58 protein-coding genes (2 of these 58 only partly in view) are annotated in these 56,013 nt (G+C 70.0%); 23 read left to right on the top strand and 35 right to left on the bottom strand.

Annotation, left to right across the window (positions count from 1 at the left end; all coding sequences use genetic code 11):
* Positions 1-179, top strand: the 3' end of a protein-coding gene (locus tag AORI_RS45145) for an aldo/keto reductase (protein ID WP_016331231.1). It extends 646 nt beyond the left edge of the window; only the last 179 of its 825 coding nucleotides appear in the window; the start codon falls outside the window, past its left edge; its stop codon occupies positions 177-179.
* On the opposite strand, the gene AORI_RS45140 is transcribed toward AORI_RS45145, so the two are convergent.
* Entirely contained in the window at positions 180-794 is a 615-nt protein-coding gene (locus AORI_RS45140) for a LysE/ArgO family amino acid transporter (RefSeq protein WP_016331230.1), read from the bottom strand.
* A gap of 66 nt (positions 795-860) precedes the next feature.
* Between AORI_RS45140 and AORI_RS45135 the strand changes: the two genes are divergently transcribed.
* Together AORI_RS45135 and AORI_RS45130 are read left to right on the top strand one after the other, a co-directional pair.
* Positions 861-1,739 (top strand): LysR family transcriptional regulator ArgP, encoded by an 879-nt coding sequence (locus AORI_RS45135; protein WP_016331229.1) that lies wholly within the window; start codon positions 861-863, stop codon positions 1,737-1,739.
* A 38-nt stretch (positions 1,740-1,777) separates the two neighbouring features.
* On the top strand, positions 1,778-2,365 hold the full coding sequence (locus AORI_RS45130) for an HhH-GPD-type base excision DNA repair protein (RefSeq protein ID WP_016331228.1): 588 nt from the start codon (positions 1,778-1,780) through the stop codon (positions 2,363-2,365).
* On the opposite strand, the gene AORI_RS45125 is transcribed toward AORI_RS45130, so the two are convergent.
* From AORI_RS45125 to AORI_RS45110, 4 genes are read right to left on the bottom strand one after another with little or no spacing between them, the layout of a single operon-like run.
* A complete protein-coding gene (locus tag AORI_RS45125; protein WP_016331227.1) occupies positions 2,366-2,932 on the bottom strand; it encodes a GNAT family N-acetyltransferase in 567 nt (188 codons plus the stop codon).
* 7 nt (positions 2,933-2,939) lie between these two features.
* Positions 2,940-3,521: a hypothetical protein gene (locus AORI_RS45120; protein WP_016331226.1), complete on the bottom strand. Its 582-nt coding sequence runs from the start codon at positions 3,519-3,521 to the stop codon at positions 2,940-2,942.
* Positions 3,503-4,147, bottom strand: coding sequence for a spermine/spermidine synthase domain-containing protein (locus AORI_RS45115; protein WP_016331225.1), 645 nt, complete (start codon positions 4,145-4,147; stop codon positions 3,503-3,505). Before AORI_RS45115 ends, AORI_RS45120 begins: the two co-directional genes overlap by 19 nt.
* A gap of 22 nt (positions 4,148-4,169) precedes the next feature.
* Positions 4,170-4,601, bottom strand: coding sequence for a TrmH family RNA methyltransferase (locus AORI_RS45110; RefSeq protein WP_016331224.1), 432 nt, complete (start codon positions 4,599-4,601; stop codon positions 4,170-4,172).
* A gap of 189 nt (positions 4,602-4,790) precedes the next feature.
* Here AORI_RS45110 and AORI_RS45105 point away from each other — a divergent pair, with 189 nt between their 5' ends.
* A complete protein-coding gene (locus AORI_RS45105) occupies positions 4,791-4,979 on the top strand; it encodes a DUF1918 domain-containing protein (RefSeq protein WP_016331223.1) in 189 nt (62 codons plus the stop codon).
* Positions 4,980-4,982: 3 nt separating this feature from the next.
* On the opposite strand, the gene AORI_RS45100 is transcribed toward AORI_RS45105, so the two are convergent.
* Positions 4,983-6,152: an MFS transporter gene (locus AORI_RS45100; protein WP_016331222.1), complete on the bottom strand. Its 1,170-nt coding sequence runs from the start codon at positions 6,150-6,152 to the stop codon at positions 4,983-4,985.
* 176 nt (positions 6,153-6,328) lie between these two features.
* On the opposite strand from AORI_RS45100, the gene AORI_RS45095 reads away from it, so the two are divergent.
* On the top strand, positions 6,329-6,646 hold the full coding sequence (locus AORI_RS45095; protein WP_016331221.1) for an ArsR/SmtB family transcription factor: 318 nt from the start codon (positions 6,329-6,331) through the stop codon (positions 6,644-6,646).
* A gap of 195 nt (positions 6,647-6,841) precedes the next feature.
* The gene (locus AORI_RS45090; RefSeq protein ID WP_016331220.1) at positions 6,842-8,014 is read left to right on the top strand and encodes an MFS transporter; all 1,173 of its coding nucleotides are present in this window, start codon (positions 6,842-6,844) and stop codon (positions 8,012-8,014) included.
* Here the strand turns inward: AORI_RS45090 and AORI_RS45085 are convergent.
* The gene (locus AORI_RS45085) at positions 8,011-8,310 is read right to left on the bottom strand and encodes a DUF3017 domain-containing protein (RefSeq protein WP_007032100.1); all 300 of its coding nucleotides are present in this window, start codon (positions 8,308-8,310) and stop codon (positions 8,011-8,013) included. The genes AORI_RS45090 and AORI_RS45085 overlap by 4 nt on opposite strands.
* A gap of 117 nt (positions 8,311-8,427) precedes the next feature.
* On the opposite strand from AORI_RS45085, the gene AORI_RS45080 reads away from it, so the two are divergent.
* Positions 8,428-11,085 carry a TNT domain-containing protein gene (locus tag AORI_RS45080; RefSeq protein WP_420806974.1) on the top strand — a complete coding sequence of 886 codons (2,658 nt, stop codon included), beginning with the start codon at positions 8,428-8,430 and terminating at the stop codon, positions 11,083-11,085.
* A gap of 70 nt (positions 11,086-11,155) precedes the next feature.
* Here AORI_RS45080 and AORI_RS45075 read toward each other — a convergent pair whose 3' ends face one another.
* From AORI_RS45075 to AORI_RS45040, 9 genes are all read right to left on the bottom strand, one after another.
* On the bottom strand, positions 11,156-11,743 hold the full coding sequence (locus tag AORI_RS45075) for a pentapeptide repeat-containing protein (RefSeq protein ID WP_043847899.1): 588 nt from the start codon (positions 11,741-11,743) through the stop codon (positions 11,156-11,158).
* 22 nt (positions 11,744-11,765) lie between these two features.
* Entirely contained in the window at positions 11,766-12,833 is a 1,068-nt protein-coding gene (locus AORI_RS45070; protein WP_228688297.1) for a reverse transcriptase family protein, read from the bottom strand.
* A gap of 139 nt (positions 12,834-12,972) precedes the next feature.
* Complete coding sequence (locus AORI_RS45065; protein WP_016331216.1) at positions 12,973-13,455, bottom strand: VOC family protein; 483 nt, start codon at positions 13,453-13,455, stop codon at positions 12,973-12,975.
* Positions 13,456-13,522: 67 nt separating this feature from the next.
* Complete coding sequence (locus AORI_RS45060) at positions 13,523-14,032, bottom strand: hemerythrin domain-containing protein (protein ID WP_016331215.1); 510 nt, start codon at positions 14,030-14,032, stop codon at positions 13,523-13,525.
* 106 nt (positions 14,033-14,138) lie between these two features.
* Positions 14,139-17,492 carry an error-prone DNA polymerase gene (locus AORI_RS45055; RefSeq protein ID WP_016331214.1) on the bottom strand — a complete coding sequence of 1,118 codons (3,354 nt, stop codon included), beginning with the start codon at positions 17,490-17,492 and terminating at the stop codon, positions 14,139-14,141.
* 3 nt (positions 17,493-17,495) lie between these two features.
* On the bottom strand, positions 17,496-17,648 hold the full coding sequence (locus AORI_RS83820) for a hypothetical protein (protein WP_167337759.1): 153 nt from the start codon (positions 17,646-17,648) through the stop codon (positions 17,496-17,498).
* Positions 17,649-17,650: 2 nt separating this feature from the next.
* Positions 17,651-19,261, bottom strand: a complete 1,611-nt coding sequence (locus tag AORI_RS45050) for a DNA polymerase Y family protein (RefSeq protein WP_228688296.1) — start codon at positions 19,259-19,261, stop codon at positions 17,651-17,653.
* The gene (locus AORI_RS45045; protein WP_420806996.1) at positions 19,258-19,932 is read right to left on the bottom strand and encodes a hypothetical protein; all 675 of its coding nucleotides are present in this window, start codon (positions 19,930-19,932) and stop codon (positions 19,258-19,260) included. The genes AORI_RS45050 and AORI_RS45045 overlap by 4 nt, the downstream gene beginning before the upstream one ends.
* A gap of 152 nt (positions 19,933-20,084) precedes the next feature.
* Positions 20,085-21,002, bottom strand: coding sequence for an alpha/beta hydrolase (locus AORI_RS45040; protein WP_016331211.1), 918 nt, complete (start codon positions 21,000-21,002; stop codon positions 20,085-20,087).
* A gap of 138 nt (positions 21,003-21,140) precedes the next feature.
* On the opposite strand from AORI_RS45040, the gene AORI_RS45035 reads away from it, so the two are divergent.
* The 3 genes from AORI_RS45035 to AORI_RS45025 all read left to right on the top strand — a co-directional run bounded on the left by AORI_RS45035 (position 21,141) and on the right by AORI_RS45025 (position 23,542).
* On the top strand, positions 21,141-21,995 hold the full coding sequence (locus AORI_RS45035) for a helix-turn-helix domain-containing protein (protein WP_016331210.1): 855 nt from the start codon (positions 21,141-21,143) through the stop codon (positions 21,993-21,995).
* Between the two features lie 77 nt (positions 21,996-22,072).
* The gene (locus AORI_RS45030; RefSeq protein ID WP_016331209.1) at positions 22,073-22,891 is read left to right on the top strand and encodes a hypothetical protein; all 819 of its coding nucleotides are present in this window, start codon (positions 22,073-22,075) and stop codon (positions 22,889-22,891) included.
* 27 nt (positions 22,892-22,918) lie between these two features.
* Positions 22,919-23,542, top strand: a complete 624-nt coding sequence (locus tag AORI_RS45025; protein WP_016331208.1) for an HD domain-containing protein — start codon at positions 22,919-22,921, stop codon at positions 23,540-23,542.
* Here AORI_RS45025 and AORI_RS45020 read toward each other — a convergent pair.
* From AORI_RS45020 to AORI_RS45010, 3 genes are read right to left on the bottom strand one after another with little or no spacing between them, the layout of a single operon-like run.
* The gene (locus tag AORI_RS45020; protein ID WP_043847898.1) at positions 23,512-24,858 is read right to left on the bottom strand and encodes a hypothetical protein; all 1,347 of its coding nucleotides are present in this window, start codon (positions 24,856-24,858) and stop codon (positions 23,512-23,514) included. The genes AORI_RS45025 and AORI_RS45020 overlap by 31 nt on opposite strands.
* 58 nt (positions 24,859-24,916) lie before the next feature.
* Positions 24,917-25,366, bottom strand: a complete 450-nt coding sequence (locus AORI_RS45015; protein WP_016331206.1) for a VOC family protein — start codon at positions 25,364-25,366, stop codon at positions 24,917-24,919.
* An 11-nt stretch (positions 25,367-25,377) separates the two neighbouring features.
* On the bottom strand, positions 25,378-25,863 hold the full coding sequence (locus AORI_RS45010) for a pyridoxamine 5'-phosphate oxidase family protein (protein ID WP_016331205.1): 486 nt from the start codon (positions 25,861-25,863) through the stop codon (positions 25,378-25,380).
* A 179-nt stretch (positions 25,864-26,042) separates the two neighbouring features.
* Between AORI_RS45010 and AORI_RS45005 the strand changes: the two genes are divergently transcribed.
* Positions 26,043-26,747, top strand: coding sequence for an SRPBCC family protein (locus tag AORI_RS45005; protein WP_016331204.1), 705 nt, complete (start codon positions 26,043-26,045; stop codon positions 26,745-26,747).
* On the opposite strand, the gene AORI_RS45000 is transcribed toward AORI_RS45005, so the two are convergent.
* The 9 genes from AORI_RS45000 to AORI_RS44960 all read right to left on the bottom strand — a co-directional run bounded on the left by AORI_RS45000 (position 26,744) and on the right by AORI_RS44960 (position 37,052).
* Positions 26,744-27,505, bottom strand: a complete 762-nt coding sequence (locus tag AORI_RS45000; RefSeq protein WP_016331203.1) for a hypothetical protein — start codon at positions 27,503-27,505, stop codon at positions 26,744-26,746. The genes AORI_RS45005 and AORI_RS45000 overlap by 4 nt on opposite strands.
* A gap of 225 nt (positions 27,506-27,730) precedes the next feature.
* Positions 27,731-29,293 (bottom strand): bifunctional phosphoribosylaminoimidazolecarboxamide formyltransferase/IMP cyclohydrolase, encoded by a 1,563-nt coding sequence (gene purH, locus AORI_RS44995; protein WP_016331202.1) that lies wholly within the window; start codon positions 29,291-29,293, stop codon positions 27,731-27,733.
* Positions 29,290-29,907: a phosphoribosylglycinamide formyltransferase gene (purN, locus tag AORI_RS44990; RefSeq protein WP_016331201.1), complete on the bottom strand. Its 618-nt coding sequence runs from the start codon at positions 29,905-29,907 to the stop codon at positions 29,290-29,292. Before purN ends, purH begins: the two co-directional genes overlap by 4 nt.
* Positions 29,908-29,983: 76 nt before the next feature.
* Positions 29,984-31,432 carry a cell division protein PerM gene (locus AORI_RS44985; RefSeq protein ID WP_016331200.1) on the bottom strand — a complete coding sequence of 483 codons (1,449 nt, stop codon included), beginning with the start codon at positions 31,430-31,432 and terminating at the stop codon, positions 29,984-29,986.
* A gap of 143 nt (positions 31,433-31,575) precedes the next feature.
* Positions 31,576-32,382: a DUF5336 domain-containing protein gene (locus AORI_RS44980; RefSeq protein WP_016331199.1), complete on the bottom strand. Its 807-nt coding sequence runs from the start codon at positions 32,380-32,382 to the stop codon at positions 31,576-31,578.
* Between the two features lie 311 nt (positions 32,383-32,693).
* A complete protein-coding gene (gene sucD, locus AORI_RS44975; protein WP_016331198.1) occupies positions 32,694-33,581 on the bottom strand; it encodes a succinate--CoA ligase subunit alpha in 888 nt (295 codons plus the stop codon).
* A 1-nt stretch (position 33,582) separates the two neighbouring features.
* Positions 33,583-34,752 (bottom strand): ADP-forming succinate--CoA ligase subunit beta, encoded by a 1,170-nt coding sequence (gene sucC, locus AORI_RS44970; protein WP_016331197.1) that lies wholly within the window; start codon positions 34,750-34,752, stop codon positions 33,583-33,585.
* Positions 34,753-34,869: 117 nt separating this feature from the next.
* A complete protein-coding gene (locus tag AORI_RS44965) occupies positions 34,870-35,229 on the bottom strand; it encodes a hypothetical protein (RefSeq protein WP_016331196.1) in 360 nt (119 codons plus the stop codon).
* The gene (locus AORI_RS44960; protein WP_016331195.1) at positions 35,226-37,052 is read right to left on the bottom strand and encodes a hypothetical protein; all 1,827 of its coding nucleotides are present in this window, start codon (positions 37,050-37,052) and stop codon (positions 35,226-35,228) included. The genes AORI_RS44965 and AORI_RS44960 overlap by 4 nt, the downstream gene beginning before the upstream one ends.
* 643 nt (positions 37,053-37,695) lie before the next feature.
* On the opposite strand from AORI_RS44960, the gene AORI_RS44955 reads away from it, so the two are divergent.
* Entirely contained in the window at positions 37,696-38,382 is a 687-nt protein-coding gene (locus AORI_RS44955) for a M23 family metallopeptidase (protein ID WP_016331194.1), read from the top strand.
* Positions 38,383-39,057: 675 nt separating this feature from the next.
* Here the strand turns inward: AORI_RS44955 and pcrA are convergent.
* Complete coding sequence (pcrA, locus tag AORI_RS44950; protein WP_016331193.1) at positions 39,058-41,466, bottom strand: DNA helicase PcrA; 2,409 nt, start codon at positions 41,464-41,466, stop codon at positions 39,058-39,060.
* Between the two features lie 90 nt (positions 41,467-41,556).
* Between pcrA and AORI_RS44945 the strand changes: the two genes are divergently transcribed.
* The 7 genes from AORI_RS44945 (at position 41,557) to AORI_RS44915 (ending at position 48,454) form a co-directional block, all read left to right on the top strand.
* Complete coding sequence (locus AORI_RS44945; RefSeq protein WP_016331192.1) at positions 41,557-41,976, top strand: DUF1707 SHOCT-like domain-containing protein; 420 nt, start codon at positions 41,557-41,559, stop codon at positions 41,974-41,976.
* Between the two features lie 171 nt (positions 41,977-42,147).
* A complete protein-coding gene (locus AORI_RS44940; protein WP_016331191.1) occupies positions 42,148-42,435 on the top strand; it encodes a chorismate mutase in 288 nt (95 codons plus the stop codon).
* A 151-nt stretch (positions 42,436-42,586) separates the two neighbouring features.
* Positions 42,587-42,892 (top strand): hypothetical protein, encoded by a 306-nt coding sequence (locus AORI_RS44935; RefSeq protein WP_016331190.1) that lies wholly within the window; start codon positions 42,587-42,589, stop codon positions 42,890-42,892.
* A gap of 635 nt (positions 42,893-43,527) precedes the next feature.
* Positions 43,528-44,460: a hypothetical protein gene (locus tag AORI_RS44930; protein WP_016331189.1), complete on the top strand. Its 933-nt coding sequence runs from the start codon at positions 43,528-43,530 to the stop codon at positions 44,458-44,460.
* Positions 44,461-44,715: 255 nt separating this feature from the next.
* Positions 44,716-45,564, top strand: a complete 849-nt coding sequence (locus tag AORI_RS44925; protein ID WP_016331188.1) for a hypothetical protein — start codon at positions 44,716-44,718, stop codon at positions 45,562-45,564.
* A gap of 219 nt (positions 45,565-45,783) precedes the next feature.
* The gene (locus AORI_RS44920; protein WP_016331187.1) at positions 45,784-47,406 is read left to right on the top strand and encodes a serine/threonine-protein kinase; all 1,623 of its coding nucleotides are present in this window, start codon (positions 45,784-45,786) and stop codon (positions 47,404-47,406) included.
* A gap of 4 nt (positions 47,407-47,410) precedes the next feature.
* Positions 47,411-48,454 (top strand): serine/threonine-protein kinase, encoded by a 1,044-nt coding sequence (locus AORI_RS44915; protein WP_016331186.1) that lies wholly within the window; start codon positions 47,411-47,413, stop codon positions 48,452-48,454.
* Here AORI_RS44915 and AORI_RS44910 read toward each other — a convergent pair.
* Together AORI_RS44910 and AORI_RS44905 are read right to left on the bottom strand one after the other, a co-directional pair.
* Positions 48,451-49,119 carry an alpha/beta hydrolase gene (locus AORI_RS44910; protein ID WP_016331185.1) on the bottom strand — a complete coding sequence of 223 codons (669 nt, stop codon included), beginning with the start codon at positions 49,117-49,119 and terminating at the stop codon, positions 48,451-48,453. The genes AORI_RS44915 and AORI_RS44910 overlap by 4 nt on opposite strands.
* A gap of 70 nt (positions 49,120-49,189) precedes the next feature.
* The gene (locus AORI_RS44905) at positions 49,190-50,122 is read right to left on the bottom strand and encodes a LysR family transcriptional regulator (protein WP_016331184.1); all 933 of its coding nucleotides are present in this window, start codon (positions 50,120-50,122) and stop codon (positions 49,190-49,192) included.
* Between the two features lie 102 nt (positions 50,123-50,224).
* On the opposite strand from AORI_RS44905, the gene AORI_RS44900 reads away from it, so the two are divergent.
* The gene (locus AORI_RS44900; protein ID WP_016331183.1) at positions 50,225-51,166 is read left to right on the top strand and encodes a DMT family transporter; all 942 of its coding nucleotides are present in this window, start codon (positions 50,225-50,227) and stop codon (positions 51,164-51,166) included.
* The gene (locus AORI_RS44895; RefSeq protein ID WP_016331182.1) at positions 51,163-51,507 is read left to right on the top strand and encodes a hypothetical protein; all 345 of its coding nucleotides are present in this window, start codon (positions 51,163-51,165) and stop codon (positions 51,505-51,507) included. Before AORI_RS44900 ends, AORI_RS44895 begins: the two co-directional genes overlap by 4 nt.
* Before the next feature lie 66 nt (positions 51,508-51,573).
* Here AORI_RS44895 and AORI_RS44890 read toward each other — a convergent pair whose 3' ends face one another.
* The 3 genes from AORI_RS44890 to AORI_RS44880 are packed head-to-tail and all read right to left on the bottom strand — an operon-like array spanning position 51,574 to position 54,029.
* Positions 51,574-51,957 carry a DUF4345 domain-containing protein gene (locus AORI_RS44890; RefSeq protein ID WP_016331181.1) on the bottom strand — a complete coding sequence of 128 codons (384 nt, stop codon included), beginning with the start codon at positions 51,955-51,957 and terminating at the stop codon, positions 51,574-51,576.
* The gene (locus tag AORI_RS44885) at positions 51,958-52,632 is read right to left on the bottom strand and encodes a response regulator (RefSeq protein ID WP_005165099.1); all 675 of its coding nucleotides are present in this window, start codon (positions 52,630-52,632) and stop codon (positions 51,958-51,960) included.
* 41 nt (positions 52,633-52,673) lie between these two features.
* On the bottom strand, positions 52,674-54,029 hold the full coding sequence (locus AORI_RS44880) for an ATP-binding protein (protein ID WP_016331180.1): 1,356 nt from the start codon (positions 54,027-54,029) through the stop codon (positions 52,674-52,676).
* 111 nt (positions 54,030-54,140) lie between these two features.
* Between AORI_RS44880 and AORI_RS44875 the strand changes: the two genes are divergently transcribed.
* The gene (locus AORI_RS44875; RefSeq protein WP_016331179.1) at positions 54,141-55,406 is read left to right on the top strand and encodes a PspC domain-containing protein; all 1,266 of its coding nucleotides are present in this window, start codon (positions 54,141-54,143) and stop codon (positions 55,404-55,406) included.
* On the top strand, positions 55,399-55,632 hold the full coding sequence (locus tag AORI_RS44870; protein WP_016331178.1) for a hypothetical protein: 234 nt from the start codon (positions 55,399-55,401) through the stop codon (positions 55,630-55,632). Before AORI_RS44875 ends, AORI_RS44870 begins: the two co-directional genes overlap by 8 nt.
* 294 nt (positions 55,633-55,926) lie before the next feature.
* On the opposite strand, the gene guaA is transcribed toward AORI_RS44870, so the two are convergent.
* On the bottom strand, positions 55,927-56,013 hold the 3' portion of the coding sequence (gene guaA / locus AORI_RS44865; RefSeq protein WP_016331177.1) for a glutamine-hydrolyzing GMP synthase. 1,470 nt of this gene lie beyond the right edge of the window; only the last 87 of its 1,557 coding nucleotides appear in the window; its start codon lies off the right edge, out of view; its stop codon occupies positions 55,927-55,929.

The raw sequence follows: 56,013 nt of genomic DNA, 5'->3' as shown, positions 1-56,013 counted from the left end.
TCCGTGCCGTGGCGGAGGAACGCGGCGTCAGCCCCCAGCGGGTGTGCCTGGCCTGGCTGCTCGCGAAATCGCCGTCGATGATCGCGATCCCCGGCTCGACGAGGCCCGCCACGATCCGCGATTCGGCGGCCGCGGCCGATCTCGTGCTCACCGACGGCGAACTGGCCCGCCTGCCGTGATCAGGCGCCGGCCACCAGCGCCACGCCCAGGCCGATCATCGTCGCGGCGACCAGGCCGTCCAGCACCCGCCACGACGACGGTTTGCGGAAGAACCCGCTGAGCAGCCGCGCGCCGAAACCGAGCGCGAGGAACCACAGCACGCTGGCCGACACGGCACCGACGCCGAACGCCCATCGGTCGCTGCCGTGCCCGGCCGCGATCGCGCCGAGCAGGAGGAGGGTGTCGAGGTAGACGTGCGGGTTCAGCCACGTGATCGCCAGGGTGGTCAGCACGATGCGGCGCAGCGATCCGCCGGTCTCCGGGCCGCCGGTCTCCAGCGCGGCCGGCTTGAACGCGCGACGGGCCGCGAGAGCGCCGTAGCAAAGCAGGAAGGCGCCGCCGATCAGGGCGACGACGGTCAGCGCTTCGGGTGACGTCCCCACCAGCGCGCCGACCCCGCCGACGCCGAGGCTGACCAGGATGGCGTCCGAGAAGATGCAGATCAGCACCACCACGAGGACCGCCTCGCGGCGGATGCCCTGGCGCAGCACGAACGCGTTCTGCGCGCCGATCGCGACGATGAGGGCCATGGTGGCGCCGAATCCGGCGCCCGCGCTGAGCAGAACGTCTCCCATACGGACCAGGCTAGGAAGCCGATCGTCAACAGTACAGCTAAAGATTCTTACGTAAGATTAGCGCTCGTGATGAGAGATCTGCCCCTCGACCTGGTCCGCACGCTGGTGGTGGTCGCCGACGAAGGCACGTTCGACGCGGCGGCGTCGGCACTGCACGTGACGCCGTCGGCGATCAGCCAGCGCGTCAAGGCGCTCGAACAGCGCACCGGCCTCGTCCTGCTCATCCGCACGAAACCGGTGCGGCTGACCGAATCCGGGCAGGCGGTGGTGCGGTTCGGCCGTCAGATGGCCCTGCTGGAGGCCGACACCCGGGCCGAACTCGGCCTGACCGCCGGCGACGAACCGGTCCGGCTGCCGATCGCGGTCAACGCGGATTCGCTGGCGACCTGGTTCCTGCCCGCCCTCACGCGGGTGCCGCCCGAGCAGAAGATCTGCTTCGAGCTGCATCGCGAGGATCAGGACCACACCACGACCCTGTTGCGGGAGGGCTTGGTGATGGCCGCCGTGACGTCGTCACCCGATCCGGTCGCTGGATGTTCGGTGCACCGGCTCGGGCACATGCGCTACCTGGCCGTCGTGAGCCCGCAGCTCGGCACGGACCTCGACCTCGCCGAAGCACCCGTCGTCGTCTTCGACCGCCGTGACGACCTTCAGGACCGCTTCGCGCGCGAGCGCGGCACGATCGCGAGCTCGCTGCGGCACTACGTCCCGTCGTCCGAAGGGTTCTTCGACGCCGTCGCGGCCGGGATGGGCTGGGGCATGGTGCCGCTCGCGCAGATCGGCGCCCGCCTGCGCGACGGCACCTTCGCCTGCCTCGACCCGGACCACCCGATCGACGTACCGCTGTTCTGGCAGCAGTGGAAACTCGACTCCCCCGCGCTGGCGGCGGTGTCGGACGCCGTCACCACGGCCGCCGCGGACCTGCTGGTCGACCCACACGGTTGAGGACGCGCGCACCGGGCCGGTCGTGAGATCCTGGGCGCATGACGCGCGCATTGCACCTGGTCGGGGACGAGGAAGCGGACCGGCTGCTCACCGAAGACCCGTTCGCGCTGCTCGTCGGGATGCTCCTCGACCAGCAGTTCCCGATGGAACACGCGTTCCGCGGCCCGCAGAAGATCGCGGACCGGATGGACGGTTTCGACATCAAGAAGATCCACGCGATGGACACCGAAACCTTCGTCGAACTGTGCGTGGTCCCGCCCGCGATCCACCGCTACGGCGGCTCGATGGCCCGCCGGGTGAAGGATCTCGCCCAGCACGTCGTCGAGGTGTACGACGGCGACGCGGCCGGGATCTGGACCGCCGGGCGGCCCAAACCGGACGGCCCCGAAGTCCTCAAGCGGCTCAAGGCACTGCCCGGCTACGGCGACCAGAAGGCCGCGATCTTCCTCGCGTTGCTCGGCAAGCAGCTCGGCGTGCAGCCCAAGGGCTGGCGTGCCGCCGCGGGCGCGTACGGCGACCGCGGCTCCCGGCGTTCGATCGCCGATGTCGTCGACGCGAAGACCCTCGGCGAGGTGCGCGCGTTCAAGAAGGCGGCGAAGGCGGCCGCCAAGGCTCCGGCGAAGTAGCTACTTCTTCCCGGCTCCCGGCCACGGTCCCGGTGTCTCGGCGGGCAGTTCGGCCTGCTCGACCTCGGTGCGGAACAGCCGGAACCCGCGTGCCTGGTAGTTCTTGAGCGCGGCCGGGCCATCGGTGGTGCAGGTGTGGACCGTGACGCGGCGCGTCGGCGTCTTGCCCGGCCAGCGCGCCGCGAGCGTCCATGCCTCCCGCAGCGCGACGGTCAGCAGATGCCCTCCGAGGCCCTTGCCGACGAAGGACGACATCAGGCCGAAGTACGCGAGTTCCACTTCGCCGTCAACGGTGCCGTCGAGTTCGAAGTAGCCGCACGGCGTCCCCTGCGCGTACGCCACCCAGGTCTCGACGCCCGGCCTGTCCAGCCACTCGATCCACTGCGTCCACGACCAGCCGAGCCGGTCGATCCAGAACCAGTCGCCACCGACGGCGGTATAGAGGTAGCGGTTCAGCTCCGGGCTGACCAGCTCGGCGCGGGTGACCGTCACCGGAACGGCCGGCGGTTTCGCCGCGCTCAGGTCGTCCGGCGAGGTCTGTTCGAGGTGCCAGGTCGTGATCTCCATGCGGCGATCATTTCAGCCAGACCCGCAGCGGCCCCAGCGCCGTGTAGCCGTTGCGGAGGGCGGCGTCGAGGTCTTCGCCGCGTTCATAGCCCGTGATCGGCAAGCCGGGGAAGCTCGCCGCGACGGCCGAGGTCGCGCCGCGCCAGGCCTCGTCCAGGTCGCCCTGAGTGTACAAATTGGACAGTCCCGCGAAGCCGCCGTCACGATTGGCCGTCACCCCGGCGACGCCGTTCGACCACACGGCGACGGACGGATCGTCGAACGGGTCGCCGACCCGGGCCCAGCCCGGTTCGAGCGGCACGTCGGCCGTCCGCGTGATCCACGTGGCCTCGAAGAGCACCTCGAAACCTTCGCGCGCGAGATCCAGGCAGCCGAAGCTGTCCTTCACCGCGCAGCCCGGCGACGTGTCGATCCCGTCCAGTACTTCCGGCACCGTCGCGTCCGGGGCCAGGGTCACCGCATCGGGGTACAGCGGCGGCGTGCGGCTCGCCGACTTCCAGACGCGGGCGGTGAAGGTGCCCGTCCGGCACACCACCTCACACCAGCCGGCGTTGACGCGCGCGGCGTCGGCTACACCCGGGCGAACCACAGCACGTCCGGTTCTCCTTGCGGCACCGGGATCTTCAGCTCCCGTACCTCGCCGAACCGCGCTCGCAACCGTTTCGCGAACGACGGCACCGACTCGGCGCTCCACACCGCGAGCACCCCGCCCGGCCGCAACCGCGCGGTGAGCAGGTCGAGCCCGGCGTCGGAATACAGCTTCGCGTTGCCGTCGGTGACCGTCCACTCAGGACCGTTGTCGATGTCGAGGCACAGCGCGTCGAACCGCTCTTCCGTCCGGCGCAACCACTTCACCAGGTCGGCCTCGACCACGGTGACCCGTTCGTCGGACAGGGCGTCGTCGTGGACGTCCTTGAGCGGGCCCTCGCGGTTCCAGCCGATCACGGCGGGCTCACGCTCGACGACCACGACTTCGCCGACGCCGGGGTGGTCCAGCGCGGCACGCAGCGAATAGCCGACCCCGAGACCGCCGATCAGCATCCGCGCCTTGCCCGGCACCAGATCGGCCGCCACCGAGACGAGCAACCGTTCGGATTCACCGTTACGGGTGTCCATCAGGAAGACGCCGTTGGCGATGACCTCGAAATCGTCGCCCGCCTTGCGGAGCACCAATTCGCCGCTCTTCCCGGCCACCTTGTCGAGTACGTCGGTCATCCGGGCAGCCTATCGATGACGGTCAGAGCAAGCCCGCCAATTTGTACAACACCAGGCTGCCCGCGACGGCGACGTTGAGACTCGCGCCGGTGCCCACCATCGGGATTTCGACGACGGTGTCGAGAAGGTCGAGCGCTTCCGGGGGAATCCCCTGCTGCTCATGGCCGAGCACGGCGATCGTCCGCCCTCGCGCGGGCGGGAGATCGGCGAGGCGCACGGCTTCGTCGGCGAGTTCGACGCCGACGATCGCCGTGCCCGCCGCCTTCTCCCGGGTCAGCCAGCCGGGTGGATCGTGCACCCAGTGCACACAAGCCGGACGCCGCAACGTGTTCCCCCGGCGCAGCGCCTCCGGCACCCAGGGAAACCTCGGCACGGCAAGGCAAGCACCCACGGCGTCGCAGGTCCTCAGCAGGGTGCCGAGGTTCGCGCCGTGCAGTGGCCACAGCGGTGCCACGACGAGATGACCCCAGCAGGAATGGGATTTTCTTCTTCTAGCCGCACGCAGCTCCGAGGGCGTGCGAACCCGGATCGACGGGCTCACCGGACGTGAGGCGTCGCGCCTCCAAGGTTTTCGAGGATCATGCCGACACTGTAGCGGGATCACCCCGACGCTCCTAACCTTGAAACGTCGGAGGTGATTCTCATGCAGGCGACCGTCGGAGACGAGATCCACGTGCACGGACGCACGGTGGGTTCGGCCGAACAACGCGGCGAGATCCTCGAGGTACGCGGCGAACACGGTGCCCCGCCGTATCTCGTCCGGTTCGCGGACGGACACGAAGGGCTGGTCTTCCCCGGCCCCGACTGCGAAGTCCAGGCGCGCGCCGAGTAGCCGTCACTCGGCCATGGCGGGCTGCTTCACGCGGCTCCGCCAGCCCGCCACGACCACGGCCGCGCCGAGCGCGGTCAGCACCGCCGCGATCTCGGGCAGCAGGAGCGGCCCGCCGCCGCTGAGCACCGCTCCCCCGAGCAGGCCGGAAAGGCCGACGCCGAGGTAGATCGCGGACGCGTTGAGCGAGAGCACGAGCCCGGCGTTCTGCTTGGACAGCTCGATCAGCCGGTGCTGGATCGGCGGGTTGACCGACCAGGTGGCCAGGCCCCAGAGGAAGAGGACGACGGCCGCGCCCGCGACGGTGGTCGCCACCAGCGGCAGCATCGCGAGCACCACGGTGATCCCGCCGAACACGATCAGCAGCGGTCCCCTGGCGCCCCAGCGGTCGGTCGCGCGGCCGCCGAGGACGTTGCCGAGCGCGCCGCCCGCGCCGTAGACGAACAGCAGCAGGCTGACCGTCGTGCCGTGGATACCCGCGGTGGCCGACAGGACCGGCGAGATGAAGGTGTAGACGGAGAACGCGGCGAGGCAGCCGAGCACGGTCGCGCCGAGCATGGCGAGCACACGCGGGTCCTTGGCGACGGTGAAGCGTTCGGCCAGCCGCACCGGGGGCGGCGCCGGGACGGCGGGCAAGACCAGCCGGACGGCGAAGGCGCCGAGAAGCGAGAAGGCCGCGACGAGCGCGAAGACGGCCTGGTAGCCGACGCTCTGCGAAAGGACGCTGCCGAGCGGGACGCCCAAGATCGTCGCGACGGTGAGCCCTCCGAAGACGAGCGCGACCGCGCGGCCCCGGCGTTCGGGCGAGGTGAGTTCGGCGGCGACGGCGCTCGCGGCCGGGGTGAAGACCGCCGCGCCGATCGCGGTGACGACCCGCGCGAGCAGCAGGGTCACGTAGCCGGGCGCGAGGGCGGCGAGCGCGTTGCCGATGGCGGTGACGACGAGCGCGGCGACCAGGAGCGTGCGGCGTTCCCAGCGGCCCGTGACCGCGGCGAACAGTGGCGAGCCGACCGCGTACGCGATGGCGAAGGCGGTGACCAGCTGAGCGGCGGCCGTCTCGGAGACCGCGAGCTCTCCGGTCAGCGCCGGCAGCAGCCCGGCGACGACGTAACCGCTGGTGCCGACCGCGAAGGTGCCGAGCGCCAGCACCGCGGTCCTGGGTGGTGCGAAAGTCATGAGTCCCCAGCTCCAGACCCCGCGGATCGCGTTTAGCCCGCTAAACGCAGGTCGGCGCCGGATCGCGGTTAGCCCGCGAAAGGCGACACAGGGTCGTTGTTCGATGATTGTCGTAGTTCGATGGTGACCGTACTACGGACTCGCGTCAAGTTCGAGGGGCGTCGTACTATGGACGAATGGCCGCGACGACCCCGCAGTACGTCTATCCCGATCAGGACGAGATCCGGATCGAGGCGGTCCTCGCCGCGCTCGCGGACCCGGTCCGCCTCGACATGGTCCGCCAGCTGGCCGCCTCCGGAACCGAGATCTCGTGCAGCGGTTTCGACGTCGCCGTGACCAAGTCCACACTCACCCATCACCTGCGCACATTGCGCGAAGCGGGCATCATCATGGGCCGCCAGCAGGGCACCGCCCGCTACAACTCCTTGCGCCGCAACGATCTCGACGAGCTCTTCCCCGGCCTGCTCCAGGGAGTGCTCGCCGCCCGCCGCTGAGGGTGGTCAGCCTCACCCGAAACCGGGATGACAAACGCCCCCTCGATCCGTTGAACTGGACGCAGGACAGCTCGTCGACGCTGGGGCCGCACGCGCTGTCTTCTTTTGTGCCCGAGACCTAAATCGATTCAGCTCCCCATCCGCGACGCTGGGCGAGTAATCGTTTACTCACGTACGACCCTCGAAGGGAGAGCCGTGCCCGTCGCGCTGCTCGCGCTCGCCATCGGTGCCTTCGGCATCGGGACCACCGAATTCGTCATGATGGGCGTGCTGCCCGAAGCCGCCGCCGACTTCGGCGTGTCGATCCCGTCCGCCGGTTACCTCATCTCCGGCTACGCCCTCGGCGTCGTGGTCGGTGCCCCGTTGCTCACCGCCGCCGCCGTCCGGCTGCCACGCAAGACGATGCTGCTGGCGATGATGGGGCTGTTCACGCTCGGCAACACCCTCTTCGCACTCTCGCCGAACCAGGAGTTCGGTGTCGCCTTCCGCTTCCTCGCCGGCCTGCCGCACGGCGCGTTCTTCGGCGCCGGCGCGGTCGTCGCGTCCAGCCTGGCCAAGCCGGGCGAACGCGCGAAGGCCGTCTCGATGATGTTCATGGGCCTGACCCTGGCCAACGTCGTCGGCGTGCCACTGGGCACGCTGCTCGGCCAGAAGGTCGGTTGGCGTGCGACCTTCGGCGTCGTCGCCGTGATCGGCCTGCTCGCCATGGCCGCGATCGCGAAACTGGTCCCCCACCAGGGCAAACCGGTCGAGCCGTCGCTGCGCGGCGAACTCGGCGCCTTCCGCCGCCCGCAGGTGTGGCTCGCCCTCGCGATCGTCACCTTCGGCCTCGGCGGCGTGTTCGCCTGCCTGTCCTACATCGCGCCGATGCTGACCGACGTCACCGGCTACTCGCCCTCGAACGTCACCCTGCTGCTCTCGCTGGCCGGGGTCGGCATGACGATCGGCAACATCCTCGGCGGCAGGCTCGCCGACAAGGCGCTGATGCCGAGCCTCTACGTCTCGCTGATCGGCCTGGCCGCGGTACTGGCCATCTTCACCTTCACCGCGAACGGCAAGGTCGGCGCGGCGGTGACGATCTTCTTCGTCGGCCTCGCCGGGTTCATGATCGGCCCGATGATGCAGGCCCGGATCATGGAGAAGGCGGGCGGGACGCCGTCGCTGGTCTCCGCGGCCGTGCAGTCGGCGTTCAACATCGCGAACTCGATCGGCGCCTACCTGGGCGGCCTGGTGATCGCGGGCGGCTTCGGCCTGGTCGCGCCGAACTGGGTCGGCGCGTCGCTGGCCGTCCTGGGACTCTCGCTGGCCGTGGTGTCCGGCGGCATGGACCGCCGCGAAGCACGCCTGGCGCCAGCGATGGCCTCTTAAGACAGGGGCCCGCCGGTGATCGTGAACGCGATGAACAGGATCAGCACCGACAGCGCGCCGTAGGTCAGCACGTCGACTGGCTTGCCCCGGATCGCCAGCAACCCGGCCTTCGCTTCGGGCAGCGCCGCCCGGAGCAGGCCGGCGAGCAGCAACGCACCGCCGATCAGCGCGGCGCCCTGCCGCCAGTGGTACTGGCCGATCCGCAGGGCGGCGACGGCCACCACCAGCATCACCAGCAGGAACGGCAGGTGATGGAGCAGTGCCCCACGGTCACGCCGCTGTCCGGCCACCGCCATCAGTCCTCGTCCTTCGGGGTCTCGCCGGCAATTCGGTTCACGCGGTCAGTATCCCGGGTGAGTGATGCGGCAGCAGGTCAGGGCGTCTTCCGAGCTGTCAAGAGCGGCAAAACCCACATGCGGGGTGCACAGGAGCGCGGATACGGTCAAAATGTGACCGTGGCACAACCGACGACTCAGTTGAACGCGACCGAGCAGGACACCCTGGTCAAACAGATCGGCCTCGCCCTGCTGCGGGCCGCTCCGCGTGATTGGCGGAAGGTGACCGCCGAGTACCGAGCCGTCGGCAGGTACCACGAGATGACCGGCGAGATCATCACCGAGGACGGCACCTCCCACGAGTGGGTCGCGACGCACGACATCGCGACGCTGTTCGGCAGGCTCCGTGCCGGGATGTACCGCGACGGCCGCGGCACCTGGTTCAACGCCCGTTACCAGCTCGACCACCCGTCCAGCTACAACCTCGAATACAACCGCGACGAGCCGCAGTGGCGCCTCGCGCCGCCTCCGCAGGCGCTCTCCGACGAGCTGCGCATGTTCCCCCGCTCCGAGGAGAACGTGCCCGAATGGCTGATCCGGCGCATGTCCGGCCTCGGCCCCGAGCAGCCCGGACCGCATTTCCGCATTGCCCGCATCTTCGACACCATCGGCCCGGCCGGGCGTCCGGTGATCAACCGGCCCGACCTGGAGATCGAGGAGCAGGACAGGCTGCTCGAATACCTCGACCACGCGCCGCTGGTGGTCACCGAACGCGGCTACGACATCGACCGGCTCGCCCAGACGCCCGAGGCCACCGTCCCGGTCGCCTTCCACAGCGACGGGCAGTGGATCTGGCCCGCCGCCGTCAACTTCTACCTGCGCGAGTACGGCGTCTCGCCGGAACTCGACCTGATCGAGCACGTCCGGCAGAACGACTTCACGCTGCCCGAGGTCGACGCACCGACGCTGCAGGCCGCGGCGGGGTACCTCACCCGGGGGAACCAGCCTCCGCAGCAGCGCCCCGGCCCGGGTGGCCCCAACGGCGTGCCCACGGGCCCGCCTCCGCAGGGCCCGCCTCCGCAGGGCCCGCCGCCGCAGAACGGTCCGGCGCCGTCTCCGCAGGCCGGTCCCGGGCAGCCCGGTCCCAGTGGTCCTGGCCCGAACCAGCCCCCCGTTCAGCCGCCGCACCAGCAGGGCCCGGATCCGGCCTCGGTGGCCGCCGCGGCCGCGGCACCGGTCGCCGCGGCGGCGGCCGTTCCCGCCGCCGAATCCACCGTGCCGGACCAGGCCGAGCAGGCCCAGCGGTACGAAGACGATTACGACACCCAGGACTACCAGGCGCAGGACTTCCACGAGGCCGCCGCCGAGCAGCAGTACGAAGAGGGCTACGAAGACCCGTACACGTCCGAGCAGGACGCCTACACCGACGAGGCCCGGCAGGACACCGAGCCTGAGCCGGAACCTCGGATCGCCGACCCGGAGGCGACCACGTACGCGCGGGCTCCGCAGGCCGACGCCTACGAGCAGCCTCCTCACGAGGAGGAGCAGGAAGCGTACGCGCGGCAGGAAGAAGAGCAGCCGTACGCGCCTCCGGAGGAAGAGTCGACCACCGGCTACGCGCCGGTCGAGCAGGCCGACGCCGGTCCTGAGCTGCCTCTCCTGACACACGACGCGGAGCCGAACGTGGCCCCGCCGCCGTCGGATTCCGAGGTCACGCAGGTCGACGCCCCACCGCAGGAGCGGGGGACCTTTGCTACCACCCCCGTGCCCCAGCCGGAGCCCGAGCCTCGACGTGAGGAAGCGCCGCGTCGCCGTGCCGAGCACCCCGTGCCGGTGCTGAACGAGCTCCAGGCGAAGTTCGACGACCTCGACGTGCCCGAAGACGTCTACCGCATCGGCGCCCCCGCCGAGCACGGCTGGAGCGTCGAGCAGGTCGACGGCGGCGGCTGGCGGGTCGGCTGGTACGACGGGAAGCTGACCAACCCGGCGGTGTTCGGCGACGCCGAGGACGCGGCCGCGTTCATGCTCGGCAAGGTCCTGCTGAACCCGAACGGCGCCCCGCCTCCCGAGGAGGAGCCCGCCGTCGAAGAACCGCCTGTCGAGGAGCCTTCCCCGGCGCCTCCCGTGCTGGCGACGCTGTCCCCCGAGATCGCGACCGGTTCGCATCCCGTGCCGCCGAGGGAGTCGATCCCGGCACAGGAACAGACCGCGTTCACGACGGCCGAGGAGCTGCTCGGGGACGATCTGGACGACGAGCCCGCCCCCGCTCCGGTCCCGCCCGCGCCGCCGTCGCGGCCGAACCCGGTGCTGGCGAGCCCGCCGCCCGCGCCGCCGCGGCGTGAGCCGCCGGTGACGCCGCCTCCCCCGCCGCCGCCGATGCGGCGCGAGGAACCAGCCCGCCCGCCGGCCGCGGCGAACGCCGGGGCGCCCGACGCCAAGCAGAACTGGCCGATCTCGCCGCTCAACGGCGAGCCGCCGCTGACGCTGTTCCGCGGCAAGGAGCTGCGTGAGCTGCCCGCCGGCAGCGAGCTGGACCGCTTCGGCGGCCCGAACGGCAACCTGACCTACGCGGCCGGGACGCCGTTCGAAGAGCGCTCGCTCGTGCCGGAATGGGTGAACCGGCCGTATCACGTGTACCGCGTGCAGCGTCCGCTCGAAGCCCTCGCCGGTGTCGCGATCCCGTGGTTCAACCAGCCGGGTGGCGGGTCGGCGTACCTGCTGCCCGCGTCCATCGAGGAGTTGCTCGCCGAGGGCGACCTCATCGAGCTGGACCCGGGCGAACCGCCGATCGACTAGCCCTCAAGTGCAATGAAAGGTCCTTTCCTCGCAAAATTTGCAAGGAAAGGACCTTTCATTGCACGCGGGGTCAGTGGATGACGAGGCCGTGCGCGGCGGCGTAGGCGATCGCGGTCTCGGTGTCCACGTGGACACCGGAGAGGTTCGCCTGCACCAGGCCGTTCGCGTCGAGCCGCGCGCCGCGCAGGTCCGCGCCCTCGAGTTTCGCGCCCGCCAGCCGGGCACCGGTGAGATCGGCACCGCGCAGGTCGGCGCCGGTCAGGTCCGCGTCCAGCAGGTTCGCCTCGCGCAGCCGCAGGCCACCGAGATCCACTTTGGACAGACGAGCCTTGCTGAGCGAGACCAGCGAAAGATCGCATTCGGTGAAGGCGATCTTCTGGAATCGGCAGTCCACAAAGGACGATCCGAGCATCGAGCAGGAGCTCCACCGCGTGCCCGCCAGTACACTGCGGTCGAAGGTGCACGAGCGGAACGCCGACGCCTCGTGGCGCGAGCCCTCGAAGTCCGTCTTGGTGAAGTCGCACTGGTCGAAGGTGCAGCCTTGAGTGCGCAGCCCGCGCAGGTCGGCCTCGGTGAAATCACAGCCGACGAAACTGCGTTTTTCCCACCATTGCTGGGAAAGGACGGCTTCTCGGTAATCCTCCGCAGTTTCCATCACCCCTCCAGGATCGCATACCCGGTCACGGCCAGGTGATCCCGCCGAACAAGTCACGCAGCTTCGCGGCCCGGCGCTCCGAGGACGCGGCGATCCAGCCGATCCGGCCGAGCAGATGGGCACGGAAGTCCGGATGTCCGCTCCGGTTCTGGGTTTCCGGGCCGGTTCGGGCGCAGTTGTGGAGCAGGGCGCGCAGGGCGTCGTAGTCGGCACGCGTCGCGGCGGGCGCGCTGTTGACCACCAGGCCCGCGACCCGTTGCCGCTGGTGCGCGCCGGCGATCGACGTCTTGTCGTCCCGGAGCCGGAAACCCTCGTCGGTCACGATCCGCCGCACACCGGGCAGCAACCGGTGCAGTGGCAGGGAATCCCCGGAGAACGCCAGATCGTCGGCGTACCGCGTGTACGTCGCGCCCAGTGCTCGCGCGAGCCCGCCGAGCCGGCGGTCCAGATGGTGCGTGACCGCGTTCGCGACCGAGGGCGAGGACGGCGCGCCCTGCGGCAGATGCGTGGCCGCCAGGTTGCTCAGCAGCCGCGTGCGCGCCGGATCCCGCCGCCCGCCGGGCACGGTGGCGAGGACAGCGGGCGGAACGGCGGTGGTGAGCACGCCCGCCAGCGCCTCCGCCACCGCGGGCGGATAGCCGGCGAGGGCGAGCAACGCCGAGATCCGGCGCGCGGACACCGTCGGGAAGAACCCTTCGAGGTCCATCCTGACCACGGTCTCCCGGCCGGCGTGCGGCGCGGCGCACGACAGCGGCGAACGCCCGCGCCGGAACCCGTGCGCGGCCTCGTGCACCGGCAGCGCGTCGACGACGTGCCGCACGATCCGGCGCTGCAGTTCGGCGAGCCGCGGTTTCGGCCGCTCGATGAGCCGCACGCCGCCCGAAGCGGTCGGGATCCATCGGTAGGTGTAATGCCGGACCGGCTCGGCGGCACGCCTGTTCCAGCCCTTCGCGTCGGCGAACCACGAGAGTTCGCCGGGTGTCAGATCGAGCGCGGCGGCGCACTCGTCGAACGTCGTCCAGCGGGCCACTTGGAAGCGCCAGACCGGCATGGGGCCGAGGAGCGACGCGGGGGTGACTCTTTCTCCTGTCATCCGCGCGGACTCGTACGCGAAGCATGCCGCGCTCGCGCGGGGCGCCTTGCCTGGCTGACTTCGTACTCCCCGGGGTTGCCCCGGAGTGGGTGGTGATCCACCGGCTCACCTCCGCGTCGCGATCACCACCCTACCGAAATCAGCGGCTCGGGATGATCTCCGAGCTCGCCACGTAGTTCATGGCCTCGATGAACTTCGGGTCGTTCATCCGGCGCTCCATCTCCGGATAATCGAGATCGACCAGCCGGGTCTGGATCCACCACAGGTTCCCGAACGGGTCGAGGACCCGCCCGACACGGTCGCCGAAGAAGAGTTCGGTCTGCTTCGTGACCTCCTCGGCCCCCGCCTCGATCGCCCGGCGCTGCGTCTCGATGCTGTCCTCGACGTAAAGCCGCAGATATGCCGGAGTGTCGACCCAGCCGTCCTTCGCGTCGAACAACATGACGACCGAATCGCCGATCCGGACCTCGGCGTGCCCGATCTTCCCTCCTTCGACGTACACCGGTTCACCGATCGGCTCGGCGTCGAAAACGCGCTTCAGGAAGTCGATCACGCCCGCGGTGTCGCGCGAGATGATCCACGGGGTGACCGAGTGGTAGCCGTCGGGGATCGGGTTGGTCATCGGAGTTCTCCTCAGTCGTCGTGTGCGATGAGAAGAACGCTAGAACCCGTATAGGACAGATCGTGTCCTAATGCGTCTTCAGCAGGAAAGCCGGCTTCGACTCCTGCCACTCCGGCATGTCCAGCGAGTCGAGCACCTCGACGATCCGCTTCTCCTCGTACCGGAAATGCGTCTCCATGATCGCCGTGAGGCCATCCAGTTCCCGTTGGACGTCGAGGATCTCGTCCTCGCTCGACCCGGGGCCGATGCCGCCGACCAGTTCTTCGAGCCGTTCGATGATCCCGGTCATGATCCCGTGGTCATGCGCGAGCTCTTCGAGCGACGGCCGTAGTTCGGGGAATTTGTCCGCCAGCACAAGGAAAGCACCACCGTCTTCGCCGGTGTGATGCCTCGTGAGCGCCGAGCAGAAGGTGAGGCAATGCGCGCGGAGATCGCGCAGCCGCTCGGCACGCCCCTCCGCGACCGACCCGAGGTCGTCGTGCAGCAGGGCCAGCTCTTTACGCAGCCAGTTGTGAACCTGAACGAGTTGATTTCCGAACGCCGTCAACCGGCCGTTCGTCCGAGAAGGGGTTTCCATGATTTCCCATGGTCCGGCGCCTCCATGCCCGCGACGGTCTCTTTGCCGGGTGCACTGCGACGCTGGCGCAACTTCAGCACAGCCTCCGAGTGATCGTCAAGAGGGTTCAGTGGAAGTCACGGGACTTGGCGGTGATCCGCAACGGCAGATGCCGGATCTGTTCGGCGAGGACGTTCACCACCTCACCGGTGCGCTCGACCACGCCTCGGATCAGCAACGCGGGACTGCCGCGGGCGACCCGGTGATAGCGCTGCCACACGCCCATCGTGCAGATGACGTTGATCATCCCCGTCTCGTCTTCGAGGTTCATGAAGGTGACGCCGCCCGCGGTCGCCGGCCGCTGGCGATGGGTCACGGCTCCCCCGGTCAGCACCTGGGCGCCGTGCGGGATCTCGCGCAGGCCCGCGGCGGTGACGACGCCGAGTTCGTCGAGGTGTTCCCGGATGAACTGGGTCGGGAAGCTGTCCGGCGACACCCCGGTGGCCCAGACGTCCGCGGCCGCGATGTCGATTTCTTCCATTCCCGGCAGCATCGGCGCTTTGACCCCGGTGACGAGCCCCGGCAGTTTCTCCAGGCTTTCGCCGGCGACCGCGCCCGCCGCCCAGAGCGCGCTTCGCCTGCTCTCGCCGAAACAACCGAACGCGCCGGCCGCGGCCAGCGCCTCGACCTGCGGCTTGGTCAGCCGCACCCGCCGGGCGACCTCCGCCAGATCCGCGAACGGGCCGTCGCGTTCCCGCTCCTCGACGATCTTCCGCGCCAGGTTCTCGCCGATCATCCGCACGGTGGACAGACCGCCCCGCACGGCGAGCAGTTCTCCCCCGTCCGGCAAGGGTTCCAGCGTCGCGTGCGGGAGGCTCGCGTTGATGTCCGGGCCGAGCACGCGCACCCCGTGCCGCCGCGCGTCGGCGACGAGCGACTGCGGCGAGTAGAACCCCATCGGTTGCGCGCGCAGCAAACCCGCCAGGAACGCGTCCGGGTGGTAGTACTTGAAGTACGAGCTCGCGAACACCAGCAGGGCGAAGCTCAGCGCGTGGCTCTCCGGGAAGCCGAAATTCGCGAAGGCCTTGAGCTTGCCGAAGATCTTCTCCGCCAGCTCCCCGTCGACGTCGTTCTTCGCGGCACCTTCGAGGAAACGCCGTTTGAGCCTTTCCATCCTGTGTTCGGAACGTTTGGCGCCCATGGCGTGCCGCAGCTGATCCGCCTCCGCCGGGGTGAAATCGGCGATGTCGAGGGCGATCTGCATCATCTGTTCCTGGAACAACGGGACGCCGAGCGTCTTCCCGAGCGCGTTGGCCAGTTTCGGATGGTCGAAATCCCATTTCTCCTGGCCGTTCTTGCGCCGGATGTAGGGATGCACCGATCCACCCTGGATCGGGCCGGGGCGAATGAGCGCGACCTCGACCGCCAGATCGTAGAACGTCGTGGGACGCAAGCGGGGCAGCGTGGCCAGCTGCGCGCGGCTTTCCACCTGGAAGACACCGATCGCGTCGGCGCGGCAGAGCATTTCGTAGATGTTCTGATCCTTGAGATCCAATTCGGAGATGTCGACCTCTTCCCCTTTGTGGTCACGAACCAGATCGATCATATAGTGCAGGGCCGACAACATTCCGAGCCCGAGCAGGTCGAATTTGACCAGCCCGGCCGCGGCGCAGTCGTCCTTCTCCCATTGCACGACACTGCGATTCTCCATGCGGGCCCATTCGATCGGGACCACCTCGCTCACCGGCTGTTCGCAGATCACCATGCCGCCGGAATGGATGCCCAGATGCCGGGGGAAGTCTTCGAGCGCGCAAGCCAGCTCCACGACTTCTTCCGGGATGTCGTGATCGTGGTCCTTTTCCGTGGTCCGCAACGCACCCCACCGGTCGATCTGCTTGCTCCACGCGTCCTGCTGGCCGGGCGAGTACCCCAGCGCCCGCGCCGCGTCCCGGACCGCGGACCGCGCCCGGTAGGTGATCACGTTCGCCACCTGCGCGGTGTTCAGCCGCCCGTATTTCCGGTAGACGTACTGGATCGCCTCCTCGCGGCGATCGGATTCGATGTCGAGGTCGATGTCCGGGTAACCGTCGCGTTCCGGGGCGAGGAACCGTTCGAAGAGCAGGCCATAGCGCACGGCGTCGACCTTGGTGATGCCGAGCGCGTAACAGACCGCCGAGTTCGCGGCCGATCCCCGGCCCTGGCAGAGGATGTCGTTGTCCCGGCAGAACCGCACGATGTCCCAGACGATCAGGAAGTAGCCGGGGAAACCCAGTTCTTCGATGATCTCCAGCTCGTGGTCGATCAGCTTCCGCGCCTTTTCGCGGTATTCGGCGTCCTTGTTCTTCTCGTGCTCCTTCGCACCCGCGTAGGTGAGCTCCCTGAGGTATGAAGCTTCGTCGTGGCCCTTCGGCACGTCGAACGGCGGCAGTTTCGGCTCGATGTGGTGGAGTTCGAACGCGCACTCCCGCCCGAGCAGCGCCGCCCGCTGCACCGCGCCGGGATACCGCGCGAAGATCTCGGCCATCTCCTCCCCCGACCGCAGGAACGCCGTCCCCGCGGCGGGCAGCCAGCCCTCCATGTCCTCCAGGCCTCGCCGAGCGCGGATGGCGCTGAGCGCGTCGGCGAGCGGAGCCCGCTCCGGGCGGGCGTAGTGCGCGGCCGTGGTCGCCACCGTGGGCAGCCCGAACTCGTCGGCCATCTCGCTCAACAGGTCGTTGTGCGTGCTGTCCAAGGGAAGGCTGTGGTCGATGAGTTCGACGTACACGTTTTCCCGGCCGAAGCAGTCGATGAGTTCCTTCAGCCGCACGACGGCCGCCGCGGGACCTTCGGTGACGAGTGCCTTGCGCACCGCGCCCTTGCGGCAGCCGGTGAGCACGACGCATTTCCCGCGCACCTCTTCGGCGACCGCGCGCAGATCGTAGACCGGCCTGCCTTTTTCCGCCCTTTCCTTGGGGGACAACGACCGCCGGTCGAAGCCGTGCAGCTGCCCGGCGGTGATCGCCCGGTTCAGGCTCAGATAGCCGTCCTTCTGCTTGGCCAGCAGGAGCAGATGCTCGCCCTCGGGATCGGCGAACCCGTTCTGCGGGCCGGACAGGCCGAAACTGAGCTCCGTGCCGAAGACGGTGTGCACGCCCAGCTCCCTCGCCGCTTCGGCGAAGCGCACCACGCCGTACATGCCGTCGTGATCGGTGAGCGCGATCGCGTCCAGGCCCAGCCGCGCGGCTTCCTCCACCAGTTCCTCGGGATGGCTCGCGCCGTCGAGGAAGCTGAAGTTGGAATGGCAGTGCAGTTCGGCGTACGGCACCCGGCGCGCGGTGGCGCCGTCGTCGTCACCGATCAGCCCGGTCAGATCGGCGGGCCGTTGGTAGCCCTGCCGCTTGGCACTCCACGCGGGGCTGTCACCGCCGTCGCCGGGCGGTACCTCGCCCGCGAGCTCGCGGGCGAGGTCCTTCCATGGCCGCGGAGGGTTGTTCCAGCCCATCGGTCACCGGTTCTCGGTCGAGCTTCTCGGCGCGGGGACGAACACTTCCGCGCGCGGGACGCACGCCGCCCAGGCCGAATCCAGCTCGGCACGTTGCACCGGGATGGCAGGCTCCTCCAGCCATCGCCGCACCAGCCGCGGGTACTCCTCGTCCATGTTCAGTCGTACTTCCCTTCCAGTGTCCACATCGGATTCTTGTGGTGCTCGAAGCGGAGCAGCACCGCTTCCTCGGCGTCCTGCCCGTCGGCCAGCAGCACCTGCAGCCGCATCCGGGTCGCCGACCGGGCGTGCCCCGCGCCGGCCCGGACACCGACGAACCACGGCCCCGCCCAGGCGATCACCTCGCGCGGCTCACCCCCTTCGAAGCTCACGAGGTACGGCGCGGCGGTGACCCGGCGCCGCGCGGTGATCTCCACGACGTGTCCGTTCTCGTCCAGCACCTGTGCGGGCACCGGCCGGGCGAACACCGTCGCCGGCGAGGGCGCCGGAAGCCTTCCGGCCCAGTTCGCGTCCGCCTGCGCCGTCTTCTCCCGCCTGTCGCCCCACGGCACCAGCCGGACACGTTCGGCGGGGCCGTGGCCGCCGTCGAGCACCGCGGTGAAGACGCTCTCCGGACCGAGCAGCCCCTGCACTCGCACCAGGGAGCGAGCGGCGCGCTCGCCGGACAGGTCCTCGTCCTCGGTGGACGGCCGCAGCGCACCCGCCGCACCCGCCTGCCACAGCCCGAGCTGCAGCGACCGGCCTTCGACCGTCTCCTCCGGCTCCAGCCGCAGCCGTACGACCCCGGAGTGCGGGCGATCCTTGGCTTTCAGCCAGCCTTCGAACTGCCAGCGCACCCTGTCCGCGACGCCGAGCGGGGTCAGCGGCTCGGCGCAACGCCACACCCGGCCGAGTTGTTCGCCGGTCTCGGTGGTGGCGTAGATGCCGAGCCGGGTGCAGGCCAGCCCGTACGCGGCGAGCCCGGCATGGAAGCGTTCGCCGAGACCTTTCGCCACGAACGCGGCGGCGTCGACCCGGTCGATCGGCGGGTCGAACGCCTTCGCGAGCGAGAGCTCCGGCGGCGGACGGCGACGCGACGGCGGCCGTTCGGACCGTCCTCGTGCCAGCCGATGCGCGAGCACCCCCTCCATGCCGAAACGCGCGGAGACATCGCTTTCGCCGAGCGCCGCGAAGGCGCCCAGCGTGTGCAGGCCGAGCTGTTTGAGCAAGGTGACCAGCTCGGCGCGGCCCGCCTCGGGCTGGTCGAGCTCGCGGATGGGCAGCGGGGCAAGGAATTCCGCCGTCCCGCCGGGTTCGACCAGTGTCGAACGGCGGGCGGCGAGCGTCGCGGCGAACAGGCCGTCGGCCACGCCGACCTGGCTCTCCACTCCCGCCGCCACCGACACCTCGTCCACCAGTCTTTCGAGGAGGCCGTGCTCACCGCCGAAGTAACCGGCCGCGCCGTCGACCGGGACGGCGACGATCCCCGGGCGTACCACCTCGACACCGACGGCCAGCTCTTCCACCGCCCGTGCGACGGACTCGAAGAGCCGGGCGTCGCGACCTTCGTCCTCGCCGAAGACCGCCAGCTCCGGACAGCAGGACTGGGCCTCGCGCCGCCGCATCCCGCGGCGGACGCCGTAGCCCCTGGCCACCGCGGTGCAGGCGACCACGCGGTTCGCCGAGAAGACCGCGGCCGGACGGCCGACGGGTTCGCCCGCGACGGCCGCGGCGGCGACCGCGGGCCAGTCCGGGCACCACAGCACCAGCATGCGCACCGGCGGGTTCATGCCGTCCCCCACTTGGTCGTGGGGAACTCGGCCCGCTCGACCTCGCCCTGGCCGGGAAAGCGCAGCAAGGCCGACATCGGCCGGGCGGCCGCACCCCGGCCACCCGCCCGTACCTCCACCTCACGAGCGCGCAGATAGCCCGCGCCACCGCCGGTGAAACCCGTCCAGCGCGAACGACGACAGCTCAGCTCGACCTCCGCACCGGGCCAGGAACCCAGCGAAAGCAGTACCGAACCACGGTTGCGCGCGCGGGCGGACAACCTTCTCGCCACCTCGGGCCGGGCGAGGCCCGGACCGACGACCACGAGATCGAAGCCGTCGAGCAAGGCCGCGGTCACCGCCGGGAACTCGGCACCGGGGCGGGGGACCAGCGCCAGCCTGCCCACCTCGACCCCGAGTTCCGCGGCGGCGACCACCCCGAGCGCGGGCAGGCCGACCGCGACCGCCCACGCACCGCCGGCGGTCGCGGCGGCCAGCAGGGTGAGCATCAGTGACGTGGACCCCAGCACCGAAACGGTGCTCCCGCGCCGGAGCCCCGCGGCGGGCAGCAGACCGGACAACGCCGGGGACACCGGGAGCACCCTTCCCGTCGTCCTCGCGTGTTCGGCCGCGGAAGCCACGCCACTGGCCGTGCTCACTCCTGGCAAAGCCGCCAGCCTCGCCAACGGCAAGGCCCGCGCCTCGACCACCTCCGCTGTCACCGGACCTCGCCTCCCCACGACACCTAGACCGTCCTTTGTGGACGGAACCGGCGTGCCACGGGGAAGGCGGCACTTCGAACGCTTGTTCGATACCTCCAGTAGACCGGGTGGCGCAGCGGTTGTCAAGCGAGCCGGCCGGTGAAGAAGTCGGTGAGCTTGTCGATCGCGGGATCGATGTACTGCTTCTTGTCGTACAGATCGACGTGACTGGCCCCGTCGATCCAGTGAAGGTCCTTCGGACCGGTGGCGCGCTGATGGACCTCGACGGCCATCCAGGAGGTGACGGCCCGGCTTCCGACGATCTGTAACAGCGGACGAGGGGCGATGAGCGGAACGGCGTGGAAGGCGTCGAAGGAGGCGAGCCTGTCGATGCTCTCCCAGGCGAGGGACTTCGCGGAGCGTTCATGCCCGCCGCGCGAGGTGCGGTAGTACTCGAAGCCTTCGATGCCGTGTCGTCCACCGAGCTCACCGGCCTGTTCGACGGTTTCGGGGAACACGGCCAGCGCCCCGGGCTCCTCGCCGCGGGCGGCGGCCGTGCGGGCGTGGGCGGCGGCGTCGAGCAGACTCCGGAAGACCGCCGGGTCCTGAGTGCCGTCCGCGCCGAGGCGGAACTGGCGGGCGACGTCGACACCGCTGACGGTGGCGACGGCCTTGACGCGATGGTCACCACCGGCGGCGGCGAGCGAATAGCCGCCCGAAGCACAGATGCCCAGCAGGCCGACGCGGTCGGCGTCGACTTCGGCACGGGCGCCGAGAAAGGACACGGCGGCTTTGAAGTCCTCGACGCGCCGAGCGGGGTCCTCCAGTCCACGAGGCAGTCCACCGGACTCGCCTTGATGGGCGGCGTCGAAGGCGAGAGTGACGAAGCCGCGCTCCGCCATCCGCCGCGCGTACGTGCCGGAGGCCTGTTCTTTCACCCCGGTACCGGGATGGCCGACCACGAGCGCCGGACGCGGACCGGACGCCGTCGTGCCGGGGGTGTACAGGTGGGCGGCGAGCGAGATGCCGGCGCTGTCGAAGCTGACGGTGGTCCTGGCCATGAGGAACTCTCCTGGAGTCGGTGACGGGATGTCGTGACTCCACTTTTCGTCGGCCGCGGCACGGGTGGCAGAGCAGGTTTCTCCCTGGGAAGGAACGTGCCCCCTCACATCCGTGCCGAGACCGTCCACACTGGAGTCATGAGTTCCGACTCCAAGGCGCTGGGTGCTTTTCTCAAAGCACGACGAGCCCGGCTGACACCGCGGGAATGCGGTCTTCCCGAAACGGACTCCGCCCGCAGGGTCGCCGGGCTCCGCCGCGAGGAGGTCGCCCGGCTCGCCTCGATCAGCGTGGACTACTACACGCGGCTGGAGCAGGGCCGCGTCCGCGCCTCCGCCTCCGTGCTGGTCACCCTCGCTCGTGCCTTGCGCCTCGACGAGGATCAGCGGAAGTACCTCTACGATCTCGCCGGCCGGGCCGACGCCCGCCCCCGCCGTCGCTCCGCGCAACGCGTGCGACCCGCGATGCGCCGGCTGCTCGACCAGCTCACCCGCACCCCGGCGCTGGTGCTCGGCAAGCGTCTGGACATCCTGGCCTGGAACCCCGCCGCCGCGGCGCTTTACACCGACTTCGGCGCCGTCCCGCCTGCCCGGCGCAACTACCTGCGGTTGTTGTTCACGGACCCGGAGGTCCGGCGGATGCACGCCGACTGGGCCCACGACGCCCGCGAAGCCGTCGCCGCGCTGCGCATGGAAGCCGCGGCCGATCCCGACGATCCCGACTGCGCCCGCCTCGTCGGCGAACTGTCGCTCCAGGACCCCGACTTCCGCACCTGGTGGGCGGAACACCACGTCAACGACGCCGCCTACGGCACCAAGCTCTACCGCCACCGGCTCGTGGGCGACCTCACGCTGGACTGCGACACCTGGGCCAGCCCCGACGGCTCCGGGCAGCGCCTCATGATCCTGACCGCCGAACCCGGCAGCGCCTCCCATGACGCCCTGCTCATCCTCACCTCATGGACCGCTCCGGGGGCCGAAGCACCGACGGGCTGAGTGCGAGCTCCGGGAACGATCACCGGACCTGTCACGTCCGAGACCCGGGGTCTTCCCGTCAGGAAAGGAAAACCGCAGTGGACGACGCTTGGCCGGAGACGGTGAACGGCTGGGAACTCGCCAGGGAAGGCCATATCGAGAACTACCGCAAACGCCTGGCCAACCGGGTCACGGTCACCGCGATCTGGGAGAACGGGACCGGGCGGGGCCAGGTGGACGCCCGCACCGAGCCGCTGGGCGGCGGCCGGACGCTGACCAGCAGCCGCAAGGACTTCCGGGACAAGGACGCGTTCTGGACCGCCGCGACGTGCGTGCTGGAGATGGCCGCGAACCTGCCGTCGCTGGACTGGCACACGAGCCCGGCGCCCACGGCGCTGGCCGGGACCGTGGCGGGCATGGTCGAGGCGGAGCCCGGCACGAGTGGCTACCCGGAGGCCGAACTGACGTTCACGCTGACCGACGGGCAGACCGTGACGCTGTGCATGACCGACGAGCAGGCCTTCGACCTGAGCAACAGCATCTCGCGGCTCGATCACCACGTCTGGTCCGAGGAACGCGAAGACGACGAAGACGATGAAGACTATGAAGACTACGACGAACCCGTCGCCGTCGAAGAAGTGCCTGACGTCAGCGAAGTCCGGTCCGGTCCGGACACCGGGCACGACCTGGTGACGGTTCTTGAGGAACAGTTCGGCGTCACCGAGGACAACCTGCTGGCGCACGTCGACTGGTCCGCGCTCATCGTGGTGGGTGAACCGGCGGTGAGCTCCCTCATCGAACGAGGTGGCGAGCTGACCGACGCGGTCGCGCCGCGGTGGTATCCGGTGGTGGCGGACCGGCCCGGTGAGCGCTGGGTGGTCCTGAAGCGCACCGGCCTGCGCTACCAGGGGGAATGAACGGCGGTTTCTGTCATTCTGGACGCCATGCCCTCGTCAGCCTTGCGCCGCGCCCTGACCGATCCCGGTGAGCCGCCGCTTCGCCCGTTGCCGGACGAGGTGAGCGGGCTGCTGGAAGAGCTGGCCGCACCCCCGCGGCTGGCCGCGCATCTGCGCGCGGTTCACGACGTGACGTGTTCACTGGCCGACTGGTTGGAGAAGCAACACCCGGAAGTGGTCTTCGACCGCGAAGAGACCCTCTTCGGCGCGGCCGTCCACGACATCGGCAAGACGATCCACCGTGAAGAGTTGTCCGGGCCCGGCTCCGCTCACGAGCGGGCCGGTTACGAACTCCTCGTCTCCCGAGGAATCGCCGAGAGCCGCGCGCGATTCGCGTGGACACACGCCGATTGGAGGGCGGACGTCGGTGTCGAAGATCTCCTCGTGAGCGTCGCGGACAAGGTGTGGAAAGCGAAGCGGGTCACCGATCTCGAACAGGCCCTCATCGAACGTCTTGCCGTCGCGACCGGACAGCGGCAGTGGGAGGTCTTCTCGGGGCTGGACGACGTCCTCGACCGGATCGCGGCCGGCGCCGACGGGCGACTGGCATTCCAAGCCGGCCATCCCGTCGGCGACCGGCCTCAGACGACACGGGGAAGCGGATCCGGGTGATACCGCCGGAAAGCGGGTGCTGCGGTACCCGGCTCACCGTGCAGCCAGTCGTAGAGGAAGCGGAATTCCGGGCCGGACCGGTTCGCCTCGGCGTTCAAGCGTTCCGGTGACGTCGAGGGCCAGCGGCCGGTTTCGACGCGGTCTCGCAGCACACTCAACGCCGTCAGTTCTTCCGCGGCGGTGTGCTGGCAGTGCCCGCCCCGGTTGACGAACAGTTGCCGGAGCCGGCCGGGATCTACGCGGTCGCCGTAGGTCCGCTCGTGTTCGGGGGCGACGCCGTCGCCGATCGGATGCAGCGTGACGACAGGCTGACGACCGCGCCCGGCCGGGGTTCCGACGCGGCCGAGCCATCGTTCGGCGGCTTTGTCGGCCTCGACCCTGGGTGCGGCCGCGAGCCGCGCCAAGTCGGCGCCGAGGTCTAGGCCCGCGTCACGGTAGGCCTGGCGCACGAGGCCGCGTTCACTGGACCGGGCGAGCAGGCCGCGGTAATCCACTCCGGTGTTCCCGGTCGGATTCCCGCCGGCCTGCGCCTCCAGATCGGTCCGGTGCGCGCCCCAGGCCAGCTGGTCGTAGACCGCCTGGACGAACTTCGTCTGCTGACGGATCTGCTCGGCGACATCGGTGGAACGGGGATGATGTGCCGTCGACCAGCCGGGGACGTCGGCGAACGCGTTGGCGAGAGCGAGCCGTGCCCGCCCATCGGGTGATTCCAGCGCCTTCGCGATCACCTGATGGGCTTTCGCGAGATTCGCCCCGGGGTCGGCGATGCGGACGACCTCCAGTTCGGGCGCCAGCAGCGTCCGGACCGTGAACCCCAGATCGAGCGCCTGGCCGAACAACGCGGAACCACCCGCGACGGGGCCGCACATCGCCAGCGCGCCGTCGATCCGGTGCGGGAGCCGCTCGGACAGCAGGACCGCGTTGAGCCCGCCGCCCGAAGCTCCCCAGGTGAGCACCTGCTCCGGACGGCCGACGTTGCGGTCGAACCAGGACAGCAGCGCCGTCTGATCGCGAACGGCTTCACGGGCCGAGAAGCCGTTCGGCTTGCTGTAGAGCGACGCGGCCAACGCGTACCCCTCGCCGAGGAGAACGGGTTTCGCCTCCGCCCGGTTGGCGAGCTCGATCTCTTCGGGAACGTAGCCCGGCGGATAGATCCCGTGGTTGTAGAGCAACAACTTGCCGTTCCAGTTCGACGGCACCTCGACCCGGTAGCGGGCGCCGTCGATCGCTCCAGTGTGCACACGGACGTCGTCCGCGCCGATGGCGGGCGCACCGGTGACGATCAGCGCGGCGGCCAGGATTCCTGTCACTGTCATGGCGGAAATGCTGGCAGCGCGAGGCTTCGCGGGAATCCGTCGAGACGCGGCTTCTCGCCTACGCTTCCCGGCGTACGAGCGCTTCCGCCAGCTCGACGACGATCCCCTCCGGGCCGCGGACGTAGCAAAGCCGGTAACTGTCCTCGTACCGCACCAGCTCGCCGACGAGGGTGCCGCCGTGCCGCAGCAACCGCTCGAGGACTTCGTCGATGCCCTCCACCGAGAACACCAGATGGCGGATGCCGGGCGTGTTCACCGGCGCGTGCGGATCGGCTTCCGGCCCCTCCGGCGTGTGGTACTTGATCAGCTCCAGCCCGCCGTGGCCGTCCGGCGGCCGCAGCATCGCGATATCCGTCCGGACCCCGCTCAGCCCGGTGATGCGATCGACCGTGTCCCCTTCGAGCGACGCCTCGCCTTCCAATTCGAGCCCCAGCTCGGTGAAGAACGTTTTGGCCGCTTCGAGATCCTGGACGACGACAGCGACCTGTTCCAGCTTCTTGAGCGTCATGACGGTTCCTTTCAGGCGCTCTGACGGCGGATGAGTTCTTCGACGGCGGTGGGCAGCGTTTCCTCGAAGTCGATGAGTTTGACCCAGGTCGGGGTCATCACGATGCGGACCATGCTGTCGTAGAGCGATTTCACGTTCTCCTCCCACTCGGCCCGCTGCTCCGGCGTCATCTCATAGGTGCCGCTCCACTGCAGGTACTCGTCGGGGATGCCGTCGACGTGGTCCAGCTCGACGGTGCCGCGCAGGAGCAGGATCTTCGGCGGATGCGATTCGGTGTCGATCGTCAGAGCGACGGTGGGATTGCGGCGCAGCGAGTGCAGCTTCGGCGCGTTCGTCGGGGTGCACATGACGATCTCCTCGCCGTTCCAGTGGATGCCGATCGGGATCGCCCTCGGCGTGCCGTCGGACGCGGTGTAGGCCAGCCGGGCCAGGTCGCGCACCAGGAGCTCTTGGCTCAGCGGGCGGTTCAGGATCTCGTCGATCGTGCTCTGCTGCATGTCTCTCTCCTCGGGTCGCCGTCTTCGCGGACACCCCGGGGACGCCGCTGTCCGCCGCACTTCGACATCCCCAAATGTGACCTGCATCACTTCGCCTTTAGCGGGCTAAACGCGATCTGTTTGTCGAAAGCGCCCCTGGCCAGGCGTCGCTCTCATAAGAGACAAGAGAGAGGACAGTCATGGCGAAGGAATCCGAGGTCCGCTTCGAGGGCTTCCTGCCCGCCACCCCCGCCGACACCTGGGCCGCGATCACCACCGCCAGCGGCGGATGGCTCTGGCCGATCCAATACGAACCCCGCGACGGCGGCGCCGAGTCCGGCCTCACGCCCAACGGCGGCATGGTGACCGTCTGGAAGCCGTCGCGGCGCTTCGTCACGTACGCGGAAGACGAGAGCGGCTGGTTCAACACCCTCGAATACGTCCTCGAACCCAAGGACGGGGGCACCTACCTGCGCTACGAGCACACCACCGTCCTCGACGACTGGGACGTCGAATACGACGCGTGCGCGCAGCACACGGCGTTCTATTGCCACTCGCTGGGCGAGTACCTGACGCACTTCAACCGGCGTCAGGCGAAGTACTTCAAGGCCGACGCCCCCGAAGCGTCGAAAGCCCCGGAGGCGTTCGACGCCGTGAAGGCGGCACTAGGCGCGAAAGCCGTGGGTGACCGGGTGTATCTCGAAGTCGCCGGCGTCGAGGGTGTCGTCGACTACCTGACGCCGGCCTTCATCGGCGTCCGGACCGAAGACGCGCTGTACCGCTTCTACGGCCGGAACGTCTGGGGCTGGCCTGTGGGCATCGGGCACCACCTGTTCGCCGAAGACGCCGACGCGGACCAGGCCGAGAAGGCGTGGACAGCCTGGCTGAACGGCCTGTACGCCTAGCGGGGCAGGTTCTTCACGAGTTCGGCGCCCACGGATTTCGCCACTTCGGCGGACTCCGCAGGCGGGATCGGCGAGTTCGTGAAGAACCCCTTGTCCCAGCCCTTGTAGGTGACGAGGACGACGTACACGCCCTGGATGACCCGCAGCTCGGCGCCGCTGAAGGCGCTGTCGGTGTCGAGGGAGACGAGGACCGCCTTCTGCCCGATGCCCTGCACCTGCTGCTGGCGCTCGGATGGCGCGGCCGATCCGGTGGACGACTCGGCCGCGCGCTTCTCGGCGTCCGGACCCTCGTGGCGGTACACCATGACCTGGAGGGCGCGGTCGTGGACGTTGTCGCTCTCCGGCGGCAGCCAGGAACAGCCCTGCTGCTTGGTGACGATCTCGCCCGCTTTGATCTCGTTGTCGCGGACGCCCTGGAAGCTGGTGGTGAACGTCTTGTTCAGCAGCTCCGGGGAGACGGCGCACTCGGCGGGCGGCTGCTGCGAGACCGGCGCCTTGCCGACCGAGGCGTAGTACTCCGAACCGAAGATGGCGCCGGGGATGCCCAGCCCGAGAAGGACCACGACACCCACGATCACGCCGACGATCAGCCCGGTCTTTTTCTTCTTGGGCGGTTGCCCGTAGCCGGGACCGGCGGGCGGGCCGTAACCCGGCTGCTGCCCGTAGCCCGGCTGCTGCCCGTAGCCCGGCTGACCTCCCTGCCCAGGTGGCGGGCCGTAACCCGGCCTCTGGCCGTACCCCTGCGGCGGCTGGTGCACCGATCCTCCCCCTGGCGACTCACGTACGTCCGCGTCGCGTTTAGCCCGCTAAAGGCGACACGTGGCCGGATCGCCTTTAGCGGGCTAAACGCGATCCGGGGCCAGCATGGCACGAACCCCCGAGCCGGGGCACCGGGAACGCCCTCAGGCACCCCGGATCGCGATTAGGGGGCTAAACGCAGGTCCGCGCGCGGATCGCGTTTAGCCCGCTAAACGCAGGTCGGCTCAGTGGGCGAAGTGGCGCGTGCCCGTGAGGTACAGGGTGACCCCGGCGGCCTCGGCGGCGGCGATGACCTCGGCGTCGCGGATCGAGCCACCCGGCTGGACGACGGCGCGGACGCCGGCCTCCAGCAGGACCTCGAGCCCGTCCGGGAACGGGAAGAAGGCGTCCGACGCGGCGACGGAGCCCTTCGCCCGGTCCCCGGCCCGCGAGACCGCGAGACGCGAAGAGTCGACCCGGTTGACCTGGCCCATGCCGACGCCGACGGTCGCGCCGTCGTTCGCCAGCAGGATCGCGTTCGACTTCACCGCACGCAGCGAACGCCACGCGAACTCGAGGTCGGCCAGCGTCCGCTCGTCGGCGGGCGCGCCGGTGGCCAGCGTCCAGTTCGCCGGGTCGTCGCCCTCGGCGGCGATCGTGTCGACGGTCTGTACCAGCATGCCGCCCGAGATCGGCCGGAACTCGATCGGATCCGGCGACGTGATCGCGGGCAGCTTCAGCAGCCGCACGTTCTTCTTGCGCTGCAGGATCTCGAGCGCCTCGGCGTCGAAGTCCGGCGCCAGGACGACCTCGGTGAACACCTCGGAGATCTGCTCGGCGGCCTCGCGGCTCACCGGCCGGTTGGTCGCGATCACCCCGCCGTAGGCCGAGACCGGGTCGCACGCGTGCGCCTTCCGATGCGCCTCGGCGATGTCCTCGCCGACCGCGATCCCGCACGGGTTGGCGTGCTTGATGATCGCGACGGCCGGGGCGTCGAAGTCGTAGGCGGCGCGGCGCGCGGCGTCGGTGTCGACGTAGTTGTTGTACGACATGGCCTTGCCGTGCAGCTGCTCCGCGTGCGCCAGACCGGGACGCCAGTGCTTGTACAGCGCGGCCTTCTGGTGCGGGTTCTCGCCGTAGCGCAGCACGTCGCCGCGCTCCCACGAAGCGCCGGTGAAGTCCGGGAAGCCGGAGTCGTCCGCGGGCGCGTAGACGTTGGCGAACCACGCGGCGACGGCGGTGTCGTACGCCGCCGTGTGCGCGTAGGCCTGCGCGGCGAGGCGCTTGCGGTCGGCCAGCTCGAAACCGCCCGCCGCGACGCGCTCCAGCACCCACTCGTAGCGGGACGGGTCGACCACGACGGCGACGCTGTTGTGGTTCTTCGCCGCGGCACGCACCATCGCCGGACCGCCGATGTCGATGTTCTCGACACAGTCCTCCGGGCTCGCGCCCGAGGCGACGGTCTGCGTGAACGGGTACAGGTTGACCACGAGCAGGTCGAACGGCGCGATGTCGAGCTGCTTGAGCTGCTCGACGTGCTCCGGGCGGTCACGGTCGGCGAGCAGGCCGGCGTGCACGCGCGGGTGCAGCGTCTTGACCCGGCCGTCGAGGGACTCGGGGAACCCGGTGACCTCTTCGACCGGCGTCACCGGCACCCCGGCGTTCGCGATGACCTTCGCCGTGCCGCCGGTCGACACGATCTCGACACCCGCCGCGTGCAGCCCGGTGGCGAGTTCGAGCAGGCCGGCCTTGTCCGAGACGCCGATCAGCGCACGCCGGACGGGACGCTGTCCCTGTGCGGTACTCACGAAAACCTCACCTTTCGTCCCTCGACCGAGCACCCGCTCCGGCCGAGTTTCTCGATCGTTTCCACCAGGAGCCTGCGTTCCACGGCCTTGATCCGCTCGTGCAGGACGTTTTCGTCGTCGTCGGGCTCCACGATCACCGGCTCCTGCGCGATGATCGGCCCGGTGTCGACCCCGGCGTCGACGAAATGCACCGTCGACCCGGTGACCTTGACGGCCATCGCCAGCGCGTCGGCCACGGCGTGCGCGCCGGGGAACGACGGCAGCAGGGCCGGATGCGTGTTGATCACGCGGCCGGGGAACCGCGCGAGGAATTCGGCGCCGAGGATCTTCATGAACCCCGCGGAGACGACCAGGTCCGGCTGGTAGGCGGCGACGGCTTCGGTGATCGCCTTGTCCCACGCCGCGCGGTCCGGGTGGTCGGCCATCCGCACGGTGAACGACGGCACGCCGGCGCGTTCGGCCCGGGTCAGTGCCTCGACCCCGGTGCGGTCCGCTCCGACGGCGACCACCTTCGCCGGGAAGTTCGGCTTTTCGACGGCGTCGAGCACGGCTTGCAGCAGCGTGCCGGAACCGGACGCGAGGACGACGAGCTTCACCGGAGTGGGCAGGTCCAACCGACTAGCCAGAACGGGCTCCTTGCCACGGCGGTACGCACTCGGGCGTACGGCGCTTCACCTGGTCGCGACAACCCTAACGGTCGTCGCCGGGGGCGCTTTCGTCGCCGGACCCGTCGGTGGACTCGGTCACAGCGATCTCCTGCTCGGGCTCGGCTTCGGGCTCCGGTTCCACCGGGACCTCGTCGGTGTCCTCGCCCAATTCCCGGGCGAGTTCCTCTTCGGCCTCTTCGTCGAGTGCTTCGTCTTCGAGCGCTTCGGGTTCCTCGGCCGGTTCGGCTTCTTCTTCGACTTCGACGATGTCTTCGACCTCGGGTTCGCCAGGCGGCTCGGGAGCCTCGTGCGCTCCGGCGAAGAACGCGACGAACCCGCCGGGGACGACGATCCAGCAGAAGGCGATCACGGACGCGACGCCGACCGGGACGCTGACCGGGTCGAACGGCCCGTCGCCGAGCCTGCCGCCGGAAACGGTCCCGAGGATGACGCAGCCGAACGCGACCAGCGCGCCCGCGACGGCGACCGCGCGCATCCGCAGCATCGGGTCCTCGTCGATCGCGCGGATCCGCCAGCCGACCAGCGCACCGACCAGCGCGGGCAGGAGCAGCAGCGCCGGCCACCAGACGGCGTGGTGCGACGGGATCCCCGCCAGCACCGGCACCCCGGGCACCTGCCCTCCCTGGTAGCCGAACATGCCGACGGTCAGCGAGCCGACCGAGAAACCGGGCCCGGTGGTGAACGACAACGCGGCGACGACCGCGTTCGGCAGGTAGGCCACGGAGAGCACGAACAGGCCGAAGCTCGCGCCGAAGCCCGGCTCGAACAGACTGTCCACAGTGGACCACGAGAGCGCGGTGGCCGCGGTGAACACCACGGCTCCGCAGGCGATGAGCGCGGCGAGGCCGAGTGCGCCCGCCCGCAGGCCGTGGACGGCCACCGGGTCGAACCGGTCCCGCACCGCGGCCGGAAGCCCGCACACCTTGGCGACTCCCGCGACGGCGGCGAGCCCGGCGAGGAGGCCCGGCACGCAGAACGCGGTCAGCGGGTTCACGTCGATCGGCGACCCGCCTGCCAGCACGGCGATCAGCACACCGAAGAGCGCGTGCGCCCCGGCGATCACGGTCACCACCGGGACGGCGTCCGCCGGGGTCCGGCCGCCGGCACGGCGGACGGCGCGCGCGGCCGCCCTCGCCACGAGCCAGCCGACCAGGAACGTCGGCAGCAAGGGCAGCACACCGAGCGGATGACCGCCGAGGTCGAGTTCCACCTGCCACGAGGCGAGCCAGCCGGGACCGGCGGCGAGCAGGGCGCCGGTGGCGGAGAACCGGGTCCGGTCGGCGGCGAACGAGACCACCGCGAGCACGGCCGCGATGGCGGTATAGGAGAAGAGCAGGGGCGCGCAGGCGGCCGCGAGCAACACACGAACCCGCTTCGCCCTGGAGACCTCCAGCTCGGGGACGAGGTCACTCACCGGCTCTTCGCCCGGCGGGCGTTCGTCGCGGGTGAGCAGCTTCATGAACCGCACCATGACATCCGGACTGGGCCGTCCGGGTGAGGCACGCCGCCGCCGGCCGGCGCACGTGGCCCAACCCACCCGGTCGGGTACCCCCGCAAAAGAAAACACCCGCTGTGACACGGAGAGTCACAGCGGGTGTTTTCGCGTTCGGAAGGTCAGCTCTGCTGGCCGAAACCGCCGGGCGGCGTGCCCGGGTTCTGGCCCGGCTCCGACGACGAGGACGGCGGCTGCTGGAAGAACTGGCCCTGCTGCGGCGCGTACGTCGTGGCCTGCTGGCCCGGCGGCTGCGTCACCGGCGGCTGGAACCCGCCGGGCTGGGAAAACGGACCGGACTGCTCGGCGGGCTGCTGCCCCTGGCCCGCGGCGGGGAACGGCTGGACCTGCGTGGCGGCCGGGCCCTGCTGACCCTGCTGGCCGAACGGACCCTGCGGGCCCTGCTGCGGGAACTGCTGGCTGTACGGGGCCTGCGGCGACTGCTGCTGCGGCTTCGCGGCGGGCAGCTTGATGACGTCGTGCTCGAACAGCAGCGCGGCGACCGCGACCAGCATCTGCAGGATGCCGAGGATCAGCACCACGGTGAGGATGCCCGGGACCGAGACGTCCTCGCGGCCGCTCCCGTAGCCGATGACCAGGTCCAGCGCGCCGAAGGCGCCGATGACGCTGAACAACGCGGCGAACGGCAGCGTCTTCGGGCCGCGCGGCAGCGCGTGCAAGGCCGCGAGCAGACCGCTGACCAGGAGGAAGACCGAGACCTGTCCGGCGGCGTCGGCCTCGTCGGAGAAGCCGATGAAGAACTGCACCAGGCCGAGGACGGTGACGGCGAGCGCGAGCAGCAACGCCAGGTTCAGCGGGGCGGCCGGTGACGGCGCCTGCTGCTGAGGGAAGGCCCCCGAGGCGGGGTTGGGGTGTTGCTGGCCGCCACCCTGCTGGGGGTAGCCGGGCCCACCGCTGGGATAGGACATCCGAATGCTCTCCTGTCGTTCGACCGGCACCCCGGGGCGCGCGGGACTCCCGGGACAAACGAGGCGGCTGTGATGCTCGAACGCTAGCGCACACGCGGACACCCCACGCCTCGGGCTCTGAGACGTCTGTACACCCGATCCGGTTCCCGGCGGAACCCCTTCCCGACCGTCGGATCGCGTTTAGCCCGCTAAACGCAGGTCGGCGCGCGACGTGCGTTTAGCGGGCTAAACGCGATCCGGGGCGGAAAGCAGGCGGGCCGGGCACCGGTGAGGGTGCCCGGCCCGCCGGGGAAAGCTCAGTCTCCGAAGGATCAGAGGCTGTTGTACAGCTCGCGCGCCAGGACGGCGGTCTCGCTCGGGGTCTTCCCGACCTTGACGCCGGCGGCCTCGAGGGCCTCCTTCTTCGCGGCGGCCGTGCCGGAGGAGCCGGAGACGATGGCGCCGGCGTGGCCCATGGTCTTGCCCTCGGGCGCGGTGAAGCCGGCGACGTAGCCGACGACCGGCTTCGTCACGTTGTCCTTGATGTAGGCCGCGGCGCGCTCTTCGGCGTCGCCGCCGATCTCGCCGATCATCACGATGACCTTGGTCTCGGGGTCGGCCTCGAACGCCTCGAGGGCGTCGATGTGCGTCGTGCCGATGACCGGGTCGCCGCCGATGCCGACACCGGTCGAGAAACCGATGTCACGCAGCTCGTACATCATCTGGTAGGTCAGCGTGCCGGACTTCGACACCAGGCCGATCGGGCCCGCGCCGGTGATGTCGGCCGGGATGATGCCGGCGTTCGACTTGCCGGGGCTGATCACGCCGGGGCAGTTCGGCCCGATGATGCGGGTCTTGTTGCCGGTCGCGACGGCGTGCGCCCAGAAGTAGGCCGAGTCGTGCACCGGGATGCCCTCGGTGATCACCACGGCGAGCGGGATCTCGGCGTCGATCGCCTCGATGACCGCGTCCTTGGCGAACTTCGGCGGCACGAAGATGACCGAAACGTCGGCGCCGGTCTCCTTGATGGCCTCCTCGACCGTGCCGAACACGGTGAGGTCCTTGCCCTCGATGGTGACGGTCTGGCCGGCCTTGCGGGCGTTGACGCCACCCACGATGTTCGTGCCGGACTTCAGCATCTTGGTCGCGTGCTTCATGCCCTCGGAGCCGGTGAGCCCCTGGACGATGACCTTGCTGTTCTCGTTGATGAAGATCGACATCTCACGCACCTGCCGCGGCGAGCTCGGCGGCCTTGTCGGCCGCGTTGTCCATTGTGTCCACCACGGTGACCAGCGGGTGGTTCGCGTCGGCCAGGATCTGGCGACCCTCGACGACGTTGTTGCCGTCCAGCCGCACGACGAGCGGCTTGGTGGCCTCGTCGCCCAGGATCTTCAGCGCCTCGACGATGCCGTTCGCGACCGCGTCGCAAGCGGTGATGCCACCGAAGACGTTGACGAAGACGCTCTTCACGTCGGTGTCGTTGAGGATGACGTCCAGACCGGCCGCCATGACCTCGGCCGAAGCGCCGCCGCCGATGTCGAGGAAGTTGGCGGGCTTGACGCCGCCGTGCTTCTCGCCCGCGTAGGCCACGACGTCCAGCGTGGACATCACGAGGCCCGCGCCGTTGCCGATGATGCCGACCTCGCCGTCGAGCTTGACGTAGTTGAGGTCCTTGGCCTTGGCCTTCGCCTCGAGCGGGTTCTCCGCGTCCTTGTCGACCAGGGCCTCGTGGCCCGGCTGACGGAACGAGGCGTTCTCGTCGAGGGTGACCTTGCCGTCGAGGGCGATGATCTTGTCCTGCGGGTCGCGGACCAGCGGGTTGACCTCGACCAGCGTGGCGTCCTCGGAGACGAAGGTCTCCCAGAGCTTCACGACGACGTCGGCGGCCTCGTCGACGACCTTCTCCGGGAACTTGCCCGCGGTCAGGATCTCGACGGCCTTCGCCTTGTCGACACCGGCGATCGCGTCGACCGGGATCTTCGCGAGCGCTTCGGGACGCTCGACGGCCAGCTGCTCGATCTCCACGCCACCTTCGGCCGAAGCCATCGCGAGGAAGGTGCGGTTCGCACGGTCCAGCAGGAAGGAGAAGTAGTACTCCTCGGCGATGTCCGAGGCTTCGGCCACCAGCACGCGACGCGTGATGTGGCCCTTGATGTCGAGACCGAGGATCGCCTCGGCCTTCTCGGCGGCCTCATCCGGCGTCTGGGCCAGCTTGACGCCGCCGGCCTTGCCGCGGCCGCCGGTCTTGACCTGCGCCTTGATGACGACCTGGTTGCCGATCTTCTCGGCGGTGGCCTTGGCTTCTTCGGGGGTGTTTGCCACGGCACCCGGCAGAACCGGTACTCCGTGGGCGGCGAAGAGATCCCTCGCCTGGTATTCGTAGAGGTCCACTACTCCAGTCTCCTGACGACACGCCACTGTGGTGGTCCGTTGCCGGACCGCGCTGTCGGACCAGTCGAGGTTAGCGACCTGCGCAGAAGCAGGGGACTCCGCACCTGGTGAAGTCGGTCACCGTACGCGGTCAGACGGTGTTTCCACGGTGTGAGACCGCACACCGGAGACCCAGTTCGCCGCGTCTTCCTGGCTTTCGAAGGCGTTGTCGAACCCGCTTGGGCCGTTACCGACCGCGAAGAGCAGAACGCCGGGGAGCGTTTCGGCGAGCCCTTCCGGTTCGCTCGCGCCCCGCAGGATCCCGAGGATGTCCGGATCCTCCTGTTCGACCGTCCGGATGAGTTGCTCGACGGTGTCGAGACGTCCGGCGTAGACGACCTCGACGCCTTCGTCGCGCAGCAACCTGCCCAGCGCGACCGCCGAACCTTCCTCGACACCGAACTCGGCCAGCACGACCCGAAGGAGATGGCGGGTCATCCGGCCCGCCGTGAGCCCGCGACAGCCATCCCCGCCGCGACGAGGGTGACGACGGCGCCGCCCAGCGAGAGCCAGAATCCGACCCCCGCCGAGGAACCCTCGTACTCCGAGCCGACGAGCGGCAGTTCAGCCGCGCGCAGGCCGAGCACCAGCGCGGCCCCGGCCAAGGCGGACGCCGCGGCGACCGGCCGTGAGCGCGGGACGAGCGCGTACAGACCGAGGACGACGGCCAGCGCGCCGAGCAGACCCCACGAGGCCGCGCCGAAGTTCGACCACAGCCCTGGTGCGGTATAGCCGGGCGCGCCGAACACCGGCGTGCCGAACGCGGCGATCGCCAGCACCGCCGCCGCGACGACCGGGGTGAGCACGGTCCCGCTCACGCGCGTTTCGTCCGTTTCTTCATCGGAGTCGTCGCGTTCCACGACACCGGTGATCACCGCGGCGAGCGCGGCCAGCGCCGCCAGCACGAGCGCGATGAACGTCCAGGTGACCCCGGCGCCGGCCGAGTAGCCGACCTTGTCCGGCAACGGCACCGGGAGGTCGACCCCGAACAGTGCCGGGTCCACCGCCTTGTCCTCGGTGACGGACAAGGCCGCGCTCAGCACCGCCGCACCCGCGAGGACGACGCCCGCCCACGTGGCCGCGACGACTCCCCTGGCGAACGCCGAGAGCCGCGGCACGAAGACGAACAGCGCGGGCACGGCGAGCACGACGGCGGCACCGAGCAACAGCCAGCGCGCCGGTGTCTCGGGGACCGGCGTCGGACCGTTGGCCTTCAGCACCGGGGCCAGCGCGCCCGCGGCCGCGGCACCGGCGGCCAGCAGCGCCAGGCCTCCGGTGGCCAGCCGCCACCAGAACAGTCCGGGCAGCCTGGCTTCGCCCGCCAGGTCACCGGTGACGGCCTCGTCCGCTTCCGCGACGTCGAACCTGGTGAAGGCCAGCCCGGCCAGCGCCAGCCCGGCGATGGTCACCACCACCGAACCGGGCGCGACCGAAAGCCGGTCCACGACCAGCCCCGCGACCACCGGCGGGACACCGACCGCGAGCGCGGCCAGCCCCGCGCCCGCGAACCCGCCCTTGCCGACCCCGGCCGAGGGCGAGCTCACGGCCACGAGCACTGTCAGCGGCAGCAAGGCCGCGAGCAGCAGGTATCCGGCCATCGCGACCGTCGGGCCTTCGAAGGCGTTCTTGGCCAGGAGGTACGCGTTGCCCGAACCAAAGGGTGCGAGCAGCAGACCGACCCCGCCCGCCACACCGAGCACGGGCCCGAGCAGCCGCCAGCGGCGCCGTCCGTCGAGCTCGCCCGCCAGTTCCGCCTCGTCGCGGGCGGTCCCGGCGGCGAAGGCCCCGGCCGCGAGGGTGAGCAGGTGCCCCACCACCAACGGCCACAGCCCCGGCCCCGCCTGCGGCATCGCGAGCAACCGATCGGCGAGGAACAGCTCCGGCCGCGCGGCCAGGGAGCCGTCCGCGAGCAGCTGCAGATCCAGCAGCAGCCGTCCGGGCGCGAGCGCGGTGAGCCCGAGCACCAGCCCCGCCGTGAGCCCCGAGCGCCCGGAGACCAGTGCGTAGAGCACGGCCGCCGCGGGCGCCAAAGCCAGCACTACCAGCAAGGGAGCGGCGGTGAATCCGGCCGAACCACCCCGGATGACGGGCATCAGCGCGCCGGCGGCCAGCGCGACCGCACCGGCCGACACCAGCCCCGCCGACAGCAGGAGCGCTCGCGGGCGGGCGCCCGGTTCGCTCCGGAGAAGTTCGGCGGACGCGGTCCCGGGGTCGGCTTGCCCGGCGGATTCGCCACCAGGGTGCCGTGAGCGCGAAGTCATCGACGGCGACGCTAGCAAGCCGGGCCCGGCCGGGCCCGCCAGCAGGGGCCCCTCAGGTCGTCACGACCGCGCGGCGGCCTCGACACCCGGGGCGACCGAGCGGCGCCCTAGGTGACCGGCAGTACCGAGACGACGCCCAGTGACGAGGCCAGTCCGGTTAAGGACCCTTCAACACCGTCGGGCAACCGGTTATTTCCCTCGTTCGCCCCTTTCCCGGCCGTTCGGTACCCCCGAACGGCCGCTTGAACCTGTAACGCAAGTCACACGGGTGTGAGTAAACCTGGTTTAACTTTGGGTAATCCTCACTGGATAACGGCCAGATCTCCGTCGCCCGATCGGCCGAGAGCGCCGTCAGATCTTGCTGACCGGGGTGCCGCTTCGTTACTGTCCCGGGGTCCCCATTACAGTCAGATCACGAATGAGAGCACCGAACGAACCACCCCCGAGGTCGTTCACCGGGATCCCCCGCCCGGGCTCTTGATCCGACTCCCCGAACACGGAAGGCCCCGTCTTGGCTTCACACCGCTCCCCCGGCGGCCAAGCTCCTTCCCCGGCGCTCGAGAACGCACTCGATGGTGCGGTCGTTCGCGTCCGGGGCTCGCACCGCCTGTCGCCCCCGTCCTCGGCCCTTCGTGGCCGTGTCGTGGTCGCAGCCGTCGCTGCCGGCGCCTTCGCGGCCGCCGCTGCCGGGCAGACCCTGAAGTCCGTTTCGGAATCCTCCGACGCCGCCGTCACCCCGCTGGCCAGCACCCAGGACGCGAGCGCCTCGTTCGCCCTCGGCGGTGGAGCCGGTGGTGGCGCCCCCGAGCTGCTGCCGACGAGCCAGTCGACGAACGCCTCTGCCGAGGCCCAGAAGCTCTCGGACAACAACAGCATCACCCAGGCCCGCGTGAAGCGTGAGGCCGAAGCGGCCCGCAAGGCCGAAGAAGAGGCCAAGCGGCCCAAGACCTGCATGCCGACCAAGGGCACCTTCACCTCGGGCTTCGGCGCCCGGTGGGGCACGAGCCACCTCGGCATCGACCTCGCGGCCCCGATCGGCACGCCGATCGTCGCGGCTTCCGACGGCACGGTCATCGAAGCGGGCCCCGCCAGCGGCTTCGGCCTCTGGGTCAAGGTCCAGCTCGCCGACGGCACCATCCACGTCTACGGCCACATGAACTCGTTCTCCGTCCGCGAAGGCCAGAAGGTCAAGTGCGGCGAGGAGATCGCCGAGGTCGGCAACCGCGGCCAGAGCACCGGCCCGCACCTGCACTTCGAGGTGTGGCAGAACGGCACGAAGAAGATCGACCCGCGCCCGTGGCTCGCCGCCCGTGGCGTGAGCGTCAACTGATCGAGCCTCGCTCTTTTCGCACCACCACTCATCACCACACCGGTGATCCCGTCCGTGACGAGGGCGCGCCGGGCAATGACGCTCAGGCGCGCCTTCAGGACCTCCGCTTCCCCCATCGCGGGCATCACGAAGCGTCGTAGGTCCTCCGGCTCGGAGCCAGGGTGATTTTCCGGGCCCTCAACGCCCTCAGGCGACGCCGTCCGGCAGTCTCCGGACGAAGTACCCCACGGCGATCTGCCAGACCGTGCAGAGACCGGCCGGGCGCCGTTCGATCGGCCGCCATCCGGCGAAAGGTCTCCGCGAAAGACTTCTATACCCGGCTGGCCGCGGCCCGAACAGCCATCGCCGCGCGTGCCCGCATACGACACACCGTCCGGCCCCGTCCGGTTCGTGTGCCCGCAGTAACGCGCGCCAGGCCGCGACCAGCCTGAGCACTTCCGGCGGTTCCGGACCCCGATCCGGCCCCGCCCCTTCTTCAACACCCCGCAAGTACTCGAGTACCCCACTCGAGAGAACCTGAAACAGCACCCCGTCCACACCATGCGCCCCCTCCCTGAAACGGGGACGCCGGCTTGCCCAGCATACCCCCAGCAAGTCGAACTCGTGTTCGACGACACAGGTATACGGGAAGGGTCCGACAGTTTTCGGAGGCGAGGAAGAAACCGCAGGTCAGGGCTAGAGTTTGACCATCGGGACGCTGCCGATCAGCATCAGCCGGACCTTGCCGGCCGCACCGAAATCGATCGTCGCCGTGGCACGCGGGCCCGTGCCGTCGCAGGCGACGACCGTTCCGAGCCCGTACTTGTCGTGACTGACCCTGTCGCCCACGTCGAGCTTGAGCGCGACGGTGTCCTTCCAGCCCTTGCCGAACGGGCTCGTGCTCGCCGCCCGCGACGACGAGCCGCCACCACCGCCTCGGCTGCCCCAAGTCGTCGCGGCCCGCGGCGAACCGCCTGACGAACCGAAGCCACCGGAAGAAGAGGAAGGCGCGAGCCTGCGCCAATCCACCAGATCGGCGGGAAGCTCGTCGAGGAACCGCGAAGCCGGGTTCATCTGTGGCTGGCCCCAGGCCGAGCGCACCATCGAACGGGAGACGTATAGCCGCTTCCTCGCCCGCGTGATCGCGACGTAGGCGAGCCGGCGCTCTTCGGCCAGCTCCGTCGGGTCACCGAGCGCGCGCATATGCGGGAAGATCCCGTCTTCCCAACCCGTTCCGAAGACGACCGGGTACTCCAGGCCCTTCGCGGTGTGCACGGTCATCAAAGTGACCACGCCCGCGTCGTGCCCATCGTCGCTGTCGCCGCCGTCCGGCGACGGGACCGAATCCGCGTCGGCCACCAGCGAAACCCGCTCCAGGAACGCGGGCAGCGAGCCCGGCTCCGGCACCCCCGGGTCCGCCTCCGGCAACTCACCGTCCGGACCGGCCACCTCGGCGGTGAATTCGGTGAACTCCCGCGCGACGGTGACGAGTTCCGTCAGGTTCTCCACCCGCGACGCGTCCTGCGGGTCGTCGGACTCCTCGAGTTCCGCGCGGTAACCCGTGCGCTCCAGGACGGCTTCGAGGATGTCGGCGACTTCGGCGCCGCTCTCGACGACCTCGCCGAGCTCGTCCATCAGCTCGACGAAACCGGTGATCGCCTTGGCGGAGCGCGGGTTCAGCAGCGGCACCTCACCGCTGACGGCACCGCGCAACGCCTGCGCGAACGAGATGCGCTCACGCTCGGCGTACGTCGCGATGACGGCTTCGGCGCGATCCCCGATGCCGCGTTTGGGGACGTTGAGGATACGGCGCAGGCTGACCGTGTCCTCCGGGTTCGCCAGCACCCTCAGGTACGCGAGCATGTCGCGGACCTCGCGCCGCTCGTAGAACCGCACCCCGCCGACGACCTTGTACGGCAGGCCGAGACGGATGAAGATCTCTTCGAAGACACGGGACTGGTTGTTGGTGCGGTAGAAGACGGCGACGTCGGAGTAGTCCGCTTCGCCCTTGTCCGCCAGCGCGTCGATCTCGCCCGCGACGAACGCCGCTTCGTCGTGCTCGTTGTCCGCGACGTAGCCGACGATCTTCTCGCCGTCGCCCGAGTCGGTCCACAGCCGCTTCGCGCGCCTGTTCGGGTTTCGCGCGATGACCGCGTTCGCCGCGTTCAGGATCGTCTGGGTCGAGCGGTAGTTCTGCTCCAGCAGCACGGTCCGCGCGTTCGGGAAGTCGCGTTCGAATTCCTCGATGTTGCGGATCGTCGCGCCGCGGAAGGCGTAGATCGACTGGTCCGCGTCACCCACGACGCACAGCTCGGCGGGCTCGATCCCGGCCTCGTTCGTCTCGGTGCCGACCAGCTCGCGGACCAGCGTGTACTGCGCGTGGTTCGTGTCCTGGTACTCGTCGACGAGCACGTGGCGGAAACGGCGCCGGTAGTACTCGGCGACGTCCGGGTACGTCTGCAGGAGTTCGACCGTCCGCATGATGAGGTCGTCGAAGTCGAACGCGTTGGCCTGGTTCAACCGCCGCTGGTACTCGACGTACACCTCGGCGACGCGGCGTTCGAGGTCGTTGCCCGCGTCGGCGACCGCCGTCTCCGGATCGATCAGTTCGTTCTTGAGGTTCGAGATGTGCACGGCCAGCGTGCGCGCCGCGTACTTCTTCGGGTCGATGTCGAGATCGCGGGCGACGAGGGTGATGAGGCGCTTCGTGTCGTCCGAGTCGTAGATGGAGAAACTCGACGACATCTCCAGCGTTTTGGCCTCACGGCGCAGGATCCGCACGCACATGGAGTGGAACGTCGACACCCACATGGCGTTCGCGCGGCGGCCGACGAGGTCGCTCACCCGCTCCCGCATCTCCGCGGCCGCCTTGTTGGTGAACGTGATCGCCATGATCTGGCCGGGGTGCACGTCCCGTTCGGCCAGCAGGTACGCGATCCGGCGGGTCAGCACCCGGGTCTTGCCCGAACCCGCGCCCGCGACGACCAGCAGCGGCGAGCCCGCGTGTGTCACGGCCTCGCGCTGCGCCGGGTTCAGGTCGTCGAGCAGGTCGGAGTGCCGGGGCTTGGCCGGACCGTCCGCTGGGAGATCGAAGAGGGTGTTCATCGCCGGTCCACGCTACAGCGCCGGGCGTAGGCGGTGTTGCCGCCTGCCGTCCGACGCGCTGGCGGTGTTCGCGGCGCAGGATCGGATGCCATGGACACCAACGGGATTCCCTCCAGGCTCAGGGCCGCCGACGCCGACCGCGAGCGGGTCGCCACCCGCATCCAGGCCGCCGGCGGTGAAGGCCGTCTCACTCTCGAAGAGGTGGAAGACCGGCTGAGCGCCGTGTATTCCGCCAAATACACGGACGACCTCGCCGCGCTCACCTCGGATCTGCCGAAACCCGCCCCGAAGCGGCGTCCGGTCGCCCTCGGGCATCCGGCGGTGCGGATCCATCTCGCGATCGCCGTCGTGCTTTCGGTGCTGTTGATCGCCCGCTGGGTGGCCTCCGGGGCGCCGTTCTTCTGGCCGGCGATGCCGATGTTCTGGCTGGCCATGAGCGTCCTGGTGCACGCGCGCGTCCGCGGAGCACGCCGTCGCTTCAAGCCGGAGGACGGCATCGCTGTGGCATAATGAGCGGCATGCGGCACCTCGCGACGCGATTTTTTTACGGGACCCGGACTCCGGCTCCCGTGATCGCATAGTGCCGCCAATGCCATCACCTGAAGCCCCGGAGTCCACGGACCCCGGGGCTTTACGCTGTTCCGGGGGCCAGCAGGGAATCCGGACCGAAGAAAGGTCCCGATGAACACCACACAGAAGCCGGACGCCGAAGAACCCACCGCCACGGCCGAAGAGATCGGCGAACTCCGCAAGGAGATCGACTTCCTCGACGGCGAGATCCTGCGGCTGGTCAAACGCCGCGTCGAAGTCTCCAAGACGATCGGTGCGGCCAGGATGGCGGCGGGCGGCACCAGGATCGTCTACAACCGCGAGATGGACGTGCTCGCGCGCTACCGCGAACTCGGGCCGGAGGGACGGCAGCTCGCGATGGCGCTGCTCAACCTGGGGCGGGGCAGGCTGGGGCGGTAGTGGTAGCAAAGGTCCCTTGCTCCCCGGCGCCGCGTCCGGATCGCGTTTAGCCCGCTAAACGCGATCCGGCCACGTCACGATCCTGCGGCGTGAGGCGGAACTCAGGGTGTTCCCCGAGCCACCACGGCGCGGGACCAGGCAAACTGGACACATGATTAACCTCATCGCCGTGATCATCGCGATCGCCGGTGTCCTGGCGGCATTGGGCCATGTCGGTTATCTCGCCATGCTGAACAGCGCGGCGGGTAAGCGCGCGGGTGGCACTCCCGTCGCCCAGTACGTCAAGACGCGCTGGCCGATCGCAGCGGGTACCACCGCGGCCTCGCTTTTCGCCTGGCTGCTCACGAGTGGGGGAACGACGCTCGACGTCATCGCGATTTTGCTTGCAGCGGGTAGCGGTATCACCGCCACGAAAGCCCTGCAGTCGACCCAGCAGAAGTACCGCAGCGGCAACTGAGCGACGTCACCAGCGCCGATAGCACAGCGTTACGTCACCGAGGCCCGTTCGGCCGCGCCCGACCGAGTGAAACATCTGCAACTTGCAGAGTGGGTGAAGACTTGCGGGTGTCGAACTTTTAGTGTGGACCTCGTGAGGACCCTTGCGTCTGGGTCGGGCGATGCCCGCATGGCGCGCGGGGGCGATGGCCCCGCGCGCCCCCAGTCGTATGCGCGTGCATTTGCTCACGAGACTGCCCGGGAGTCTGCAAGCGAGGGATCCCGTGAAACCGCTGCTCCGTTCGGCTTAACCGGTGTCACATCGCCGTCAGGACGGGCCCATGAGGGGGTCGCTCGGACATGAACGGCTGGGCGGAACACCAGGGACGCAACGGCACCACACAGACGGGTCGCCACCGGGCGGGCGGCGCCGAGAGCTGGACCCCACCCGTGCCGCCGAGGCGGCAGCGCCCGACCGGGCACGGGCATCACGCGCACCGCGAGTTCGCCCCGCCTTCCACCGGTTCCCTTCCCTTGCCGCCACCGCGGAACAGGAGGGCGCCGAGCCCCGGCTACGCCCCATCGAGCGGCCTCTTGCCGCTCCCCCAGCCCGCCCGTGAGGTTGCCGTAGAGCGCCCGGCGCGCGTCGAGGTCTCGTTGACCGAACCCGTCCTGTCTCCCATCGAGGAGCGCCGCGCGAAGGCCGCCCAGCGCACGAAGGTGACGCTGACCGCCCCCTCGCCCCGCCGTCCCGAGCCGGCGGAGATCGACGACAGCGACGTCCGTGTCTACGTCGCCCCGCCCGTCGACGGCCTGAGCACCTTCGATCTGGGCACGGTGCCCGCCTCGGTGACCCCGCCCAAGACCTGGCGCAAGGCCGCCTGGTTCGCGGCGGCGGCGTCCGCGCTGGTCGTGGTCGGCCTGCTCTTCGCCGGTTCGTTCCTGGTCGGCAAGCCCCTCCCGGAGCAGCAGAGCCAAGGCGGCTGGCCCGGCTATCGCGGCGGCAGCCCGCTGAGCCAGGACGGTCTCGCCGGTAATCCGACCACCCCGCCCCAGGGCGGCGCGGCGGGCAACCCGTCCGAATCCGAGACCGATTCCTCCACCAGGGACGACCGCAGTTCCAGCAACTCCGGCACCTCGTCGGACAGCGACGACACCGGGACCGGCTCGTCGCAGCCCGACTCGGGTGGGCCGGTCACGTCCGGGTCCGCGCCGTCGTCGAGCAACCGGCCGCAGAAGCCGCCGGTCGTGCCCGCCGATCGCACCACCACGACCTCCCCCTGGTACGCGCAGCAGCCGGACGCACAGGCGATGGGCGACAACACCGAGATCTTCCTCAACTCTGTCACCACCGATCCCCACGAGGCGTCCTCGGTGACCTCCGGCAGCCTGGGCGAAGAAGGCGCACAGGGCCTCCGTGAGCGCTACGCCGACGTCGCGTACTTCGAGGTGAAGAAGGTCGCCATCGACCAGCGCCGCGGCGTCACGGTCAACACCGTCGAAGTCACTCACAAAGACGGCACCAAGACCATGGAGCAGCGCACGTTCACCTTCGGTGACGACGACAAGATCATCGACGACGGCATGTAGGGCATCGCGCACGTGCAAGTGTCCTGTTCCTCTGCACGTGCGGTGCGTTGAGCGGTCATCCCTGGTCCGGGTGGGTGACCTAAGCTGCCGTTCGTCGTATCGCGACGGCATTCCGGCGATAGAGCCTGGCCGGGGACCGTCCGCACAGGGTTACCTGACGATTGCAGGGTCCGCACCGTTCAGAAGACGGCCGCGCGGACCAAAGGCACCGGCCGAACGGCCCAGTGCCTGCCCCGGACCAGAGCGAGGAATTTCGTGCTTGATCGACAGCGCATACGGCGTGAGGACGCCGTACGTGTCGAGGACGTCATCCCGGAAGAGATCCTGAACGACACCCGCGTCGACCGCGAGTATCTCGAGCAGGTCTTCCGCGAGCCGCAGAAGTTCGTACCCGCCCGCACCCGCGAAGAGCCCGCGCCGCGGCCCGAGCCCGAAGAGGACGAGCCGGAGAGCCGCGCCGCCCGGCGGGCCAAGCTGGCCGGGCTGGTCGCCGCCGGACTGCTGGTCGCGGGCGCCGTCGTCACCGCGGGCGTGCTCGCGGGCACCCAGCGGGAAACCACGGTGCCGGGCGCCTCCGCACCCGAGACGATGAGCGGAGCCGCCGCGCTCGGCGGACTCGCCGTCCCGGACTCCACCGAACCGCAGCAGCGCAAGCAGGAGACGCCGACGTCGTCGGGCACCAGCACGAAGGCCCAGCCGTCTTCGGGCACCGGTTCGGGCTCGCTCCCCCGGCAGAGCTCCTCGGCGGGCAGCACGAGTCCGCAGCCGTCCGCCAAACCGGTCGCGGTCAGCACGGTCGCGGACAAGATCGAGGCGGTCCGGACGTTCTACCGGACCGTCGACGCCGATCCCTACGGCGCGATGTCGCTGATCACGCCGGTGCTGGCCGAGTCCGAGGCGGGCAAGCTGATCGAGGCGTGGAGCGCGATGGACGCCATCCAGATCCAGGACCTCCGCGAACAGGCCGACGGCACCATCCTCGCCGTGGTGACCATGCGCAATCCGGACGGCGGGCTGCTCCGGGTCACCCAGGTCCTGGAATTCGCCGACGAGACGACCGGCCTGATCACCGACGCGCGGCTGCTGTCCGCGCAGCACATGTGACGGACACCCCGCGTGTAACAGCCCTCCACCCAGGGCGATCAGAGTGTGCCGCGTGTGTGTGCGCAGAGTGAGCGCCTAGCCTTGTCACGAGTCGGTCTCGGAAAAGCCGGCACACAGACCACTACATGTGCATACGCTCCAACGCTGTGGCGTGCTGAAGGCCGCACCGCGTGCGCGGACGACTCCGCGACGTGAAGACGGAGCCCAAAGGGAGGTCGCGTGAGCGACGAGGGTCGCCTGGTCGCCGGTCGATATCGCATCGCCGGGCGGATCGGCACGGGCGCGATGGGGGCCGTGTGGCAAGCGCACGACGAGGTACTCGGCCGCACGGTGGCGATCAAGCAGCTGCTGCTGCAACCCGGGCTTGAGGCTCACGACGCCGAAGACGCCCGCCAGCGCACGATGCGCGAGGGACGGATCGCCGCGAGACTGCACCACCCGAACGCCATCTCGGTGTTCGACGTCGTCACCGACGACAACGGCCAGCCGTGCCTGATCATGGAGTACCTGAACTCCACGAGCCTCGCGCAGGTGCTGCAGGAGGAGCGGACGCTGCCGCCGACCGAGGTCGCGCGGATCGGCGCACAGGTCGCGGCGGCACTCACCGAGGCGCACGCGGTCGGCATCGTGCACCGCGACATCAAGCCCGGCAACATCCTGCTGGCGCCCAACGGCACGGTGAAGATCACCGACTTCGGCATCTCGCGGGCCAAGGACGACGTCACGGTCACGAAGACCGGGATGATCGCCGGAACCCCCGCCTACCTGGCGCCCGAGGTGGCCATCGGCGGCGACCCCGGCCCGGAGTCCGACGTCTTCTCGCTCGGCTCGACGCTCTACGCCGCATGCGAAGGCCAGCCGCCGTTCGGCCTCAGCGAGAACACGCTGAGCCTCCTGCACGCGGTCGCGGCCGGGCAGATCATCCCGCCGCGTCAGTCGGGCCCGCTCGCCAGCGTGCTGGCCGTGCTGCTGCATCCGGAGGTGCGGCACCGGCCCACCGCCGAAGAGTGCGAAGAGCTTCTCGCCGCCGTCGCGCGGGGTGAGACGCCGCTGGGCGGCCCCGCGGACGACACCGTGCTCGCCGCGCCCATCGCGGGCGCGCTCGCCGGCGGCGGCGTGACCCAGGCGCTCGACAGCGAGGCGGCCGGCCACTCGGGTTCGCTTCTCGACGATCAGGCCGCGGCCGGTTCGTACTACGACGACGAAGACGACTACCAGCAGCCGCCCGCGTCGGGATACCCGGAAGACGACTACGACAGGTACGACAACTACGACGAGACGGCGCTGCTGTCCGAACGCGGCCACCCCGGTGGGGGCCCCGCGCCCACGCGCGCCGTCCCGATCCCCGCGGGCGACTACGACGACGATCCCTACGACGACGACTACGACGACCCGCCCCCTCCGCCGCCGCCCACCCGCGCGCAGACCAGCCCGGTGGACGAGGACGACGAGAAACCGGGCGCGTGGAAGAAGCCCGCGATCATCGGCGGTGTCGTGGTCGTGGCGCTGGCCGCGCTGGGCTTCTGGCTGCTGACCCCGAACAATCCGGAGACGCCCGCCCAGGTGGGGAACTCGTCTCCGAAGCCGACTCCTTCGGCGTCGTCTTCGGCTCCGGAGACGACGGAAACGCCGACGGAGACGCAGTCGGCCGAGCCGCCCAAGGACACTCCGACCTCGTCGAAGAAGACGTCGAGCAGGGCGACGCAGACGGACGAGCCGGAAAGGCCGACCAGCTCGAAGCAGACGAAGACGTCGAGTGCGAAGCCGCCGTCCTCGTCGGAGGCTCCTCCGTCGAGCAACACTGCGAGCCCGACAACGACCCCGACTCCAGCCGGAACGTGATCCATTGAGTTCTGAAGGTTCCATCGTCGGCGGCCGATACCGCCTCGACCAGCCCATCGGGCGTGGCCGGGCGGGCATCGTGTGGCTGGCGTTCGACACCCGTCTGCTGCGCACGGTCGCGATGAAGCGCATGTACCTGCCCGTCGGCCTGCCGCCGGACCGGGCGGAGCAGGCCAAGGCCGTCGTCGTCCAGGAAGGCAAGGACGCGGCCAAGTTCGAGCACGCCACCGCCATCAAGGTGTACGACGTGCTGCCCGACGGGCCGGACGTGTGGCTGGTGATGGAGTACATCCCGTCCCGCGGGATGGCGACCTTCCTCGCCGAACACGGCAGGCTGACCGCGGAACAGGCGGCCGGGCTGGGCATCGTGCTCGGCCGCGCGCTGGCCGCGATGCACGAGGCCGGGGTGGTGCACCGGACCGTCGAGCCGGGCACGGTCCTGCTGGCCGACGACGGCGGCGTGAAGCTCACCGACATCGGCATCACCGGTGGCGGTCCGAGTCCGGCGTACCGGGCGCCCGAGGTGGCGCGCGGCGAACCGGCGACTTCGGCGTCCGACGTGTTCTCACTGGGCGCGACGCTGTACACGGCCGTCGAGGGGGTGCCGCCGTTCGGTGAGGACGGCGAGTCCTCGGAACGGCCGCCGCAGACCGCCGGGCCGCTGGCCGGTGCGCTGCGCAAGATGCTCCGGGCGGAGCCGGACGCGCGGCCGACGATGGCGGACACCGTCCGCTCGCTGAACGCGATCACCGAAGGGCGGCAGACGGCGTTCATCCCGCCGACCGCCCCCGCGATGCCGACGGTTCCGGCCTCGATGCCGATGCCCGGCCAGCAGGCACCGCAGCAGCCGGTTCCGCAGTTCCCCCAGCACCAGCCGCAGCAGTATCAGCCGCCGCAGCCGCAGTACGCGCCGCCGACGCAGCAGTACGCTCCCGCCGCTCCGGCAGCCGCGAAGTCGCCGGACACCCGGAAGTGGCTGATCACGGCGGGCGCCGTGGTGGCGGCGATCCTGATCGGGGTGCTGTTCGCGGAGCTGTTCCTGATTTAGAGCCGCTCGAGAACCAGCGTCGCCAACTCCACGGGACGGCTGAGGTATGGGCTGTGGCTTGCCCGCCAGGTCACCGTCGTGTCGCACCGGGCGGCGAAGTGGACGACCATTTCCGGGACGAGCGTCCGGTCTTCGGTGCAGGTGACGTAGGTGGTCGGGGTGTCCTTCGACGCCGAGCCTCCCGGTGACTCGTCGAAGATCGTGACGGGCTCGGGACGCAGCAGGACCGTGGCGCGCTCGGCGACGGCGTCCGTGCAATCGGCGTACATGGCCTCGCGGACGGCGGCGAGGTCGAGATGGGTCCAGCCTTCGTCGTCGAAGATCAAGGGCAACTGCTGGGGTTCGCGGCCGGTTTCCTCTCTGGTCCGCTCGATCCAGTACTGCGCGGTTTCACCCGGCTCGCTGACGATCGCGGCCAGGTAGATCAGATGCGCGGCGCCCTGGAGCCCGCTGGCGGTCAGGCCGCCGAAGGAGTGCGCGAGCACCACCGGCGGCTCGGCCGCCTTGTCGACGATTTCCTGGACGGCCCGGGTGGTTTCGGCGATCGGGCGCGCGCCGAGGTCGGGGACGGTGACCTCGGCGCCGTCCCGGCGGAGGCGTTCGACGACCTCGTCGAAATGGGCGGGCTGGTGCCATGAGCCGTGCAGGACGATCAGGGGACGCACCGGGGTCCTTTCGCCGGCGGGAATGTGGCTTCCCTGCCAGGTTGTCGACCGCCGTCGCGGCTGTTCAAGGTCAGCCGGTTTTCGTGCCCACTCGGCCATTCCCGCTTGCCTGTCCGGCCCCTTCGCGGATCGCGCCGAGGAACCGGCGCACCGCGGGGTGTTCCCTGGCGTGCGCGGCGACGGCGGCGTGGATGGACCGCACCGGATCCGGACGGCGGACCTTGCGGATGGCGACGCCGGGATGCGGGGCGCCGAGGCCTAGTTCCGGGATCAGCGCGACGCCGAGCCCAGCGGCCACGAACCCTTGTGCGGTCTGGTAATCCTCGGATTCGACGACATGGTTCGGGGCGAATCCGGCCGCGCCGCAGGCGTCGAGCAGGATGTCGCGGCAGGCGCCGGGGAGACCGTCGACGCCGACCCACGGATCCTCCGCGAGCTCGCCGAGATCGAGGACGCGTTTGCGGGCGAGCCGGTGGTTCTTCGGCAGGATCGCGCGGTACGGGTCGTCGAGGAGGTGGATGTACTCGACGCCCTTGATCCGGGGCGTGCTGCTGGGGAGCACGATCATCGCGACGTCGGCCTTGCCCGATTCGATCTCGGGCATCGAATCGTCGGGCTCGACCAGTTTCAGGTCGAGGCGGACTCCCGGGAAGTCACGGCGCAGCGCGGCGACGGCCAAGGGCACCAGCGACGCGCCGGCGGTGGCGAAATAGCGGATCGCGAGCCTGCCCGTGCGGCCTTCCTTGAGTTCGGTGAGCGCGGCTTCGGCCTTGGCGAGCTGCGTGCTCAGCGTTTCCGCGTGTTCGGACAGCAGCGAACCGGCCGGCGTCGGCCGCACGCCGCGGCCCACGCGTTCGAGCAGTTCGACACCCGCTTCCCTTTCCAGGGTGGACAATTGCTGGCTGATCGCGGATGGTGTGTAGCCGAGGTTCCGGGCGGCGGCGGTGATCGAACCGCTGCTGATCACGGCTCGGAGGACCTGCATGCGGCGGACGTCCAGCATGCTCCGATCGTACAGTTCTTCTTAAGGCTCCCTGCAGTTATTTTCGCTTGTCCTTACGCGTCGGCCCCGCGAAGCTGGGCCAGGCACTTAAGGAGGACTGGGGTGGGCGAGACGAAGACCCTGCTGCGGATCGGCGCGCTGGCGCTCATGTGGGGATCGAGTTTCTTCTGGATCAAACTGGGGCTCGGCGCGTTCACGCCGGTGCAGCTGGTACTGGCGCGGGTGGCGCTCGGCGCGGCGGTGCTGATCGGGCTCTGCTATCTCGGCCGGGACAGGCTGCCGTCGGGGCGGCGGATCTGGGGACACCTGGCCGTCGCCGCGTTCTTCCACAACGCGTTGCCGTTCCTGCTGTTCGCGTGGGGCGAGCTGACCGTCGATTCGGGGATCACCGGCGTGCTGAACTCGACGACGCCGCTGTGGGTGCTGGTCGCCGCGCCGATGATGGGTGCGCGGACGAAGATGACCGCGGTGCGGGTCACCGGGCTGGTCGTCGGCCTTGCCGGGATCCTGCTGATCTTCGCGCCGTGGGAGGCCTCCGGCCTGCTCAGCTGGGGCGCGCTGGCGTGCCTCGCGGCGGCCGCGAGCTACGGCTTCGCGTTCGTCTACGAGGGCAAGTACCTCACCGGCACCGGTGACTCGCCGATGTCGCTGGCCGGCGGGCAGATGCTGCTGGCGACCGGGTTCCTGGTGCTCGCGATGCCGATGGGCGGTTTCGAACCGGTGCACCTGAGCACCGGCGCGATCGTCGCGGTGGTGATCCTGGGGATCGGGTCGACCGGGATCGCGTTCGCGCTGAACTACCAGCTCCTCGCGAGCGAGGGCGCCGTGGCGGCGTCGATCGTCGGCTACCTGCTGCCGGTGGTCTCGGTGCTGCTCGGGGCGGTGTTCCTGGCCGAGCCGCTGAACCCGCGGGTGATCGCCGGGATGGTCGTCGTGCTGGGCGGGGTCGCGCTGACCCGGCTCCGCCCGAGGGAGCAAGGGACCTTTGCTACCACTCCGCAGGTCGAGCGCCCCTTGGCCGCCGTCGATAAGGTCGCGCCATGACGGACACGACGACGCTGTGGCGCCCCACCGGACCCGTCGAGCTCGACCTCGTCCGCGAGTCGGGCTGGCGCGAGTGGCCGCCGAGGCTGCCGGAGCAGCCGATCTTCTACCCGGTGCTGAACGAGGACTACGCGATCAAGATCGCCCGTGACTGGAACGTGCGCCACAGCGGCGCGGGCTTCGTGACGCGGTTCGAGGTCGAGACGTCGTTCGTCGAGCGGTACCCCGTCCAGCAGGCGGGCGGGAAGACGATCCTGGAGCTGTGGGTCCCGGCCGAGGACCTCGCCGAGTTCAACACGCACATCGTGGGGAAGATCGAGGTCACCCACGAATTCCGCTGACCTGCGTTTAGCGGGCTAATCGCGATGCGGTGGGGCCTGGGGGCTCGCCGGATCGCGTTTAGCCCGCTAAACGCGATCCGGGGTCAGGGCCGCGAAGATGAGCAGGGCGGCGAGGACGATCTCGACCCAGAAGTAGAGCCAGCTCGGATAGAACCGCTCTGGCCGTTCCGCGAACCGCGCGACCAGCCGTCCGAAGGCCATCCCGGCGAGCGCGACGGCCACCGCGATCGCGACGCCCCGCTGGATCCCGCCGACGTCGAAAGCCGCGAACCCGAGCAGCACCGCGACGGCCACCCCGAAGCCGCCGTAGACGGCCCGCACCTCGGTCCGCGCTGTCGCCGATTCCAGCGAGATGCCGAACGGCCGGATCAGCCGCTTCGGCGCGGCGAGCCCGAGCAGTCCCATGCCCAGGAAGAACACGGCCACCAGGCCGAGCAGAACAGGCGCCACCTAGACGAGACGCCGGTCGGAAGCCCAGCGGGAAAGCTCGTACCGGTTCGAGAGCTGCGTCTTCCGCAGGACGCTCGACACATGGGTCTCGACGGTCTTCACCGAGATGAACAGCTCCGACGCGATCTCCTTGTACGCGTACCCGCGCGCGAGCAGCCGCAGCACGTCGCGCTCCCGCGGGGTCAGCAGGTCGAGGTCCGGGTCGCTGATCGGCGCGGAACCCGGCCGGTCGGCGAACGCGTCGAGCACGAACCCGGCCAGCCGCGGCGAGAACACCGCGTCCCCGTCCGAGACCCGCACAACGGCGCGGACGAGCTCCTTCGACGAGATCGTCTTCGTGACGTACCCCCGCGCCCCCGCGCGGATCACGGCGATCACGTCCTCCGCGGCGTCGGAGACCGACAACGCGAGGAACACGACGTCCGGCAGTTCGGGCCGGACCCGGCGCAGCACCTCGGCGCCGCCACCGTCCGGCATATGCACGTCGAGCAGCACGACCTGCGGTTTGGTCCGGGCGATACCCGCGACCGCCTCGGCGACCGAGCCCGCCTCACCGACCACGCGGACGTCGTCGGTGATCGAGTCCAGTTCGGTGCGCACACCCGCCCGGAAGAGCGCGTGGTCGTCGACGAGGAAGACCTTGACCGGCTCCCGCGTCTGCTGGTTCTCCGTCACGATGCTCCCTCGCTCGCCCTGTCGGAGTGAGCATAGCGACCTCACGCCGCGCCCTTCCCCGCCTTGACCGGCATCTCCAGCTGGACCTCGGTTCCTTCACCCGGTGCGGTACGCAGTTTCAGCTTCCCGCCGTGCCGTTCCATCCGCCCCCGGATGGAATCGGCGAGACCGTGCCGGTCGCTCGGCACGACGTCGGGGTCGAACCCCTTGCCCCGGTCGCGCACGAACACCGTGACCGCTGTCGGCTCGACCTCGGCGTACACGCTGACTTCGTCGACGCCCGCGTGCTTGGCGGCGTTCACGATCGCTTCGCGCGCCGCCTGGACCAGCGCGGTCAGCGGCTCGTTCAGCGTCGCCTCCCCCACGACGACCTGCTGCACCGAGATCGCGAACGCGTCCTCGACCTCGCCGCACGCGGCAGCGAGCACTTCGGACAGCTGACCGCTGACGGCCTCTTCCTCGGTCTTCTTGCTCTTGCCGTACCCCGACGGCCCGTACAGCCAGCCGCGCAGCTCGCGTTCCTGCCCGCGCGCGAGCCTGGCGACCTCGCGCGGCGATTCGGCCTGCTTCTGGATCAGCGCGAGGGTCTGGAGGACGGAGTCGTGCAGGTGCGCGGCGATCTCGGCGCGTTCGTCGGTGCGGATGCGGGCGGTGCGCTCGTCGGACAGGTCGCGGACCAGGCGCAGCCAGAACGGGACGGTCAGCACGGCGACGCCGAACAGCGTCGCGATCACGGCGACCAGCGCGAACTTGACCTGGTCGATGCTGCCGCTTTCCAGGACGACGACGCCGATGCCGGTCATCACGAGCGCGACACCGGCGACCAGACGGATCGCCGCCGACCAGCCCCCGCCGCCGAGGAAGGCCGTGGCGACCCCGCCCTTGGCACTGATGCGCCAGCGCCGCCGCTGCGACTCGTCGGCCTCGCGCCAGACGACGGCCGCACCGATCATCGCCAGCGCCAGCGGGATGGCGACCCAGCCGCTGATCAGACCGGTCAGCGTGCCACTGGCGACGGCGAGACCGACGCCCAGCGCGATGAGCCCGAACGCCTGCTGCTTCTCCTTCGGCGCGGACTTCTCCGGCTCGGCCTCGCCGGACCGCTGCTGGACGAACACCCAGAGCAGGCCGTACGCGAGCAGGCCGGCGCCGTTCAGGGCGGCCAGCAACGCGAACGCGACCCGGACCCAGAGCACCTTGACGCCGAGGTGGTCGGCGAGGCCGCCCGCGACGCCCGCGATGGCGCGGCCGGAACGGCGGCGATACATCTTGGGCGGCTCGAACGGCGCCGGGGACAGGCTGCCGGGAACGGGCACCGGAGGGCGCTCGATGATCGTCGGCTTCACCTGTTCGGCGAGGTCGTCGGTGACGGATTCCTGCACGTTCTCCATGGTCACACGGAGTGGGGTACTGATCCATCGGGGAAACCCCTGACTCTTCCCGCTGGGGGAAACCTCAGGGGTGTTCCCGGATGTGGCGAGGGCTCGCCGGGGCGCATTCTTTGTGGCATGAGTGGGAGTGAGACACACGTTCCGAAGCGCGGCCCCGCGGCCGGCTTCGAGGAGACCGTCAAGGATTTCTGGCGGAGCAGGCCGGTCCGGCCGGTGGCAGGCCGCAAGTTCGCCGGTGTCGCCGCGGGCATCGGCTACCGGTACGGCATCGACCCGACCGTGGTCCGGGTCGCGCTGGTCGCGGCGACCGTGTTCGGCGGGTTCGGCGTCTTCGTCTATCTGCTGGGCTGGCTGTTCCTGCCGCAGGAAGGCGACCGTGTTTCCGCGTTCGAGGGGCTGATCGGCCGAGGTCGCGCGTCGAGCTCGCCGGCGTTCGCCGTGCTGTTGCTGATCCTGCTGTTCCCCGGTCTCACCTGGACCTTGAGCGGTGGCTGGATGACCGATGGCACCGGGCTGATCGGTTTCGCGCTGATGGCCGTCGCGCTGTACCTGCTGCACCGCAACCGCGGTCAGTTCAACCGGCCGTCGATGCCCGGCCCGGCCCAGCCCGCCGCCGCGTTCTCGATGGCGTCGGCGTCGGCCGCCACCTCGACGGCGACCGAGGGCGGCTGGGACCCGCTCGCGGCCGACCCGTCCGCGTGGGATCTGCCGAACGCCTCGCCGTCCGGCGGGATGCCGCCGCAGACCCCTCCGCCGTCCGCGGCGCCGATGCCCCGTCGCCGCAAGTCGAAGATCGGTGCCGCGACCTTCGGGATCGCCGTGCTGGTCGGCGGGGTCGGCACCGTCCTCGGCCTGGACGGTGAGCCGTGGTTCACCGCGCAGCACGTCGTCGGGCTCACCCTGGGTGTGGTCGGTATCGGGCTGGTGGCCGGTTCGTTCGTGCGGGGCGGCCGCGGGCTGATCGGGCTCGCGGTGCCGCTGGCGATCGTCGGGATGGCGCTGACCACGGTGCCGTTCGAGAACTTCTCCGTGAAGGGCGGCGTCGGCGACCTCACGGCGACGCCGAGCCAGGTGTCCGAGGTGCTGCCGGAGTACCACCGCTCGGCGGGCGACATCAACGTCGACCTGACCAAGCTGCCGGCGGGCGCTTCGGTGACCACGAAGGTCTCCAACGGGGCCGGCAACTCGACGGTGCTCGTGCCGGCGGATGCCGAAGTGAAGGTTTCGTGCGAGACGGGCGCGGGCGACGTCGACTGCCTCGGCCAGTCGCGCTCAGGGGTCGGCGAGGACACCATCGACTTCACCGCGCCGGGCGACAACGGGCAGAAGATCACTTTGCAGGTCAAGAACGGTGTCGGGAACGTGGAGGTGCGTCGTGGCTGAGTACGACTACGACAACGCGCAGACCCAGTCGGCTCAACCCGCGAAGCGCGGGGTGGACGGCTTCACCCTGATCATCGGGATCGCGACGCTGCTGGTGTCGGGTTACGTCCTCTCGGACGGCGCCACGTGGCTCCCGCAGTTCGACTTCCGGTGGGTCATGGCGGGCGGGGCGATCTTCGTCGGCGTCATGCTGCTCGCCGCTTCGCTGCGCAAGAGCCGCCGCTAGGTGCGCCGCTGACGCTCCACCCCACTCCGAAGGCCCCGGCCCCTCGCCGGGGCCTTCGCCTTGCTCCGCCCCTCCCGCACCGACCTGCGTTTCGCGGGCTAAACGCGATCCGGCGTCGCCACGGTGCCCACGCCCGCCGACCTGCGTTTAGCGGGCTAATCGCGATCTGGCCCGCGCCGGGTGCCCCAGGCCCCAAAACGCAGTTAGCGGGCTAAACGCGATCCCGGCCGCCTGGGTGCCCCAGGGCCGACAGATCGCGATTAGCCCGCTAAACGCAGGTCGGGGCGGGAGCGGTCACTCCCACTCGATGGTGCCCGGCGGCTTGGACGTGACGTCCAGGACCACCCGGTTCACCTCGGCGACTTCGTTCGTGATGCGGGT

Origin of the sequence: Amycolatopsis keratiniphila (assembly GCF_000400635.2) — a bacterium.
Taxonomy (GTDB): Bacteria; Actinomycetota; Actinomycetes; order Mycobacteriales; family Pseudonocardiaceae; genus Amycolatopsis; species Amycolatopsis keratiniphila.
This window is presented reverse-complemented; position numbering and strand designations above follow the sequence as displayed.

Excerpts from the sequence above, each read along its gene's own strand:
- AORI_RS45140 (WP_016331230.1), bottom strand. The coding sequence starts at position 794 with ATGGGAGACGTTCTGCTCAGCGCGGGCGCCGGATTCGGCGCCACCATG.
- AORI_RS45130 (WP_016331228.1), top strand. The coding sequence starts at position 1,778 with ATGACGCGCGCATTGCACCTGGTCGGGGACGAGGAAGCGGACCGGCTG.
- AORI_RS45125 (WP_016331227.1), bottom strand. The coding sequence starts at position 2,932 with ATGGAGATCACGACCTGGCACCTCGAACAGACCTCGCCGGACGACCTG.
- AORI_RS45115 (WP_016331225.1), bottom strand. The coding sequence starts at position 4,147 with ATGACCGACGTACTCGACAAGGTGGCCGGGAAGAGCGGCGAATTGGTG.
- AORI_RS45105 (WP_016331223.1), top strand. The coding sequence starts at position 4,791 with ATGCAGGCGACCGTCGGAGACGAGATCCACGTGCACGGACGCACGGTG.
- AORI_RS45100 (WP_016331222.1), bottom strand. The coding sequence starts at position 6,152 with ATGACTTTCGCACCACCCAGGACCGCGGTGCTGGCGCTCGGCACCTTC.
- AORI_RS45095 (WP_016331221.1), top strand. The coding sequence starts at position 6,329 with ATGGCCGCGACGACCCCGCAGTACGTCTATCCCGATCAGGACGAGATC.
- AORI_RS45085 (WP_007032100.1), bottom strand. The coding sequence starts at position 8,310 with ATGGCGGTGGCCGGACAGCGGCGTGACCGTGGGGCACTGCTCCATCAC.
- AORI_RS45080 (WP_420806974.1), top strand. The coding sequence starts at position 8,428 with ATGCGGGGTGCACAGGAGCGCGGATACGGTCAAAATGTGACCGTGGCA.
- AORI_RS45070 (WP_228688297.1), bottom strand. The coding sequence starts at position 12,833 with ATGACAGGAGAAAGAGTCACCCCCGCGTCGCTCCTCGGCCCCATGCCG.
- AORI_RS45065 (WP_016331216.1), bottom strand. The coding sequence starts at position 13,455 with ATGACCAACCCGATCCCCGACGGCTACCACTCGGTCACCCCGTGGATC.
- AORI_RS45060 (WP_016331215.1), bottom strand. The coding sequence starts at position 14,032 with ATGGAAACCCCTTCTCGGACGAACGGCCGGTTGACGGCGTTCGGAAAT.
- AORI_RS45055 (WP_016331214.1), bottom strand. The coding sequence starts at position 17,492 with ATGGGCTGGAACAACCCTCCGCGGCCATGGAAGGACCTCGCCCGCGAG.
- AORI_RS83820 (WP_167337759.1), bottom strand. The coding sequence starts at position 17,648 with ATGGACGAGGAGTACCCGCGGCTGGTGCGGCGATGGCTGGAGGAGCCT.
- AORI_RS45050 (WP_228688296.1), bottom strand. The coding sequence starts at position 19,261 with ATGAACCCGCCGGTGCGCATGCTGGTGCTGTGGTGCCCGGACTGGCCC.
- AORI_RS45040 (WP_016331211.1), bottom strand. The coding sequence starts at position 21,002 with ATGGCCAGGACCACCGTCAGCTTCGACAGCGCCGGCATCTCGCTCGCC.
- AORI_RS45035 (WP_016331210.1), top strand. The coding sequence starts at position 21,141 with ATGAGTTCCGACTCCAAGGCGCTGGGTGCTTTTCTCAAAGCACGACGA.
- AORI_RS45025 (WP_016331208.1), top strand. The coding sequence starts at position 22,919 with ATGCCCTCGTCAGCCTTGCGCCGCGCCCTGACCGATCCCGGTGAGCCG.
- AORI_RS45020 (WP_043847898.1), bottom strand. The coding sequence starts at position 24,858 with ATGACAGTGACAGGAATCCTGGCCGCCGCGCTGATCGTCACCGGTGCG.
- AORI_RS45015 (WP_016331206.1), bottom strand. The coding sequence starts at position 25,366 with ATGACGCTCAAGAAGCTGGAACAGGTCGCTGTCGTCGTCCAGGATCTC.
- AORI_RS45010 (WP_016331205.1), bottom strand. The coding sequence starts at position 25,863 with ATGCAGCAGAGCACGATCGACGAGATCCTGAACCGCCCGCTGAGCCAA.
- AORI_RS45005 (WP_016331204.1), top strand. The coding sequence starts at position 26,043 with ATGGCGAAGGAATCCGAGGTCCGCTTCGAGGGCTTCCTGCCCGCCACC.
- AORI_RS44985 (WP_016331200.1), bottom strand. The coding sequence starts at position 31,432 with ATGGTGCGGTTCATGAAGCTGCTCACCCGCGACGAACGCCCGCCGGGC.
- AORI_RS44980 (WP_016331199.1), bottom strand. The coding sequence starts at position 32,382 with ATGTCCTATCCCAGCGGTGGGCCCGGCTACCCCCAGCAGGGTGGCGGC.
- sucD (WP_016331198.1), bottom strand. The coding sequence starts at position 33,581 with ATGTCGATCTTCATCAACGAGAACAGCAAGGTCATCGTCCAGGGGCTC.
- AORI_RS44965 (WP_016331196.1), bottom strand. The coding sequence starts at position 35,229 with ATGACCCGCCATCTCCTTCGGGTCGTGCTGGCCGAGTTCGGTGTCGAG.
- AORI_RS44960 (WP_016331195.1), bottom strand. The coding sequence starts at position 37,052 with ATGACTTCGCGCTCACGGCACCCTGGTGGCGAATCCGCCGGGCAAGCC.
- pcrA (WP_016331193.1), bottom strand. The coding sequence starts at position 41,466 with ATGAACACCCTCTTCGATCTCCCAGCGGACGGTCCGGCCAAGCCCCGG.
- AORI_RS44945 (WP_016331192.1), top strand. The coding sequence starts at position 41,557 with ATGGACACCAACGGGATTCCCTCCAGGCTCAGGGCCGCCGACGCCGAC.
- AORI_RS44940 (WP_016331191.1), top strand. The coding sequence starts at position 42,148 with ATGAACACCACACAGAAGCCGGACGCCGAAGAACCCACCGCCACGGCC.
- AORI_RS44935 (WP_016331190.1), top strand. The coding sequence starts at position 42,587 with ATGATTAACCTCATCGCCGTGATCATCGCGATCGCCGGTGTCCTGGCG.
- AORI_RS44905 (WP_016331184.1), bottom strand. The coding sequence starts at position 50,122 with ATGCTGGACGTCCGCCGCATGCAGGTCCTCCGAGCCGTGATCAGCAGC.
- AORI_RS44895 (WP_016331182.1), top strand. The coding sequence starts at position 51,163 with ATGACGGACACGACGACGCTGTGGCGCCCCACCGGACCCGTCGAGCTC.
- AORI_RS44875 (WP_016331179.1), top strand. The coding sequence starts at position 54,141 with ATGAGTGGGAGTGAGACACACGTTCCGAAGCGCGGCCCCGCGGCCGGC.